The following is a 57,671-nucleotide window of genomic DNA, read 5'->3' on the forward strand; positions in this document are numbered from 1 at the left end:
CAGACGTGGAGAACTCCTTCACCGTGACGATCAACAACACACCGTTGGCCGACGCGCCCACAGATGTCGAGAGCTGTGACTCGTACATCCTACCGGCACTTGCGAACGGCAACTATTTCGATGCGCCCAACGGGGGCGGCAATGCTCTCGCGGCAGGGGATGCCATAAACGCCACCACCACACTCTACGTCTTCAGCCCCGGCACAGGCTCGTGCCCAGACGTGGAGAACTCCTTCACCGTGACGATCAACAACACACCGTTGGCCGACGCGCCCACAGATGTCGAGAGCTGTGACTCGTACATCCTACCGGCACTTGCGAACGGCAACTATTTCACTGGAAGTGGTGGCATTGGCATACCTTTATTTGAAGGGGATGTAATCACAACATCTCAGATGATTTATGTCTTCAGTCCTGGACAAGGAAATTGTCCAAATGCAGAGGAGAGCTTCGATGTCACCATAACAGGATTTAGTGTTACTACCAATGTTCAGGATGAAACGTGTTGGGAAAGTGGTAACGGTTCTGTTTCCATAGAAGTTGGAGATGCTAATTTCCCTGTTACCGTTCAACTCAACAATATGGTACCCTTGGTTTTTAATACAGATTCATTCTCCATAGACGATTTATTACCTGGAAGTTATGAAATGAGCACAATTGATGACTCAGGCTGTGAAACCAATACAAGTTTCAATATTCAACCTGGTGGACCTAACCTTGGTGGCTCGGTGGATGTGATGTATTTGTGTGATGCCAACCTTCCATCTAACACCATTGCGGTTACCTTATCCGACCCATCTGTGAGCAATGATGTACTCTATGCGCTGGACTCTACTGACCCGAATGATTTCATCCTAAATCCTGATTTTGGAAATATAAGTCCCGGAGACCATAGCCTATTCATAATACACAACAATGGTTGCTTGGGAGAGATTCCATTTGAAGTCGAAAATTTTGAGCCATTAGAGCTATCGCTCACTAGTGAATATGTAAATCAAATCACTGCAAATGTTATTGGAGGTACCGCTCCTTACACCTATTATTTTGATGACAACAGTGGGACTGATTCCAACACTTTCACTATCAACAGAAGTGGGACCTTTACCGTAAGAGTTGTGGACAGTAATGGCTGTGAGGTTATCCAAGGTACGACCATGAATTTAATTGAAATAACAATCCCTGATTTCTTTACTCCAAATTTTGATGGACAAAATGATTTTTGGGGACCAAGAAACACTCAATTATTTCCAGATATCAAAACCTACATTTTTGATAGGTATGGAAGGAAAATTCAGATTTTGGGACCGAAGGATGCATGGGATGGAGAATACGAATCCAAACCAATGCCATCGGGAGACTACTGGTATATCGTGAAACTTAATGATGGGTCTGGACGTGAGTTCGTTGGGCACTTCACATTATATAGATAAAAGTTAATTGATCAATGAAGAGAATTGTAGCAATCTTAATCTGTATGAATCTATTCCTTGTGAAAGGACAGGAATTGACCGTACCCCAATTGTCACAATATTTATCCGACAACCCCTTTATAATGTCTCCATCCTTTGCTGGGATAGGAAATTATGTAAAGGTACGGATGAACGGGGTTACCCAATGGGTAGGCATTAAGGATGCTCCCGACACCCAATCGTTATCGGCAGATGTACGATTGGGGAATCGTTCGGGCATTGGAATGGTCATCTACAATGATTCCAATGGTGAAACAAAGCAGCGCGGGGGGAAGGTTTCCTTTGCGCACCATCTTACCATCAATAAATATGATGACCATTATTTCTCTTTTGCATTGTCCTTCAACCTCAATCAAATCAGGTTCGATATTGAAAACTTTGACCCTGACGCATACACTGATCCGTCGATTACAAACGATCGATCTTCAAGCAATCCGAATTTTGATGTAGGAACCCTATATCGTCGTGGTGGATTTTATCTGAGTGTAAACGCCGCCAATATTCTGAACAAGGAGTTCGAAAAGTTCAATCCAATTTTTGAACCCAATACCTTACGTAACTATTATGTGTATTCTGGATATAAATTCAGGAGGAGTAGAAGGGCTGATTTTGAAGTTGAACCTTCGGTTTTCTTCCAATATTTTGAAAGTGATAGAAGGTCCATAACGGATGTAAACACCAAATTCAAATGGTACGATTTTCAGGACTATTACTATGCTGGTGTCACATATAGGTTCTTAAACGACCAATTGGGATCACCACTTTATATAGCTCCCGTTATCGGGCTTAAAAAAGGGGATTTTTACTTTGGGTATTCTTATCAAGTAATCATGAATGAAATATTGGGCTACTCGAAGGGCACCCATGTTGTGACCTTGGGAATCGACCTATTTCAAGGAATTTCAAACTGTAGCTGTACCTACTAAAATCGATATTATGAAAATAACACCTAAATCTTTCTCGAAAATCAACCTACTACTTGCCATTATAGGCATTTGTTGCTCGTCTTGCAGCCAAGATGATGGCGTTCTTTCCGTATTGGAAAGCACAGAAGTTGTATTGCAAGAATCAACAATGGACACCATTGTATATGCTGTGGTGGATAACCATCAAATCCCTATTTACCTGTCAATTCCAGAAGGATGCAACAATAAAAACTTTCCTGCCGTGGTTGTGATGCATGGATCTGACGGTATGTGGGTCGACCATGACATTGCATCGGGAAAAATGTCTGGCCAGAACAATCAATGGCGAGAACTGTTCGATGCAAATTGCATTGTAGGGGCTTTTGTTGACAGCTATTCGGGCAGAGGAGTGTCCACCAGAACTGGAAAGTGGGCCACTGCCCCGGACAATTTTAAAATAAGTTCTCAATTCATCCGCCCTAAAGATGCCTATGCAGCCCTAGAGGTATTGAAAAAACTAAAATTCAATGATGGCAGCAATGTCATCAGGGCCAAGGATGTGGGTCTCTTGGGGTTTTCGGATGGTGCAAGTGCCGTGGCCTCTACTTTATATGATACGGACAATACCCCTGCCGATTGGGAATGGACACAAACCTTTGATGGAAAAGAATACGGCACCTCTTCTGGTATTTTGGCACCCCAGGCCAGACCTGAAAATGGGTTTGCCGGAGGTGTATTCTACTATGGAGGTTCGGGCGGCTACAATTATTGGGGAACCAGTCCCTGTGGCGACAATGCCTTGGATGGGAATATATTTGTCCCCTACGCTCCTATGCTATACCAAATCCCTTCTGAAGGATATCTATCGGAAAACACCCTTTGTTTGGTCGATATACTCCAACAAAAGGGAATGCCTGTGGAACTTAAACTTTATGAAGGTGTTGGACATGGGTTTGATTTTGATGGCAACAATCAAAGTTCCTTGGCCAGAATCAATGCATTACAATGGTTTGATGAAATATTGCATATGGAAGATTAAAGCCTTATTCCATATCAATATACAACCCAAACATAAAAAATCAACCTCCCTAGTTCAAGCGCTCCCTTGGATGAGGACAATACCCAGAATCTTAGTTATATAAGATTCAAATAACCCAAACTGGAGCGAAACCATCGACCTCGATAGTGAATTTTGAACCAAAAGCCCAGCAATGGGCCCAAATCAGAACACCTAAAACTTAATCGACGATGAAAGGAAAATTTTTAGAACAGTGGATTTTAGATCTCGTAAAATCTGAGTATGAATATGGAAAAATACCCAAGCACGCAAGTTACAAGCTACGGGAGCGAATGGACGATTTTATCGAAGTGACCATTGAATGGATGGATATGGACGATAATAATTGTAAAGTAGTATACCATGCTAGGGCCTATGGCAAGAGACAGGTCAATAGCAGTCTTGATATCGCCAAGGATCCAGTATTTGAACTAGAAAACTACTATACCTTGGAAATACACACTTATATAAACCATATAAAACGAAATTACAGTACTCGAAAAATCGCAAACTATGATGTAATGGGAGTAATCGGCCAATTGGACAAAAGCGATAAAAGCCTATAAAGAGAGTAATAGGCAACGGATTGTATAGCCAGCATAAATACTAGGCAAAGTTATCAATGCATTTCATCTGAAAAAACAAGCATTTAATCGATGTTTTTGTATCCGTCAATTGAGAAGGCCCATCCGTATATTGGTGGGTATATGGTCCAATTATTCTTTGTTACTTGGTATAAAATTAAAGTTCCCGATTGTTAATCAAAAAAGTCAATTATGCATTTGCTAACCATTATTTGGACATTGATTTGTGCAGCTGTCATAATCGGATATCCATTATATCTGTTAAACAAATCAGTTTCCTTATTAAAAGATCATCAAAAAAACTCAATTGCCAAGGAACCAAATACCGTGGAGTTGCTATCCTTTGATATTACAGAGCAATTACCAAGTTGGTCCTTTAGTTTGGATGTGCCCCAAATTACTGAACAAATACTACGCAAAAATCCTGTACTGTTTTACCTGGAAGCAGAAGATACATGTCTTAAACTCCCTTTAAATAATGCCGCGATGGGCTATAAGGCCAATGTCTATAAAAATGTGGGCAAAGTCTATGTGACTTTTAAATCCCTAAAAGACGGAGTATCCCATTTTTATGTTCCCAACTGGCACTTGAAAAAACTCAAAGTTCTTATCATAAGATCCAAAGATGAAAGAATTCATGGAAACCCAGGGGTTTCTCCAAGCAAATCGATTATTCATGAAAACTTGACAAATGCAGGAATCAACATCAATGATTACGAAGATGTCCTAGGGTATTTAAGCAATATAGCCTCCATTGATTTTAAAGGTCATTTCATCGCAAAAATACCTAAACGGAAAAAGGTCCATGGCGTGTCCACAAAACCATTAAAATCAATTAACAAAGAACAATTATATGCAACCACATAGTTAAAAAATCGAAACATCTTTTTAGTGTTCTCCTGTAGACGTAAAGTGGGATTCTCTTAAGCACAGAAATCCCATTTTACATTTTTAGAGTCAAATAAAATTTTCATATAAACCCAAAATGGCTATCCATAAATTCAAAACGGGCATTCGTCAGATCATGACATTTTTTTTTATGAAACCGAAGTAGATTTATGCCAGACACAAAATAAAATGGGCTGTACTCGAACTTAAATGTTCATGTCTTTGGTTCTGGCGATAAAGACAGTACGGCCCTAAACTCAAAAAGCAATCATTAAGCACAACTAATTTACTAACCATTAAAACTCACCATTAGTATTTTCTTCAGCTGAGAGCAAGTATGGGGTTATGCTGCACAACAGTTCAATAAGAAAAGAAAGTGGTGAGTTATTTTTCAGTGAATTTCTGTGCAATATTCACTTTTTTCATCAAATGAAGTGAATAACTATCTCTTTTTGAGACTGTTTTATTCTTCCCCCAAAAAATATACTTAACTTAATAGGTTAAATAATCCCTATTATCTAAAAGTTGCTGGTCATAACCAGTTCTTTTTTGAAAAGAAAAATAATGGTATGGACAGCTAGGTACATGAAGATACTGTCTTTAGAAAAGTAAAGTAGAACAAAAAAGTTCACATATAAATAAGCAATGTAATACCTTTTTTATGAATCAATCTTTAGTTTCACTTACCTCGTCTCTCAATACTGACAGATTCAGCAGTTATCCAATTGACATTCAAACATATAAAAATAATTTAATTCTTACAAATTTTGAAAGAAAAATGTATTGAGCCATTAACCGAAAATAGTTAGTCGCTAAATTTCTTACTTGCTGAATGACTCCAACGAATAGCAATACCATTTCAAAACAACCCAAGAACAATTCCATTGTTCGGTCTTTTGCTTGCCGTTTACCAATATATATTACCAGTGCTTATCAGAAAAATGTGCTGTTTTACTTTTGGGTAAACTGCATTTTTCTTTTTTTGTTCATAGCAACAACGGTTTCTGCCCAATCATCCAAAGTGGACCGAGCCACCAAAAAACTGGCTTATTCTTACCTGATGGCCGAAGACCCGAATCTTACGTTCGATGAAGTATTAGAGCTCAATGCATTTAAATCCGTTGAAAATCTTATCCTGGAAGCTGGCCCCACCTACTGGTTTCGAGTTGATTTTAAAAATGAATTGGACACGCTGCAAACTCTTGAGCCATGGCGTCTAAGAACAAATTATTTCAGTAAGGCCACTGTATATTACAAAAACGGCGAATCTATTCAACAGAAACCCATAGGACAAATCAATAAAAAAGAAGCAAATAATTCCTTGATTTATCTTGATGGAATTTTGTTTAACCCAGAGGATTTGATTTCAAAAAGATATTTGTACATAAAGGTCCAGATGTATTTTTCAAATCCCAATCCCATCCATTTTCAGTACATCTCCAATGCTTCGAACAGATTTTATACAGCATATTATACAAAAAAAGACCTCAAAAGATTAATCCCATCTTTTGGCTATTTCGGGGCTTGTTTTATTCTATTCTTATCCTTCATTGTGATTTTCATCAATATCAGAAATGTTGAATTCCTGTACTACCCTTTATATGTCCTCTTTTCGGCAATATACCTTACTGGATTGGACATTCCCGTATTAGAAAACTTCTTGGCAAGCAGAGCCGGCTTTTGGATAGGTCTTATTTCCCAAGTGCTGATCAATTTATTTTATGTACTCTTTGCAAAATATTATTTGAACACCAAGAACAAATACCCATTGCTCGACCTCATCATCAACATTGCCATAGGAACATTGGTCATACTTATCATCTCTCATTTCGCAGTCTACTTTTTGGACCTCTACAAATTGCAGGAAAACATTCTGGATATACAGAGAACACTTATGACGTTTTTTGGGCTTTTTTCAATGGTGTACTTACTTTTTAAAGCCAAGGACAAGCTCGCCTTGTTCATTGTTTTTGGGTCATTTGTCTATATGACCGGAGCACTTGGGTTTTGGTTCTCCCAAACCAAATATTACATGATGGTGGGATCTTTTTTGGAAATCCTGATTTTTTCTTTGGGGCTTGCCTATAAAATCAAACAGGAATACGAGGGGAAAGTAGCATTACAAAAAGAAGTCTCTTTAAAAGAGATCAGCGCTAAACGTGCACAAATAAACCCACATTTCTTTTTCAACTCCTTGGGTTCCATTCAACATTTGATCCTGAACGACAACAAAACCGCTGCCTTAAATTACTTGACCAAATTCGGCAAATTGGCACGTAACGTATTGGAAAGCTCCTATGAAACCACCGTAACGCTTACAGAGGAAATTGAATTGCTACGCTCCTATTTGGAGCTGGAATCATTACGTTTTGACAATGCTTTTTCCTATTCGATCGTTGTTGATAGTGAGATTGATTCAGATAGTATCGATATTCCCTTGATGTTAATCCAGCCATTTGCTGAAAATGCCATAATCCACGGCCTGATAGGCAAAAAAGAAGGGGAAAAACACTTGGAGATTCGCTTTTTAAAAGAAGAAAAATATTATGTTGTTGAAGTCGAGGACAATGGCATTGGAAGACGGCATACCGAGCCCGAGGTAAAAAAGAAAAAATCCAGAGGAATGGAAATAACCAAAAAGAGGCTAAAAATGCTCGACACCTCTGATAAACACAAGAACACCATAGAAATCATAGACAAATACGATTCCCACAGCCAGCCTAGTGGAACCAAAGTAACAATACGATTATATAACCCCTAAAAACAGCCCAATGATTTTAAAAGCAGTAATAATCGAAGATGAAAAACACAGCAGGGAAACCCTTAAATCCATGTTGGAAGAATTCTGTAAAGATGTTGAAGTAATCGCAATGGCAGGTACCGTTGATGAAGCGGTCAAAGTCCTTTCCATCTATAGCCCCGATATCGTGTTTCTGGATATCGAGTTGCAAACCGGAACGGGATTCGATGTGCTCCAACAAATCAAGGATCCCAATTTTGAGGTCATTTTTACCACTGCGTTCGAAAAATATGCCATCAAGGCCATAAAATTCAGTTCACTCGACTATTTATTGAAACCCATTGATCTTGACGAACTCCAAAAAGCAGTGGACAAAGCAAGAACCCAACTTGATACGAACGTGTATCGCGAACAATTGGACACCTTGATGCAAAGCATCTCCAGAGGGAGCATGAGACCCGAGAAAATATGCTTGGCCACAACATCTGGTATGGAATTCATTGCCATACAGGACATTATTGTGTGCAAAGCAGATGGATCTTACACCAGTTTCCTTTTGGAAGACAACGAAACACTCTTGGTAAGCAAACACCTAAAAGAATATGAGAATTTGCTCGCGGAACACCAGTTCATGAGGGTGCACAACAGTTATGTCGTCAACCTGAAAAAAGTGAAGAAGTATGTGAAATCCGATGGTGGACACCTTATAATGAGCAATGATCTACAAGTGAACATTTCACCGAGAAAAAAAGATGATCTGATCGAAGCAATGAAACGATTATAAAAAATCAATCTTTCCTGTTTACCAAACCTTTAGTGAACTCGTTCAAGGCCTCTACTTTTTGTTCAAAGTCCCCTTTTAAGGTCTTACGGTATTCATTGAGGTTATTTACAAGGTCGTCTATGTTTTCAGGGAGGACATCTTCAAAAAACTGACGGAGTCGCTTGGCAGTGGTCGGCGATTTTCCATTGGTGGAAATAGCTACCTTTACATTGCCCTTCGTCACTATTCCTCCCATGTAAAAATCACAGAACGGCGGGTTGTCCGCCACATTTACCAGTGTGCTCCGCTCTCTACAATCATGGTACACTTGTTCATTTACCTCAGGATTATCCGTGCAGGCCACGACCATGTGTTTTCCTTCCAAAAACTTTTCGGCATATACATCCTTGGTAATATCCACATGGTGTTTTTCGGCCAATTCCAAAGTATCTGATAAAAACTCGGGAGCCACCATTTGTACTTGGGCATTAGGACTGGATTTCAACAAAAACGTCAATTTTTCCAAGCCAACGTTCCCCCCGCCAACAATAAGCACATTCAAGTTGGAAACCTTTAAAAAAACGGGATACAGCTCATTCCTCTCCATAGCGAATCAATTTTAGCAGCATATTGCAAAGCTAAAGATACAGACTATTTTCGGCTGAAAAATGGTACGCTTTAAAATGTAGGAACCTCTCTTTGCTTTTTTAGCGATTTGAACTCGTAGCGAACAAACAGCTCGTGCGAACCTCCTGTGTAACTTGCTAGGTTGGATGTGGTCAAATCATACGCATATCCAGCACTGAAATTTGGATTGATCTGCATTCCAAACAAGGTTGAAAATGAATCGTCCCATCGGTAAGCCAAACCAAAGGTAAATGTTTCCTTGAGCAATGCATTCATTGAGAAATCCGCGATGATTGGTGCACCAGGCACCCACTTCACAAAGAAAGCGGGCTTCAATTTTACATCCGGGGTCAAATCCACCACCTTTCCACCGATAAAGTAATAGTGCAAACGCTCCGCGGCTATTTCCTGTTCCTCGCCATCATAATGCTTTTGCGAAAAAAAATTGGGTATGGCAAAGCCCAAATACCCCTTCTTGGTATCATAATACAATCCTGCTCCAATGGTTGGAAAGAACTTACTTTTTATATTGTTTTGAAAAGCTACATCTTCATCCTCGGTAAGTCCTTTGGAGAAATCCACATCAAATAGGCGACCGCCCAGTTTCATACCAAAAGAGAGCTTGCTGTTGGCACTATCCAACTGAATGGTATAGGAAACATTTCCATCCACCGATATTTCGGAAGAAGGCCCCAAGGCATCTCGAGAGATAATCCCGCCTATACCCAGTTTGTTTTCCAAAGGAGAATCCACCGCCAATACTTGCGTATTGGGTGCACCATTTACCCCAACCCATTGTGAACGGTGAAGCAACAGAGCTGTCAAATGACCGTTGGAACCTGCATAAGCAGGGTTAACGCTCATCGTATTGTACATATACTGTGTGAATTGGGGGTCCTGCTGCGCATATATGGAAATTGAGCACAGGGCAAGCAGCGACCAACATAGTTGCTTACACCCTTTTGTTCTATATTTTGATGATACAATCCCCATTTTTACCTGTTTAAATACAACCAGTCCGTTCGCGGTTCCGAGCCATCGCCCAAATCCAATACATAATAATACGTTCCAACGGGTAGTTGGTCTTCGGGTTGAACCATGGCACGTCCATTGGGCGTGCCGTCCCAATCATTTTTATAGGATTTTGTCTGGAACACAATATTTCCCCATCGGTTGTATACCTGAAGGGTATTGCCCGGATAACGCGAAATACAATCTATCTTGAAATAATCATTGACACCGTCACCATTGGGAGAAAATTCATTGTAAACCACCAAACAACTTGGTTCCACAGAAGCCTCGGCTGCATTGTTGTTTTCATTGGTATCCCATTGATCCACATAGGCCAAGTCAACTCTGTTCATGTAATCCTGTATATCCACAACCTCAACGGCAAGCAATAATGTGGCTGTTTCTGAAATGGGCAAGGACTCAATTTCCCAAAAAGAAGCTTCGGAATCGAACGTTCCTATGGTAGTCTCCGAACTGATAAATTGATAACCCAAAGGCAATTCTTCCTGTATGCCCATATTGGTCGCTTCATCCATACCCTGATTGGTCACTTGAATAGTAAAAATGACCTCATCCCCTATATTGGGCATGGCATTGTCCACACTTTTTGTGATGGCAATATCCGTGGTTTGAGGCACTACAACAGCAGTTGCCTCGTCGTCATCTTCAATACCGTCAGCAAAATCATCCATACCGATCCCTGCTGATGGATCACTATCTGGATCGGCATACAAACTAGCTGAAACAAAAGCCCCGTTCAAATACTCGTCTTCGGTACCGGTCGGTGCATTGACCACGGCCAAAATTTCCAAGTTCTCCGTGTCTTGGTTCAAAATTGTCCTATTGATTGTCCAAAGTCCGGTATTGGCATCATAACTACCCGCAGTTGCAGCATGGGATTCATAGGTATATCCAGAAGGCAACATATCGGTCACCTCCACATTTCTTGCGTCGGAAGGACCACTGTTGGTAATACTGACCACAAAACGAACCACATCTCCCACATTCGGATTCTGATTATCCACAGTTTTGGACAAAGAAAGATCGTTCAATCCCTCTGGAACGGGAATCACGGTAGCCTGATCATCCTCGGAGCCCAGATTATTGTTTGGTGTGGAATCAGGATCGTACGTATCCAAAGCAATCAATTCGGCCGTATTCTTATACTCGCCGCTCGAAAGGACCATCGCCCTGATTTCCAAAGTTTCAGTTGAACCATCGGCAACAGTGGGCAAATCCCAAGAACCCACAATTTCATCATACATACCTGATGATGTTGTGGCGGAAATAAATTGATAACCATTTTCCAACTCATCCTCAATAATCAATCCTGAAGCATCATTGGGACCTTCATTGGCCACTTGAACAGTAAAAACAACTTCATCCCCCACTTCGGGATTCATATCATTGACCGTTTTGGATACCGAAATATCGGTTACGTGTCTAGGTGTGACGGCTTGTTCGTCTTGATCATCTTCTGATTGCATGTTGTTGTTTGGGGTGGAATCCACATCAAAAAAGGTTGCATCCACCACTTCTGCACCAAAAGTGTAATCCCCTATCGGATTCACTTCTGCAACGATATTCAATTCCCTTTGCGACTCCAAGGCAACAACACCTACATCCCAAATTCCATTCGATGGATTGAAAAGCCCTCCTGAATCATCTGAAACATAGGTAAAACCATCGGGCAATATATTCTCGACTTCTATCCCTATGGCATCACTTGGCCCTTCATTTAATAAAGTGACGGTAAAAACCACTTGGGTTCCAACATCGGGGTTCTCATTATCCACACTCACGTCCAAATTCAAATCAGCAGAGGGTATGGGTGTGGTTCCGGCGTTGTCCTGATCGTTTTCAAAAATATTGTTGTTGTTCGGTATCGAATTGGGATCATATTGATCAGAGGCAAACACTTCGGCAACATTAAAATAATTGCCTGTATTGTTTACCTTGGCCACTATGGTAAGGGTTTCTGTGCTCGCATCTGCCATATCGCCATTGAGCACCCACATTCCTGAAGCAGCATTGTAAATACCTGCCGTGGCACCGTGGGAAACATAGGTATAACCATCGGGCAATACATCATATATTTCCACACCTGAAGCTTCACTTGGCCCTAGATTGGTGATATTCAAGGTAAAAATCACTTCTTGACCCACATAAGGGCTCAACACATTCACGGATTTACGTAAAAGAAGATCGGCAACTGGAATTGGAATGGGTTCAATGGTTTGTTGGTCGTCTTCGGATTCATTGTTGTTGTTGGGGGTCGAATCCACATCTTCTTCGCCAACATTGGTCAATTCCGCAGTATTGCTGTAATTTCCTGTTGATAAAACTTGCACGGTCACCTTCAAAGTTTCCGAATTACCATTGGTTAGACTCCCCACTACCCATGATCCATTGGCAGCATTGTATGTTCCTGTTGATGGGACTCCATTGATCAATGCGTATCCTGATGGCAAGACATCGGTAATCACAATGTTGGTCGCGTCACTTGGCCCATCATTTTGAACCGTTATGGTAAAAACCACCTCCTCTCCCACTTCTGGAATCAGTTCGTCCACCGTTTTGGTCACGGAAACATCCACCAAGGGCTCGGGCATAATGGAAACACTATCTTGATCGTCTTCCCCTGGAACATTGTTGTTCGGAGTGGAATCAATGTCCATTTGATCATGACCGGTTATTTCCGCAACATTATCGTAATTGCCTGAAGCATTCACCTTAGCTAGAATTTCAAGACTTATGGAGTTTCCGCTGGCCAATGAGCCGACATTCCATATTCCTGTAAGTTCGTTATAATCACCACCACCATTATCCGTTACATAGCTATAACCCGAAGGCAAAAGATCCGTTACTTCCACACCAGTGGCATCACTCGGGCCATCATTGGTAATAGTAAGATTAAACCTCACATTGTCACTTACCAATGGCGGGGATTTATCGATTTCCTTTGTCAAGGACAAATCAATCCCCTCGATCGAAATCTCAACAACATCTGAAGCTGTATCACAAGTGGCATCGGAAACAGTCCATTCGAAAATGTAGGTTCCGTAGGTAACATTGGACACTTCCGTATTAGGATCGGTGTCATCATCAAAAAACGCCAAATTGGGGCCTGATAGTTGGGTCCATTTCCCTGTACCTACCAATGGTATGTCTGCGTTCAAAAAAAAAGGCGAAGGTTGCGATAGTATTTGGTCCGAACCTGCTTCAACCAAACAATCTTGCGGGTATATCACTTGAAATGAAGCGAACACAAAAGAAACCATCAATAAAAAACACCTAGAAAAAGGGTTGGATTGGGGTTTGTTCATAGTTTAGTTGATGAGGTTATTCTTACAAAGTAAGACGTACTCAAACATATCAAGAACATGGTGGAAATGATAAGTTATGTTGTATGGGAAGATGCTTTTGTTGTGAAATAGCCAATACCTGATGAAAAACAACTTTATACGCTTCAAGGCTATAAAAACAAAAAGGCCAGCAGCAAAAGCCGCCAACCTATTGTTTGCCAAAAACCTTAGAATCAATCATTACCTACCAACCTTTTTTGATAACGATGCTATTGGTTTCTGGCATGGATAGCTCCACAATCCTGTCGGATAAGCCTGTTCCCCGTTTATCAAAAAGAATCACGCGTGCCATTTTTCCCAATACGGTCAAGAACTCGACCAATTCGGGATTGGACCACATTAAATCAATATTGGAAACCCATCCTGGAATATAAACAAGGTCTACAGGACCTGACCCGTATACTTGATAAGCAATGTTAATACGACCACTCTTGGTATATTGTGTTGCTGGCTTCATGGATAATTGAGGTTCTTGTTTGCAATCTAGAGCTGTTTTTCACAAAAACAGTTGTACCATATACGACAAAACAATACAAATCGATGTCATTAAAATGGTTTTGGGGAAGAAACATTACAAAATTAGGGCATTCAAATTACAAAATCTTAAAATTTGCCAGTAATCAGGGAATTCTGCTTGCAAGACAATGTTTTTTAATAAATTTGTAACTTGATGAAACAGAGTCATTTTTTAAATAGTCTAACCTATGCTTTTCTTGCCCTTTTCTTGGCAACAAAGCTTATTGGGCTTCACGTACTTACTCATCATGATGATTCGGAAAGTTATTTAGACGATTGTGCCATATGTCACAACATTGCGTCCGATACGCATGCCCCTGGTATTTTATCGGATGACTTCGAAGCCATTTCTGAACGGATTGAAATAGCTTTTCAAAAGGAAATTGATTCTGAATACAGTTTTGTGGCTTTAGGAATGCTGAACACAAGCTTCCTCTTTTCAAGACCTCCACCCAATATTTAATATCCCATTGTTTTTTTTGGAAAGTACTCTTGTCTATATGTCAAGAATACCTCGTTCCAGTTGCTTTAGTATTTGTTCCCTCCTTTAAAACAGAAACAAAGAGGGTTCCCAGATTTAACATACTTCCGCACACAAAAAGAAATGGGTCCTAACCGTAACGCTTCACTGATAGGAAGCTATTCGAAAATCCCACAGTATTAAAATGATTAAAAAATTGTTAGCCGCATGGCTGTTTACCAGTCTCTGCCTCCAAGTAGCTGCACAAGAACAACATACAATAAAAGGTATGATAGTAGATGCTAACACTTCAGAACCTATTTCTGGAGTCAACATCATAGGAAAGGATTTATATGCCATTTCTGCGGATAATGGCGAGTTCGTCATCAAAAATGTTCCTGCAGGCAAATACCGATTTGAAATTACCCATATCGGGTATGCCCATGAACATTTTACGGTAGAAATCGAAGATAATGATGTTGAAGGCCTAACCGTCCGGTTAAAAGAGTCCATTACCAATTTGGACGGAGTGGAGCTACTCGGAAAAACAGAAAAACGGAAAGCCCAAGAACTCTCCACCATTTCCGTAGGGGTGGATGAAGATTTCTTGAAACAGAATCGTGAAAATAGTTTAATGCAAACCCTGAAGAAGATTCCCGGGGTAAGTACCATTACGATTGGCTCGGGTCAATCCAAACCTGTCATTCGCGGCTTGGGATTCAATAGGGTCAGTGTTGTACAAAACGGCATTAAGCATGAAGCACAGCAATGGGGCAACGATCACGGTCTTGAAATTGATCAGTATGGAATAGAAAGCATTCAAATCATCAAAGGTCCGGCTTCACTTGTCTACGGCTCGGATGCCATTGCGGGGGTAGTGGATATCCAACCCTCCAAAATTCCATTGCCAAATTCGTTCAGTGGGGAAGTAAATTTGCTGGGGGAGACCAACAACGACCTCTTCGGGATATCCACAGGAGTTCAGGGACGCAAACAGCATTGGTTCTACAAGGGGCGTTTAACCTATAGGGACTACGCTGATTATAAAGTCCCCACGGACCGGATCAACTACGAGAACTACATTTTTGAACTTCACGAAAACAATCTTCGAAACACGGCTGGGGAAGAAATCAATGCAAGCTTTAGTTTGGGGTTTGTTTCCGATCATGTTAAATCGGAAACCTTCTTTAGCAACGTAAACGCCAAAAATGGCTTTTTTGCCAATGCCCATGGGTTGGAAGTTAGATCTTCGAGTATTGATTATGATACTTCCAACAGGGATGTGGACCTTCCCTTTCATAGGGTAAACCACTTCAAGATCACCAATAATACTTCATTCTATTTGGGCCAGCACACTTTTGAACTGGATTTGGGCTATCAAAACAACCAACGTGATGAAAATTCAGAACCCGTACCCCACGGATACATGCCCACACCTCCCAACAGCAGGGAACGGATTTTCACAAAAAACACCTACTCCCTAAACCTAAAGGACACATACAGTCCCAACGATGGGCACGATTTGGTCTTTGGAATAAACACAGAACTACAGAACAACAATATCGGGGGGTGGGGATTTTTAATCCCAGCTTACAATAGGTACTCCGCAGGGGTTTTTATTTATGACCATTTCAAGTTGAATGATGACCTTCATCTTCAAGGAGGGCTACGATACGATGCGGGCCTCATGGAAACCAAAGCACACTTTGATTGGTTCCAAACACCAATAAACAATCCTGATGGCTCCACCTCATACGTGTATTTACAACGTTCCCAGGACAAAAGTCTTGAATTTGGGAACTTGAGCGGTTCCATTGGGCTGAGTTACATCCATCAAAACACCACATATAAAATAAACCTTGGCAAGAGCTTTAGGATGCCCTTGGCCAACGAGTTGGCTTCTGATGGGGTAAACTATCACATGTACCGATACGAAAGAGGAAATATTGACTTGGACCCAGAACAATCCTACCAATTGGACGTGGACATTGACCATTCCACAGCAAAATTCAATGTCGGCATCAGTCCCTTTGTGAATTTCTTTGAGAATTTCATTTATCTGAACCCAACCTCCAACTATTACGAGACGCTTCAAATTTATGAATTTACCCAGAATAAGGTACTCCGCTATGGTGGCGAGGCACATGCAGGGGTAAATGTAACCCCCGAACTACGATTGGACGCTTCTGCTGAGTATGTGTATTCCCTACAAACCTCAGGACCCAAAAAGGATTTTACCATTCCCTTTTCGCCACCGCTTTCAGGGCTGTTCTCGGCAAGTTATCAGTTCAAGGACATCGCATTTATACAATCACCTCGGATTACGGCTGATTTTAGGGTAACAGCGGCGCAAAATGATATCGTACCTCCCGAAGAGGTCACCGAAGGTTACCAAATGCTCAATCTATCGGCCAATGCAGCCATACGATTATTCGAAAATTCAGAACCCACCCAGTTTCGCATCAAGCTAAACAACGTATTCAATACCGAATACTACGATCATACCAGTTTTTATAGGCTTATCGATGTTCCTGAACCTGGCAGGAACCTATCCATATCGATAACAATACCATTTTAATTAATTCAAATGAAGTTTAACATCAAAAACAGAAACAACATGAAATCAATTTTAAAACCATTTGCAATTATCGCAGTTTTAGGGCTTTTTCTACAATCATGTAGTAGCGATGATGACACACCGGCCATAGCGGCTCCGGTTATCGCCAATTTCGAATTTGGCGAAGGTAGCTCACACTCCACCGATCAGGTAGCTTACAAAGGTTCCGACATCCATTTGGAGGCTGAAATTACTGCCGAGGGCACTGTAAGCAGTATCTCTGTAGACATCCATGCACATGATCTGGAACCCGGAGAGGGAGAAGTGGAATGGGATTTCGAGCAAACTTGGACAGATGCCAACTATATGGCCATTAACCCAACCTTTCATGAGCATATCGAGGTTCCAACCAACATCCCAGCTGGTGAGTACCACATCGAGTTAATAGTTACCGATGAACTTGGAAATAGCACAGAAATTGACGGTCACATCCAGATTTTGGATCCTATTACAATCAGTGAATTTGAAATGGATGAAACCGTAGAGAGAGGAAGCGATTTCCACATTGAATTCATGATTGAAGCTGTTAATGGCATCCATGAAGTAACCGTAGATGTACATGCCCATGACCTAGAGGTAGGAGAAGGTGAAGTTGAGTGGGACTTTGAAGGTGATTTTTCAGAAGACTACCACGAGTTGACCGAGGCCGAATTTCACGAACATATCGATGTTCCAGCCACTGCTCCTGCAGGTGAATACCATATCATCTTTACCATTGAGGATGAAGATGGCAATACCTTGGAATATGAAGAACATATCGATGTAACTGTACCTACAGTTTAAATTAACTTACCGTGGGGCTCCACAGGGGCTCCACGGTTTTTAAAAAAAGACTATGAAACTGAAGTTCAAACACACTTTTATTATATTCTCCATACTTTTTTTGACAAGTTGTTCCAGTAGCGACGACACGGATATTGATGAAGAAAAGCCTACCATTAGTGTCGACTATGCTGGAGGGTTCCCTCAGGCTTGCGAAGTATTGGAAAGAGGGCAAACCTATACATTCAGGGCACAAGTGGCCGATAATCTGGAGTTGGCTGCCTATAGCTTGAACATACACCACAATTTTGACCATCATACTCATGATGACCAAGGTGCCCAATGCGAATTGGAGGAAGTGAAAGCAGCTGTAAACCCGATGAACTATATCGAAAATTTCGATATCGAAGGTGGCGCCACTTCCTATGAAATCAATATTTCGGTCACCATTCCAGAAGACATTGACCCAGGGGATTATCACTGTGCTTATTCCGTAACCGATGTTACTGGTTGGCAGAGCAGAACCTCTGTGGATATTAAAATAGCTGAATAAGGCAAACATCTTTGGAATATAGCTGACCTAAATCATTTCATGATGCTCCGAATCGGGTTAATTTGGTTGCTTCAATACAGATTGTTAATACCTTAAAATAAATGAAATGAAAACAGTAAAAGCATTAGTCCTGAGCATTTTTGTTCTTTTGGCTTTTTATTCGTGTAAAAATGGCCAGAAAGAAAAAACCGAGACCACTGTTGAAACCGAAATGGAAACAGTGACAGAGCCTGTAACGCACATTGAAGCCCTTTTTGAAAATGAGTATGCAACAGTAACCAAAGTCGTCTTGGAACCAGGGCAAGAACAAGACCTCCACCAAGGTGGTGAAAGATTGATTTATTCGATGAACGATTACACCATTGCTTGGGAAGAAAATGGTAAAGACTTAGGGAATAAAGAGTGGAAAAAAGGTAATGCACACTCCCATGCACCTGGGATGCACAAGGCAAAAAACGTAGGTAATGAAGCCGCAGAATGGCTTGTTTTTACTAGAACAGAAACAGAATTACCTCCTTGCGATGAATATGATGATGGAAATGATGTGAATTCCGTTAAGCCAGAATCCACATTGGTTCTTTTGGACGATGAATATTTTAAGGCAATGCAGGTAACCTTAAATCCAAATGAAAGTATCCCGGACCACAATGGTATAAATCGCATAATCTATGCATTGAACGATTATTCCATTGAATACATGTCCGACCATGCAGGGTCGGGAAACAAAACATTCAAAAAAGGGGACGTGCATTGGCATGAGGCATGCAAGCACTCTATAAAAAACATTGGGACTACCGAGGCTAAATTTCTTGTTGTGGTTTACAAAAAATAATAGAATATCCCTAACCCCATCTAAAATAGAAAAGGAGGTCCCGTTGTCGGAACCTCCTTTTTTTAATGTCAAATTTGGATTATCTATGCCTCGCAGCTCACACAATCCTTCTTTTGCTTGAATTTTTGTGCCGCATTCATACTATGTTGGTAGTACAAGGATTTAAGTCCCAATTTCCATGCGGTAACGTGGATTTTGTTGATATCCTTGGTAGGCATATCAGGATGAACAATAATGTTTACCGATTGTCCCTGATCAATATGGTTTTGTCTATTGGCTGCTTGATAAATAATGTCCAACTGATCCAATTCAGAATAGGTTTTAAATACCGCCTTTTCCTCTTCGGTCAAGAAATCCAAATGTTGTACGGAACCGTCCATATCGCGAATACTCTTCCAAACTTCAGGAGTGTTTTGTTCCTTTTCTTCCAACAATTCCATCAAAAATGGATTTTTGATGGTCGTTTTAATTTTGGCAATATCCTTCACGTAGCAGTTCGACCAGATTGGCTCAATTCCTTGGGAAACCTGACCCAAAATAAAGGCTGATGAAGTAGTCGGAGCAATTGCATTCAATGTGGCATTGCGTCTTCCATAACCTTTCAATACTTCTGGCTCTCCAAAACGTTCTGCCAATTGCTCGGAAGCTTTGTAGGAACGTTCTTTGATCTCCTTGAAAATTTCACTGTTCAGGTTATAGGCTTCTTGGCTATTGAAGGACAATCGCTTGGACTGCAACAAAGAGTGCCAACCCAATGCACCTAGACCCAAGGAACGGTTTTGTTTTGCAAAGTTATATGCCCTTTCCATAAACAGGAAGGTCTGTCTGTCGTCCCTATCGGATGAATCCCTATAAGCCTCCAATTTTTCGATAAACTCGGTAATTACGGCGTCCAAGAAGTGAACCATGGTCTCCACAGCATCGGTCTTCTTCCATTTGTCGTAATGCATCAAATTGATACTTGAAAGAACACATACAAACGACCAATTATCGTTGGATGGCAACATAATTTCAGTACATAGGTTACTGGCATGGATACGGTGGTTCTTATCTTTGTACACATCCGCGGCACCATCATTGGCATTGTCGGAGAAGAATACATACGGATATCCCATTTCGCCCCTACGCTGTAACACTTTGGCCCAAACGGTTCTTTTTTCCACATCGCCTTCAACCATTTCCTGCATCCACTGGTTGGTCACTGTTACACCATGGGTCAATTGTTGGATTGGATTGCCTTCAGTTCCGATTTCCAAGAACTCCATGATGTCCTTATGGTCAATGGGCAAATATGGAGAAAAACGACCGCGACGAACCGATCCTTGGCTTACCACATCCACCATGGATTCGAACAATTGCATAATATGCACGGCACCCGAAGCTTGTCCGTTATTTTTAACCGGTGCCCCCCTATGTCTGATCTTTCCAAAATATCCTGATGTTCCACCACCAAGTTTGGACATCATCCCTACCTCGGATTGCGTGTAAAGGATGTTCCCCATATCATCATCGATATGAGATCCAAAGCAACTGATGGGCAGACCGCGTTTTTTTCCAAAGTTTGACCATACTGGAGAAGCCAATGAGAAAAACCCTTCGGACATATAGCCATAGAATTTGTCCGAATACCCCGGAATCTGCAAAATCTCCTCTGCCCTATCACCAATCTCACGGATACGTTCCTCAGGGGTCACACCTTCTGTAAGGTATCCTGATGCCAAAAATTGTCGGCTATACTCGTTCAACCATTTAAATCCCTTGCTTTCCTCACTCTTTAGTTTGGACAAGGTATCCTTTCTTGCGTTTACAAGTTCTTGTGTTTTGTTGTCTTGTTTTTGGTCTGTGGTCGGGGTTATTTGTGTTCTCTTCTCCATAATTTAAAAAAGGTCGTCGCTAGTTATACTTTGTGTTCTCTTGCTATAGTTGATGGATCTTTTTACAAAAAAGTCTCCGTGTTTTGTCCCTATGATCTCGTCGTCGAACCATTCGGTCTGCTCCAATAATTTTTGGTCGACATCGAATATTTTGGAGATTCCAATGCTCTCCAAAGAATTGTTGAATCTGTTTTTGATGAATTCGTTCACCAAGTTCTTTGGCAAGAAATCCAATTCACCTTCTTCAAAAATCCAATCCACTATTTTACTTTCTGCCTCAAATGCCTTTTCGCAGATATCCTGAATCATCGCCTTGTATTGATCATCGAACCATTCTGGGTGTTCCTTTTTGATGATGTTGATCACATCGATACCAAAATCTCCATGAATCTGCTCTTCTTTGGAAGTGGCCTCAACCACATTGGAAATTCCCTTCAACACATTTTTGTGCTTATTGAAGGCCATGATGATCAAAAACTGTGAAAACAAGGACACGTGCTCAATAAAAAGAGAAAAAAGCAAAATCGATTCTGCATACTCCTTATTGTTCTCGCTTTTGGCATTTTTCAAGGCAGTCTCCAAATACTGCACACGCTTCATAATGACCGGCTTCTTCTTCAGATTTTCAAATTCTTGGTTTAAACCTAAAATCTCCAATAAGTGGGAATAAGCATCGTGGTGGCGTACTTCACTTTCCGCAAACGTAGCTCCAACAGAACCGATTTCCGGTTTGGGCATTCTATGATAGATATCTCCCCAAAAAGATTTGACCGCCACTTCAATTTGAGAAATGGCAAGCATGGTGTTTTTAATGGCACTACGCTCGACCTCGTTCAACCCGGATTTAAAATCCTGGATGTCACTGGTAAAGTTGAACTCCGTATGTATCCAATACGAATGTCGGATCGCGGGCACATACTCATATAATTGCGGATACTCGTAAGGCTTTAAATTGATACGCTTTTCGAAGATATCCGACTCACGCATCTGGGCTCTTTTGTTCCTGTAAATAATATAGGCTTTTGCCGCATCGTGGAACTCACTATCCATTAGTTCGTTCTCCACAACATCTTGAACTTCCTCTACGGTCGGCAAATAATGTTCGTCTTGACTTTTTCGCTCCAACAACACTTTATTTACGTTGTCGGCAATGGTCTGCGCATCAGTGATCTGGCCATGCTCCACAGCTGTCATGGCTTTCAAGATTGCATTCGTAATCTTGTGTAAATCAAATTCTTGCGTACTAAAATCCCTCTTAGTTATCTGAGTAATCTGCATGAAGAAAACGGTTTGGAGTTGTAAAAAATAGCTTGACTGTAAAATTCATATTTTCTTTACTTGGATTTTAAGTTACCCCGATCAGGTTCTTAACACTTTTATCAACATTCGTTTTTTGGAACAACAAAAATCCGTGGGAACAAACGTAGAATAAGGGCTCCCAAAAAAAGCTCACAAAGCTTATTCCTGCCAAAATTTTTTTCACAGTTTTTTAACAAAATTTGTTCGCAAAATAATTGAACGCAGTAAACACCAAACCTCAACAGCATCTTGCTCAAAAAAAGACATGGTTTTCCAATGAGGTCAATTTCCAAAACCAGAATTCAGAGAGATGAAAAAATAATTAAGGTATTGATATTACAATCTAAGGAGAGGGAGTTACAAATGGCCAAAAAAAATCCTCGACAATATTGTCGAGGATTTCTTAGTACCTTGGGAGGGAATCGAACCCTCACTCCCGAAGGAACTGGATTTTGAATCCAGCGCGTCTACCAGTTCCGCCACCAAGGCTTGGCATCACATTTTTTAAATGCGAGTGCAAAGCTAAAAAATATTTTTTATTTATCACCAAAAAATACTTCGATTTATCCTTTAGCAACCCAATTTAATTCTTAAATTTGCACCTCCTTATTGAAAAGCACTTTAAAACGCTAGTTAACAAGAGATTGTAATGGCCTATCAAGTTCCGGAACCTAAAATTTTTGCTTGCACCCAAAGTGTTGAGCTGGGCAATAAAATCGCTGCTTCCTACGGCGCAGAATTGGGGAAAGTCCAATTCTCACGCTATAGCGATGGCGAGTTTCAGCCTTCGTTCGAGGAATCCATCAGGGGAGCCCGGATTTTCATCATCGGTTCCACCAACCCAAGCTCGGAAAACTTGATGGAGATGCTGTTGATGCTGGATGCCGCCAAAAGAGCCTCCGCCAGACACATAACGGCCGTTATGCCCTACTTTGGTTGGGCCAGACAAGACAGGAAGGACAAACCCCGTGTTCCCATAGCTGCAAAATTGGTGGCCAAAATGTTGGAAACCGCAGGGGCCACAAGAATCATAACCATGGACCTGCACGCAGATCAAATCCAAGGCTTCTTCGAGAAGCCCGTGGACCATTTGTTTGCTTCCACCCTTTTCTTACCTTACTTAAAAGGTCTGAATTTGGACAATCTTTGTATAGCATCCCCTGACATGGGTGGCTCCAAAAGAGCGTATGCCTATTCAAAAGCGCTCGAGTGCGATGTGGTTATCTGTTACAAGCAACGGGCCAAGGCCAATGTCATTTCCCACATGGAACTCATTGGGGATGTCAAGGGCAAAAATGTGGTTTTGGTGGATGATATGGTCGATACCGCGGGAACCCTTACCAAAGCTGCCGATTTGATGATGGAAAGAGGAGCCGAAAGCGTGCGTGCCGTTACAACACACGGATTGCTGTCCGGCAAGGCGTACGAAAGAATTGAAGAATCAAAATTATCGGAATTGATCGTAACGGATTCCATTCCGATAGACAGTGGTAAGGAAAAGATAAAGGTATTGTCTTGTGCAGACCTCTTTGCAGATGTAATGCACAGGGTCCACCACAACACATCAATATCCTCAAAATTTTTAATGTAAATCAATTTAATATATAACAATGAAGTCAATTACAATCAAAGGATCCCAAAGAGAAAGCGTGGGCAAGGTCTCTACCAAAGCCTTACGTAATGCTGGAAAGGTCCCTTGCGTGCTGTACGGAGGGGATAAACCAGTGCATTTTTCAGCTGATGAAATCGCGTTCAAAGACTTGGTGTACACTCCCAATGCGCACACCGTGGTAATTGAATTGGAGAATGAAAAATTTGCCGCCGTAATGCAGGATATTCAATTCCACCCTGTGACGGACAACATTCTTCACATAGATTTCTACCAACTGTTCGAGGACAAGCCGATCACCATGAGTATCCCTGTACGTTTGGAAGGGAACTCCCCAGGTGTGAAAAACGGTGGACGTTTGCTATTTAGAAAGAGAAAACTTTCCATTCGCGCATTGCCCGATCTGCTTCCGGATTTCATCACAATCGATATTTCCAAATTGAGAATCGGCCAGACCATTGCCGTGGAAACCGTTCTAAACGACGACTATACATTCTTGCACCCAGATAGTACTGCTATCGTTCAGGTCAAAGCTTCTAGGACTTCCGTTGATGAAGAAATTGAAGACGAAGATGAAGAAGGTGCAGAAGGTGCAGCTACCGAAGGTGGTGAAGCTCCAGCGGCAGAAGCGGCAGAATAAGCGCTTTTAAAGTATAGCAATAGCATCCCTTTTACTTAGGTAATTTGGGATGCTTTTGTATTTTTAGACAAATCATTACACAGCCGATGCTCCATTTTATAAAGCAACTTTTGGGCTCATCAAAACAACTACTGCAAGAAACCAATTCCATGAAAAAATTTTTGATCGTCGGACTAGGGAACATTGGAACCGAATATGACGAAACCCGTCACAACATCGGGTTCAAGGTTCTTGATTTTTTGGCAGAACAAGAGGCCTTTACTTTTGAAAGTGCCAAATTGGGTGCCGTGGCCACATTTAAGCACAAAGGCAAAAGTGTGGTCTGTCTTAAACCATCCACTTACATGAACTTGAGCGGAAAAGCGGTAAAATATTGGATGGACAAGGAAAATATAAGCCTTGAGAATGTCTTGATTGTCACGGATGACATCAATCTACCTTTTGGGTCCATCCGGTTAAAGGGCAAAGGCAGCGACGGGGGACATAATGGTTTAAAAGATATTCAGAATGTTTTACAGACCACCAAGTACAACCGTTTTAGGTTTGGGGTCGGGGCCGATTTCAGCAAAGGCAAACAGGTGGATTATGTTTTGGGCAAATGGGACGATGATCAACAAAAGGCCATGCCAGAACGACTAAAAAAGTCCACAGACCTTATTCGTTCCTTCGTGTTCGCTGGTGTAAAAAACACCATGAACCAATTCAATGGGAAGTAATCGCTAAAGTACTTTAAAATCGAACACGCCGGATATTGAGGCATTTCCTTCCAAATCCGTCGCGACCACCCTCCAATAATAAACAGTTCCCGATTCAACACTTACCGGCATTTCCATAGTGGATGAAATTGTGGATGCATCGGTCACTCCTATCGATGTTGTTGGTGGGTTCGTATCCGAGAAAAAGACCTCAAAAGTGTCCATATCATTATCCGCATCCGCACCCGACCATACCAAAAGCACTTCGTTGGCAATATCCTTTTGCACTGTTGAACCGGACAAAGGACTTACCAATTGCGCTGGAAATGGTGCATAGGTGGTTTGAGACCCCGCATTATAGAACAACCAGGTTGGGCTGGAAGCCACTTGATCTGAGCTTGTGTTACGAGACGTTACAGACCACGCATAGGGTGTTCCTTTGGAAACCGTCACACTTGCGGAAGTTGACTCCGTATTTATGGTTTGAGTAACATTGGTCTCCAAATTCAAAACAATCAAACTATAACTTTCGGTATGATTGGAAGCCCCCCACCGAAAAGTGATTTGCGTAGATGACTGATTGATCTCCACTCCGGTAGTGCACTCGGAATTTTCTTCGGGAAATATTAATTCCGCTCCTTCCGGTGCAGGTGGCGGACCATCATCCCCACCACATGAAATCAATAAAACCATTATGGATAGCCAGATTATATTCCGAATCATTTTTTTATAAGTTTAAACATTTCTTTTACCCCTGCTTTCTCAACTCCTAGATAATAAATTCCTTTAGGAAGGTTGGACAAATCCAATTGAAGGTCATCCCCTGAAACCCTTCGGTTCTCCATTCTGACCAATCTACCATTAACGGTGAATATTTGAATACCAATAGTCCCCTCAAAACCACCTAGATAAACTTCGGTCACTGTATCGACAGGGTTTGGGGAAACAACGGGTCTTGAAGAATAAAACAAGGTCTGTTCAATCACACCTTGACAAGGCAGGTTGGAATAGACTTTCAAAGTATTAACACCTTCCTTCAAATCAAGCTCGATTTTTGATGCTTCTGTTTGGGTAACCAATCCATTAAGCTCCACATTGTAAAATGAGGCACCGCTCATATCCACGCTTAAGATACCGGAATCCGTTACAGCCTCAATGTCCAATACATCTGGCTGGGTAATTATAGCATCAAAACATACTTCCTGATAGGTTATCAATCCATTGGTTCCGGTAATGCAAAGGGAATATTCCCCTGCTGTCAAATTGGTAAAGGTTTGGGAATCTGTAAAATCAAATGACTCCGTGCCACTTCCTCCATCCAAAACCACTGTATACGTAATGGATGTATCAAAAGGAGTGATTGTTATCGAACCATTATTACTGCTTCTACATGTTTCACTTTCTATTTCAATCTCAAAATTGTCCGAAGCAAACCTATAAATAGCGCAACCGTTGGTATCCACCTCTACCCCTTTGGGCGTACCCAAACATAAATCGTCCCCATCATCGAAAACACCGTCCTCATCTTCATCAGGACGATAATTCCCCTCAATGCAAATATCAAGTGAAAAGCCTATCAGACTCCCTCCATCACTTGCTGCAGTGTCCTGTATCTCCAAAATCCATTCCCCTAAAATGGATTCTCCTTTTAAAGAAGCCAGCGAACCTAATGGGGCCACCGTTCCAGAAATCGCCGGATCATCCCCGCACACAATTGGGGCTCCTTCATCATCAAAAACCGCATTGATGTTATTGGCTTCCCCACAAGTGTTTGAAATCAGGGCCACCCGCGTTCCCGATGGGGATATCAATGTAATAATAAGGTCCTCCAAGTAAGTATGATCCAATTCCAAGTTCACATTCACATCGGATATGGGCAAATCTTCCACAAAAAGAATGGATGTGGTAATCGTTGGCGTCCCCGAAGAGGAAATCAGCAACGGCAAATCATTGGGTTCCTTGCTTTTACAATCCACCTTGGATGTAACAAAACTGTGTTCGGTTCCAAAGGTTCCAGTTCCACAACCATTAGTTGGCCTTACCCGCCAAAAATATTCGGTCTCCGGTTCTAAACTAGTGGTTTTGAAATGGGTAAATGGAGTGGACGCAGATTCCACAACATTTGCAAACCCAACATCCGTAGCAACCTCTATATCGTAATTCGAATACAACGGGTTCTCTTCCCAGCTAAGTTCGGCATCCAAAGAAACCCCACCTTCCCCATTTGCTGGAGACAGCAAAGCCACATCGGAAAATGTACCATCTTGAATCGTTACGGAAATAGTGATGCTCTTGGTTACTGATGCTGCTGTCGATGTTACCGTAATATCGTACTCCCCAGGGGCAACACTATTGGTATTGGACAGGGTCAATTCGACCTCGGTTTGATCGGAACTTGCATCAACGGGCGAAAAGATTGCCGACAATCCTACGGGAACATCCGCAGAAAATGTGGAGCTCTCATTGAATCCATCATAGGTTTCGTACACAAAGGGGATTACCAAATCATCTGGCTGGCACGCCTCGTAATCCAAACTTTCAACATTTAAAACCACCTCGGATTGTTCCATCGTAAAATCGGCACTATTGACCGCAAAGAATATATTGTCACTGGCCTTAACCATAATCCGGGCCGTTTCCGTAATATCCCCTGGCAAAAGTATTTCTTCGGAACCATCATTCGGGGTATCTTCCAATAGTATGATGGGAAAAGTAAGCCCTCCATCCAAAGAAAGAAAAACATCTACATTTTGGGCATTTATGGGTGCGATATCGGTGTTGGCCACATCCCAGTTGATTTCTTGTACCGAACCAGCCTGATAAACCTCGTTTGCGGCTTGCGAAGTCACTACAAAAGGACCTGCAGCCTTGATGACCATCACATCCAACACATCGGAAACAACCTGTCCCCCTCCTTCTGCATTGTCACGGACAGTACAGGCAAAACTCAGGTTCCGCTCTATATCCGAAACACTTTCCCATGCGCTTCCCGTTATGGGGTTGGTCTGGGTAAGATTTCCTTGGGCTACTTCCGATAGTCTTGGAAAATATCGCATAGGCTCTGTCGAAGGCGGCAACGACCTAAAGTTGGCACCATTAGGATTAGTGGAACCGAAAGAAGCCGTAGTTACCAGGCCATCATCTATTTGTTCCCAAGTGTAGGTAAGCACGTCACCAACATCGGGGTCGGTTGCACTACCTTCCAAAACAAAAGCAGTCCCTTTTGGAATTGTAAAATCATCAACTGGTGTCAATACAGGCGGCGAATTGGCCAAGACTTCGGTTTGAGCACATGAAGTGGTCGCCAAATAGGTCGAAATCTGAAGTATGCTATTGTAATGGAAGTAATCATCTCCTTGTGATGCCACATTGTTCCCTTCAACGATTCCAGCATAGCCCATTATGGTGCTTCCACTTGCAGGCTCAGCCTGCACTCCTGTCCCCTCTGATTCGAAAGACCACGTGTGATTGGCCCCAAACTGATGGCCAAGTTCATGTGCAACATAATCAATGTCGTACACATCACCCTGCGGATTGAATGCTGATGAAAATGCGCTTCCCTTTCTATTGTCCACACAAACCGAAGCAATAAAACCCGCATTGCCATTATCCAAACCTTCATTCACTTGATGGAAAAGATGGCCCACATCGTAGTTCTCCTCTCCGATTATGGAAGTAATGGTGCTCTGCACCTCTGAATTCAAACTATCATCATAAGGATCTGTAGTGGCATTGGTAAAGATAATTTCGTCATTGTTGGCAATCAATTCCAACCTCACTCCCAAATCCGTTTCAAAAACTTCGTTCACACGGGTTATTGTTGCATTTATTCCTGCAAGGGCATCTTCCACGGTACCCCCCATTTTTTGGGTGTACTCCCCCGAAGCGGAAACTGCGATTCTATACGTACGCAACAACTGGTCATCCACCAAAGGGACAATGGTCTTTGCCGTAGTACCTGATGATTTATCACCAGCACCAAATAAATCTTTACTGGTTTCACAAATAAAATTCATTTTTGAGGAAAGCCCTGCATCTTTATCGTACAGAACATAAGCGTTCGGTTTATTGGAAACGGGTTCCATAAAAGCGGTTTTGTTGTTCTGCAAATCCACGATCATGGTTTGAAGACCTTTGTGCGAGCTACTGAGTCTCACTTTGTACTTTCCATCGGAACTTACACCCGTATACGATTTTATATTTGGGTATTTTTTGGCAAGATCCGAGTGAAGTACTGGGGTCTCCTTCAAATTGAAGGGAACAATAACTCCTTCGCTGTTGGGCAGATAAACAATACGTTGATTCCCTTTGGAAGTTGAAAAAGATTTCATTTCCTTGGAAAAACCAGCTTTGTCCAAGGACAAAACCTTTGTGGCCCCCGACATATCAGTCAGGGAAGCACTTCGTAGGTTGGACTGTTTGGGCTCTGTTTTCCAATAACCTTGCTGCCCGTAAATGCAAAAGCAGCTAAAAAATATGGTTATTGAAAAAACAAGATGTAATTTAGCTTTCATACACGGTTAGGGCATAGTATAATTTCAAATGTAAGCCTTTTTTATTTCTTTATTGCGTTGGAAACAATCCATAACATTTCTGATTTCAAGGACATTCCGCACCATACTGTGGTGACCATTGGCACTTTTGACGGCGTTCACTTGGGGCACCGCAAGATATTGGAACGCCTCACAAATAGTGCCAAAAACACAGGGCTTAAGTCCACAGTGCTCACTTTTTTCCCGCATCCGCGCATGGTATTGCAAAAAGATGTGGATATCAAATTGCTCAACACCCTTGAAGAGAAAAAACAGATATTGGAGACCTTGGGACTGGATTATTTGATTATCCATCCTTTTACCAAGCAGTTCTCCAGGCTCTCTGCCATTGATTTTGTGCGCGATATTCTCGTGAACAACATCAAGGCAAAAAGAATAATCATTGGGTACGACCATAGATTTGGACGCAACCGAAACGCCAACATCCAAGACTTGATTTCCTTTGGAAATACCTTGGATTTTGAAGTAGAGGAAATTCCCGCCCAGGAAATCGATGATGTTTCCGTGAGCTCCACAAAAATCAGAAAAGCACTTTTGGAGGGCGATGTGGAAACTGCCAACAATTACTTGAGCTATGCATACATGCTCACAGGAACAGTGAGAAAAGGCAAAGGTTTGGGCAAGGACTTCGGTTTCCCTACCGCCAATCTTCATATTGCCGAAGCGTATAAACTCATCCCAAAAAATGGTGCGTATGTGGTCCGAAGTGACATTGATGGCAAAGAATACTTCGGCATGATGAACATCGGATTCAACCCCACCGTGGATGGTTCCAAAAAAAGCATAGAAGTCAATTTCTTCGATTTTGAAGGGGACCTTTACGATAAAAAGATTCAGGTGGAACTCTTGCACCGCATCCGGGACGAGCATAAGTTCAATTCAGTGGAAGAACTTAAGGAACAATTGAAAAAAGACAAAAACCACTCTCTGGACCTAATCTCCAAATAAATGCTGAGCCATTTTCTTTTTAAGAAGATTGACAATGCGCAACTTGTTGTTTTCAGGGTGTTTTATGGATTGTTGGTCAGCGCCGAATGTTATGGCGCCATAGCCACAGGTTGGGTTCGCCGTGCCTTAGTGGAGCCACAGTTCACTTTTTCCTTTATCGGCTTTGAATGGTTGCAACCCCTGCCAGGAAACGGCATGTACATTTACTTTGCCGTGATGGGCACTTTGGGTCTGCTGATAGCCCTTGGATATAAATATCGCTTTAGCGCATTGGCTTTTGCCCTACTTTGGTCCGGAGTGTATTTGATGCAGAAAACATCATACAACAATCATTATTATTTGCTGATGTTGCTCGCCTATATCATGGCATTTCTGCCAGCTAACCGAGCTGCATCCTTGGACGCAAAATTGTACCCGAAACTGCGTTCGCAGACCATGTACAACTGGATTCGATGGACAATCATCCTACAATTGTTCATCGTGTACACCTACGCATCGGTGGCCAAACTGTATGCGGATTGGTTGGATTTCAGTATGATTGAAGTATTGATGGCCCATAGAAAGGATTACTATTTAATAGGAGACTTTCTTCAACAGGAATGGGTACACAAAATAGTGGCGTTCTTCGGGATTTTCTTTGATTTGCTCATTGTGCCCGCATTGCTCTGGAAGCCGACACGGAAAATAGCCTTTGTATTGGCCATCTTTTTTCACCTGTTCAACAGCATTGTATTCCAAATTGGGATATTCCCCTACCTGTCACTCGCCTTTACGGTCTTCTTTTTTGATCCACAAACCATCCGGAATATTTTTTTAAAGACCAAAACGATAGTTCCAGAGACCAAAATCATCACTCCCAAGACAAAAAAAATCATATTGACGGTTTTGGGCATCTATTTTCTATTCCAACTGGTTTTGCCATTACGACACCTTTTCTTTCAGGATGATGTGCTTTGGACCGAAGAAGGTCATCGTTTGAGTTGGCGTATGATGCTTCGAAGTCGTGGCGGAAGAATCACATATAAAGTGGTAAATACCCAAACCAAGGACACTACCAAAATCAATTTGAACGATTATCTCACAAAAAAACAACAACGTAGAGTAGCCTGCTATCCCGATTTTGCTTGGCAATTTGCACAACACCTCAAAAAAGAATACGCTAAAGGTGGCAAGGACATTCAGGTTTTTGTGGAGAACAAGGTCAAAATCAATAAAAGGCCTTATCAAGAATTTATCGACCCGCAAGTGGATTTGGCCAGTGTTCCATGGAAACATTTTGCCCATAACGATTGGATTCTACCCTCTCCCAAGGAATAAAGTTGGGCACTTCTTCAGATTGAATTAAATTTGCGGCTCAAAACAAGGCCATGCTTCAAATACAGAACATCAGGGAAAATCAGGAAAGTATCATTACCGCTTTAAAAAAGCGAAGCATCGATGCAGAACCTATGATATCAAAGGTTTTGGAACTCGACGAAAAAAGACGTTCCATCCAAACCGAACTGGACGCTACCCTGGCCGAATCCAACAAACTTTCCAAGGAAATCGGCATGCTTTTCAAAACAGGAAAGGCACAGGAGGCCAATGTCCTGAAAGAAAAAACGGCAGGACTCAAAGAAGCATCCAAAAAATTAGGGGAAGACCTCAACACCACTGCCGATGAACTTCAGCAGCAATTGTATTTGATACCCAACGTACCCCACGAATCCGTCCCCGCAGGTAATTCCGAGGAGGACAACGAAGAAATTTTCAAGGAAGGAGATATCCCTACTTTGTCACAAGGAGCACTTCCACACTGGGAATTGGCCAAGAAATACGACATCATCGATTTTGAACTTGGTGTTAAAATCACAGGAGCAGGGTTTCCAGTGTACAAAGGGAAAGGAGCTCGATTGCAACGTGCCTTGATTGCCTACTTCTTGGACAAAAATGCCGAGGCCGGCTATACCGAAATGCAAGTACCTTTAATGGTAAACGAAGATTCAGGCTACGGAACGGGACAGTTGCCCGACAAGGAAGGACAAATGTACCATGTACAGGCAGACGACCTTTACCTTATCCCAACGGCTGAAGTTCCCGTGACCAACTTGCACCGAGGGGATTTATTGGCAGAAAGTGATTTCCCTATCAAATACACGGGCTACACCCCTTGTTTCCGTCGTGAAGCAGGTAGCTACGGTGCACACGTTCGTGGCTTGAACCGTTTGCACCAGTTCGACAAGGTTGAAATCGTACGGATGGAACACCCCAACAATTCATACCAAGCCTTGGATGAAATGGTGGAGCACGTCAAAAACATTCTTCGCGAACTCAAATTGCCATACCGTATTTTGCGCCTTTGCGGAGGAGACCTGGGTTTTACCTCTGCCCTGACCTTTGATTTTGAAGTATTCTCTACCGCGCAGGATCGTTGGTTGGAGATAAGTTCCGTATCCAATTTTGAGACATTCCAGGCCAATCGCCTAAAGCTTCGTTACAAGGACGAAAATGGAAAGAGCCAATTGGCCCACACCTTGAATGGAAGTTCTTTGGCATTGCCAAGGGTATTGGCGGGAATCTTGGAAAATTATCAAACCGACGAGGGCATAAAAATCCCCGATGTATTGGTTCCTTATTGCGGTTTTGATACCATCGATTAAGGTTTTCCACCATTAATTTGGATTCGCTTAACAGAATCCCCCACATTTCTGCGTTATATTTGAAATAAAACAAGCTATTGCGACGTCTCTTATTTCTCATAGTGATGCTAGCCAGTTATATTGGAATGGCCCAAGAGGATTTCTTGGCCAAACAATACTTTCAGGATGGTGATTATGGGAAAGCAGTGGTTTTTTACGAAAAATTGGTGGAGACCAACCCAAGACGCACCGATTACGCCGAGGGATTGGTAGCCTGCTACCAACAATTGGAACGCTACGATGAAGCTGAGGCATTTTTACTTCAAAAAATAGAGGAAAGCTATGCTTTTCCCACTTTTTATATTGAACTGGGGTATAATTTCACGCTAAAAAATGAAGCGGAAAAGGCCAATGCCTACTACGATAAGGCCATCGACAAAATTGAGGACAACCCCAATTACGGATACAGCGTTGGGTATCGATTTCAAAAATATGCCTTGCTCGATTATGCCATACAAGCCTATACCCGAGCCATGGAAATGAAGCCCGATCTCAACTACGATTTTCAGTTGGCACGCATTTATGGCGAACAAGGCGATATCGCAAAAATGTACCAATCCTACCTCAACCTTATTTGGGAGGGTCGCACCTCACGCTCCAATGTGTTGCGCAATATCGATGATTTTATCTCAGAAGAACCATCCAACGAAAACAATATCCTATTACGAAAAGTACTGCTACAAAACGCACAGAAAACCCCGGATGTGCTTTGGAACGAACTCTTGAGTTGGCTTTTTATACAACAAAAGCAATACAACAGTGCCTTTGGTCAGGAAAAGGCCATTTACAAACGTAGCGAAGGCCAATCCGTTGACCGATTGGAAAACTTGGGGAGCATAGCATTGGAGGACAAGGACTGGGAAACCGCAGCTGAGATTTACGAATATATCGAGGACAACACGGAAAATCCACGAACTAGGCTCAATGCAGAACTCAACCTGATTGATATTGCGCTGGAAAACCCAACCGAAAAAGTATTGGAGGATGTGGAAAAAAAGTTTGAGGACCTCGTAGAGGAATATGGTAACCAAAGTATCACATTGCAATTACAGGTTGCCTACGCAAACTTCCTTACCTTCAAAAAAGAAGAGCCCGGACCTGCCATTGCCATGCTCAAGGAAAGCCTGGAACTGCCCATGGGACGGATGACCATGGCCTATATAAAACTGGCCCTTGGGGACATTCTTGTGTTCGACCAAAGGTTCAACGAAGCCCTGATTTCATTCACACAAGTACAAAAGAGCGTCAAAAACGATGTACTTGGTCAAGATGCACGGTTTAAAGTGGCACAGACCAGTTTTTACAAAGGTGATTTTGACTGGGCCCTTACCCAATTGAAAGTACTGCGGGGTTCCACATCACAACTTATCGCCAACGACGCTATGCAACTGAGCTTGCTGATTTCGGACAACTCCTTGGAGGATTCCACCCAAACCGCCTTGAAAAAATATGCCAGGGCGGACTTGCTGGCCTATCAAAATAAAAACAAGGAAGCCATTGAAGCACTTGAGGATATTTTACAAAATCATAAAGGGGAAAAAATCGAGGACGAAGCCTTGCTGAAACAGGCCGAACTTTTGGTGGAACAGAAAAACTATGAAAGTGCCGAGTTCAATTATCAAAAAATAGTGGAATTCTATGCTGATGGTATTTTGGCGGACGATGCCCACTTTGCCCTGGGAGAACTGTACGAGAACGTCTTGGACGAACCCGAAAAGGCCAAGGGCCATTATGAGAAGATCATCTACAATCATCAGGACAGTTATTATTTTCCCCAAGCCCGTAAGAATTTTAGGAGGCTGCGCGGGGATGCGATTAACTAATTCTTTCCTACTTTAGCCCCATAAAATAAAGGCAAATGCTCATATACAACGTTACCATCAACATTGATGAAAGTGTCCATGACCAATGGTTGGATTGGATGAAGGACAAACACCTGCCCGATATGCTGGCCACAGGGAAATTTTCACACGCCAAAATGGTAAAGGTCTTGGTAGAGGAAGATATGGGCGGCATTACCTATTCCGTGCAATACACCACACAAGACAGGGACACTTTGGAAGCCTATTACAAAGAGGACGCCGACCGATTACGTGCCGATGCGCAGAAAATGTTCCCCAACAAATTCGTTGTCTTTAGAACAGAACTGGAAGTCATCAGTCAACAAATACCTTAACCATTGGAATACCTGTTTTCCTACGGAACGATTCAAGATCTGCAAGTGCAGGAACATATTTTTGGTCGTTTGCTCAAGGGAAAAACCGATGCTGCATTAGGATTCAAGAAAATGGATAATGCCGTTTATGGCCGTTATCCTTTGGTCATCTACACCAACAATCCCGAAGACAAAGTCACTGGAATGGCCTATGAAGTGACTGAAGCTGATTTAAAAAAAGCGGACATTTATGAAACCAGTGCATACAAACGACAAAAATTTCCTTTGGAATCTGGGGATGAAGCATGGATGTATATCGAAAATTCCAACTAACTTGCAAAAAAACCAGCCGTGTCCAAAAAGAAACAAAAAAAGTACTCCAACAGTACCCACCACAATCAAAAACATCAAGATGAAGGTGCGGTAAAGGCAAAAAAACATTTAGGACAGCATTTCCTAAAAGATGAATCCGTAGCACAAAAAATTGCGCAGACCCTATCGTTGGAAGGTTACAAAAATGTATTGGAAATCGGCCCGGGAATGGGAGTGCTCACCAAGTATTTATTGCAACGGGATTTGGACTTGGTGGCCATGGACCTGGATGAAGAATCCATCGTGTACCTTAACCATAGTTTTCCTTTGGAACACGCGGCTATCTTAAAACAAAACAACCGTCTGAATGTCATAGAGGCGGATTTCCTCAAATTTGACCTCACGGAACTGTATGGCGAAGAGCAATTCGCCATTACGGGCAACTTCCCGTACAACATTTCCAGCCAGATAGTCTTTAAAATGCTGGAAATACGACAGCAAGTACCCGAATTTTCGGGGATGTTCCAAAAAGAAGTGGCCAAACGTATTTGCGAAGGACCAGGGAACAAAACCTATGGTATCCTTTCGGTATTGGTTCAAGCCTACTACGACGCTGAATACCTGTTTACAGTTCCTCCTGGAGTTTTTGACCCGCCACCAAAAGTGGATTCGGGTGTATTGCGCCTGACTCGTAAAAAAGAGCTGAACCTCCCTTGCGATGAGCGTCTCTTCTTTAAAGTGGTGAAAACCGCTTTCAACCAAAGACGAAAAACCATTCGCAACAGTCTTAAAATCTTCAACCTTTCCGATAATCTAAAAGAAGATACTATCTTTGACCAGCGCCCAGAACAGCTAAGTGTAGCTGACTTTGTAACGTTGACACAGAAGATAGCCAATGACCCCGTTTAAACTCACAGACGAACTTTTAGAAGAAATCAGGCAACTGATCGCTGATGGCAAGGATGCCGGACTCCAAACCATGATGAAGGAGTTCCACTATGCCGATGTCGCGGAAATTGCGGATGAACTGGATGTTGAGGAAGCCACCTACTTGATCAAGTTACTGGACAGCGAAAAAACTTCGGACATCCTTGCGGAAATGCACGAGGATATCCGTGAGGCCGTACTTAAAAACCTTACCGCCAAAGAAATTGCTGGCGAGCTTTCCGAACTGGATACGGATGATGCTGCCGATATCATCAACGAACTTCCAAAGGAACTTGTTCAAGAGGTAATCTCGGAAATCGAGGACCGTGAACACGCCAAGGACATCGTGGACCTATTGCGCTACGAAGAGAATTCTGCCGGGGGGCTTATGGCCAAAGAGTTGGTAAAGGTCAACGAAAATTGGACCGTGACCACCTGTGTCAAGGAAATGCGTGCACAAGCTGAAAATGTGACCCGAGTGCACTCTATCTATGTTGTGGATGACGAAGGTAAACTAAAGGGACGGCTTTCCCTGAAGGATTTGCTTACCGCCTCGACCAAAACTCATATCAAAGATGTATATATTGCCAAGGTAGATGCGGTTAATGTCAACGAAAAAGGGGAAGAAGTGGCAAAAATCATGTCCAAATACGATTTGGAGGCCATTCCCGTGGTGGACGAAATAGGAAGGCTGGTGGGTCGTATTACCATTGATGATATTGTGGATGTCATCCGTGAAGAAGCCGACAAAGATTACCAAATGGCGGCAGGTATCTCCCAAGATGTGGAAGTGAACGACAGCATTTGGATATTGACCCGCGCCCGATTGCCCTGGTTGATCCTGGGTCTTTTGGGCGGACTTAGTGCTGCAGCGATCATGGGGACTTTTGAAGATATGATCTCCAAACATGCCGTTTTGTTCTTTTTTACACCGCTGATCGCTGCGATGGCAGGTAATGTTGGGGTGCAATCCAGCGCCATTGTAGTGCAAGGTCTGGCCAATGATGATCTAAAAGGCAGTGTACGAAACCATCTTTTAAAAGAAATGCTGTTGGCACTTTTAAATGGGTTCATCCTTGCTATCTTACTTTTACTGTTCACTTGGATTTGGAAAGGTGCTTTTACCACTGCACTGGCCATTTCACTATCCTTAGTTGTCGTTATCGTGGTAGCCGGATTGATCGGCACATTTATCCCGCTGTTCCTTCACAAAAGAAATATTGACCCCGCCATTGCCACAGGTCCGTTTATTACCACAAGCAATGATATCTTCGGCATCTTGATCTATTTTTGGATAGCCAAGATGATCTTAGGGATATAAATCAAATACTTAAAATTTGAATTACAGTGAACAAAAGTCCAAAACAACTGGTTGAGCATTGGGTCGATATTTTCAACCAAGGCAGTGCGACGGAAATAGCTGAGCTCTACCATACAGATGCCGTGAACCATCAGGTGGCCAATGAGTCCGTGGTCGGCAGAGATGCCATCCAAGAAATGTTCAAAAATGAGTTTGAAGCTGCCGATATGGTCTGTATCGTCGAGCACATTTTTGAAGATGGGGAATGGGCCATTCTGGAATGGAAAGATCCATTGGGCCTACGTGGATGTGGATTCTTTCATATTGTTGACGGAAAAATCAAGTTTCAACGAGGCTACTGGGACAAATTATCCTTTTTGCGAATGCACAATCTGCCCCTTCCCACCAAGTAAATTCCAATCAGACATGAAACCAATCAACCTAAAACAAAAACACGCCGAGTTTAACAAACAATGGCATCCGCATCAAATCGCGGTGGTGGATGATATGCAGGTGCTACTGGCAAAACTCCAAGGAGAATTTGTTTGGCATGCCCATGAAAATGAAGACGAACTGTTTCAAGTAATCAAGGGAACCCTCTATATGCAGTTTCGTGACAGAACCGAGGTAGTCAACCAAGGCGAGATCATCGTGGTTCCCAAAGGGATTGAACATAATCCCATGACCAAAAACGGTGAAGAAGTCCAAGTGCTTCTGTTTGAAAAAATGAGCACGGCTCACACAGGCGATGTCCAGCACGAAAAAACACAGACCCACTACCCAAAAATCTAGGAATTGTATATTTGCTCCCATGAAAGTTCTCCACCTCGACACCAACCACCCCCTACTCCTCGACCAGTTTGCTGAACTTGGATTCGAAAACCACGAAGATTACACCTCGACCAAAGAACAAGTGGAGGAAAAAATCCATTTGTACAATGGAATCATCATCCGGAGTAGGTTTACCATAGACCAGCAATTTTTGGACAAGGCCACCAACCTGAAATTCATTGGACGAGTGGGCGCTGGCTTGGAAAACATTGATGTGGAACATGCAAAGTTCAAAGAGGTGTTTTTGGCTTCTGCGCCTGAAGGCAATCGAAACGCCGTGGGCGAACATACCTTGGGCATGTTGCTATCCTTAATGAACCACATGTGCAAGTCCGACCGCCAAGTAAAAAAGGGCAAATGGAAGCGTGAGCAAAACAGGGGCGTTGAACTGGATGGCAAAACGGTGGGAATCATTGGCTATGGAAATATGGGCAAGGCCTTTGCCAAAAAACTGAGAGGTTTCGATGTAGAGGTCATCTGCTACGATATTGTCGGTGGCGTTGGGGATGACAATGCCCGTCAGGTTGGGATCATGGAATTCCAACAGCGCTCAGATGTGGTCAGTTTGCACGTACCCCAAACAGAGCAAACCGTGGGTATGGTCAACACGGAATTCATAAAAGGGTTCCACAAACCTTTTTGGCTATTGAACACAGCTCGCGGAAAGTGCGTGGTCACCAAGGATTTGGTAAAAGAGTTGAAATCCGGAAAAATACTCGGTGCGGGATTGGACGTATTGGAATACGAGAAAAAATCCTTCGAGAATATGTTCGTGCAGAAACCCAAAGCTTTTAAATATTTGCGCAAAGCCAAAAATGTGTTGCTTACTCCCCATGTCGCAGGTTGGACGGTCGAAAGCAAGGAAAAATTGGCACAAACCATTGTAGACAAAGTCAAAGAAAGATTTTCTTAACTTTAGGTACAGATTCAATCCTGATTTTAGGTCTGGAATTGGATAAGACCTAACCCAATATGACCATAGAAGCCAAAACACCAGACGAATACCTCGAAAAACTTCCTGCCGATCGCCAAGAAGCCGTTTCCCAACTACGGGAGACCATTAAAGGCAACTTGCCGAGTGGTTTTGAGGAGTGTATCAATTACAAAATGATCGGGTTTGTGGTGCCTCATTCGATTTATCCAGGCGGGTATCATTGTGACCCAAAACTGCCATTGCCATTTATCAATATTGCTTCGCAGAAAAATTTTATAGCACTTTATCACATGGGCATTTATGCCAACAAAAATTTGCTCGATTGGTTTGTGAATGAATACCCCAAGCATGTGAACACAAAACTGGACATGGGCAAAAGCTGTATTCGATTTAAGAACATCAACAAAATACCCTTTGAATTGATTGCGGAGCTATGCCAAAAAATGACATCACAGGAATGGATTGCACTGTATGAAAAAAACATAAAAAAATCATGAAAAACAGAGTTACGGGATTGGGAGGTTTCTTCTTTAAAAGCAAAGATCCTAACAACATCAAGGAATGGTACAAAAACCATCTGGGTTTGAATACCGACCAGTACGGCTGTACCTTTTGGTGGAAGGACAAGGATGGCAATGATTGCTCCACACAATGGAGCCCCATGGATGAAAAAACGGAATACTTTAAACCGAGTGAAAAGCAGTTCATGATGAACTTCAGGGTGGAAAACTTGGTGGAACTGCTCGAGGTCCTAAAAAAGGAAGGGGTTACCGTAGTCGGGGAAATAGAAGAATACGAATACGGAAAATTTGGCTGGATACTAGACCCTGAAGGTAATAAATTGGAACTTTGGGAACCTGTTGACAAAGCCTTTCTATAGGTATTGATTAATTTGCTACATTTAACTTTCATTAACCAACACATTAAATAAACATGTCAGAAGAAAAAAAAGACTTCGGTGACAAAGCTGAAGAAGCAGCCAAAGATTTTAAAGAAGAAGCAAAAAAAACCGCAGATGAATTCAAAGAAGGAATTCAAAGTGCCGGAGGTGACAACAAAAAAATTCTTGCTGGTATTTTAGCCATTTTACTCGGAGGTTTTGGAGTTCACAAGTTCATATTGGGTTACAACAAAGAAGGTTTTATCTTATTGGGTGTGACAATTATTTTGGGAGCTATTACCTGCGGAATCGGTGCCTCAGCAGCATGGATCATCGGTTTGGTGGAAGGTATTATCTATCTTACCAAATCGGATGAAGAATTTTACAACACCTATCAGGTGGGCAACAAGCCTTGGTTCTAAAATCTTAAAAGCCAGATAAAAAATTATCTGGCTTTTTTTGAACACTTATTCATCGTAATATTACAATAAATATACATGGGTATAATCGTAAGAAACATGAGGCCATCCGATTGGGAGGAAGTTTCAAGAATTTATTCCGAAGGAATCGCCACAGGTATTGCCACTTTTGAAACACAGGTTCCCACCTATGACCATTGGAACAAGGCACATACCAGCGAATGCCGTTTGATTGCTGAAAACAATGGCGAAATCATGGGGTGGGCAGCACTTTCCCCCGTATCCAGCCGTTGTGTGTATGGTGGGGTCGGGGAAGTCAGCCTTTACATTTCGGACAAAAGTAGGGGCAAGGGTATTGGCAAACTACTGATGCAGCATTTAATCGAAGAAAGTGAAAAGGCAGGTTTTTGGACCATACAGTCAGGAATATTCCCAGAGAATACAGCAAGCATCAAACTGCACGAAAAAGTGGGTTTCCGCTACATTGGAAAACGAGAACGTGTAGGCAAAATCCAAGGTACCTGGAAAGACAACCTCCTCTTTGAAAAACGAAGCAACAAGATAGGAATGGATTAATCCTCCGCTACCGTACCATTGCCCTCGCCAACTTTGCGTTCCAGCTCGGCCTGGAATTCTTCCATTACCGGCTTTACAGTGCTTTCAGGCAAATCGGCAATTCTAATGTACATCAAGCCGTCCACCGAATTGTTGAACAAAGGATCCACATTAAAGGCCACCACTTTGGCGTTTTGTTTGATGTATTTCTTGATCAAAACGGGCAATCTCAAGCTTCCCGGCTCCACTTCACCAATGAGTTTATCGAACTTGTTCAGGTCAGCCTGTGTTTCATCGAACACAAATTCCTTATCGGCATCCTTCAACTTTACCTTAAACTCCTTTTTGGGTCGGATATATTGTGCCACGTAGGGATCCCAATAATTGGACTTCATAAATTCGATCATCAACGATTTGGAAAAATTGGAGAACTGGTTGCTGATACTAACCCCACCAATCAAGTATCGATGTTCTGGATGCCTTAATGTGGTATGCACAATACCCTTCCAAAGCAGGAATAGCGGCATGGGTTTTTGTTGATATTCTTTCACAATATAAGCCCTTCCCATTTCGATGGATTTCTCCATCATTCCATATAGTTCAGGCTCAAATCGGAACAGGTCCTGAAGGTAAAAACCATCAATGCCATATTTTTTGAAGATTTCGGAGCCCAATCCCATACGATAAGCTCCCACAATGGCCTTGGAATCGTCGTCCCATAAGAACAAATGATGGTAGTACGAATCGAACTTATCCAAGTCAATGGCATTGTTGGTTCCCTCTCCCACTTCCCTAAAAGTAACCTCGCGCTGACGGCCAATTTCGTTCAAGCAAAAAGGCATATCCTTGGCCTGTGCCAGAAACACTTCGTAGTTCTTGCTTTGGAGCATTCTACAATCCTTTTCCCGCAGCTTTTCAATCTCTCCGTTCAAGACCTCTTTACTTATGGCAGAGGCTATTTTTTTAGGCGGCTTCGGAATTTTGAGCGAGGTAGGAACCTTGTCCAAGAAACGTTCCTTTTCAAAAGCATTGGCCAACAAATACGTCTTTTTTCGAAGCAGTTCCGCAAAACCATCTATGGATTCTTCCTCATTTTGGGTGTTTACCGAAATTGGCTGCCCAATTCTAACTTTAATGGGCCTTCTGCTCTGTGATGTTAATTCGGATGGTAACTTGGCTGTACGGAACACATCATCAATCTTGGACAATCGGTAAAATAATCTACTGTTGCGTGCATGAAAATAAATGGGCACTACGGGTACTTCTGCCTTTCTTATCAATTTTATTACCGCTTCTTCCCACGGACGGTCCACGACCAATTTTCCATCACGGTAAGTGGAGACCTCGCCCGCAGGGAAAATGCCCAGCGGATGTCCGTCCCTTAAATGCTGGAGCGCGTTTTTAAAACCTACAATGCTGCTCTTGGCATCCTTGTGGTTTTCAAAAGGGTTCACGGGCATTATATAGGGCTTCAATGGCTCTATGCGGTGCAACAAAAAGTTGGCGATTATTTTATAATCGGGTCTCTCGTTCAGCAATAACTTAAGCAATAAAACCCCATCAATACCACCTAACGGATGATTGCTGATAGTGATGTATGGACCAGATTTGGGCAAGCGCTTAATGTCCTCCTCGGGTATTTCGAAGTCGATTTCGTAATGCTCCAAGATGGAGTCAAGGAACTCAGGGCCCGAGAGGTTTTTGTTCTTGTCGTAAAATCGATTGATGGTGCTGATTCTAGTGGCTACCATTAAAAGCCATCCTACAAAAGTGCCCAAAAAGCCATATTTGTCCAGATGGATGACTTTCGCCACCTCTTTAGCAGAAACCAAGCCCATAGAAAAAGTATTTAGGTACGTGTAAAGATAGAAAATAAACCCTATAGCCCTTTTTACCTAAATATTAAGACTAAAGCTTTATTTAACAACCAATTGAACCGTTTCCTTGCCTCTTTGCTCCACCAATACGGACTTTCCATTTTGAAGGGATTTGACCGAGTCATCATTAAAATGACGAATGGTGTACAATGAAACATCCTCATGGCATACCACTTTGAACTTTCTTTTGAGTTCATCCAACAAAGGTGGCAGTCCTCGGAATTTGTTGTCCAAACAGACAGAAAAACTAATGGCGGAATTCTGGATAAGGTCCACCTTTAACCTGTGATCATGGAACAGCTTGAAGATATCGCTGATATTATCCTCCACGATAAAGGAAAAATCTAGGGACGACAATTTCAGCAACACCTGATTCTTCTTTACGATAAAACACGGGACTTTCGGCTCTATGCCATTGCCTTTGCCCACCGTGGTTCCTTTGTTCCTTGGGTTCACAAAGGATTTTACCTTCAGGGGGATTTCCTTGCGCTGTAAAGGCTGCAATGTCTTGGGGTGAATTACCGAAGCTCCATAAAACGCAAGCTCAATGGCCTCACGGTAAGAGATTTTGTCCAACAACTGGGCATTCTCAAAATTTCTTGGGTCTGCGTTCAACACCCCTGGTACATCTTTCCAAATGGTCACCGAATCCGCATTTAGGCAATAGGCCAAAATTGCTGCGGAATAATCAGACCCTTCCCTGCCCAAGGTCGTCGTAAAATTGTTGTCATCGCTACCCAAAAAGCCTTGGGTAATATTTAATTTGGACACATCCACATGGGAAAGCACTTCTTGCTGGGTACGCTCCCAGTTCACTTGTGCATCCCTGTTGTTTGAGTCGGTTTTAATAAGGGTACGGACATCCAACCACTCGTTGGAAATACCCATTTCGTTCAGATAGGCACTTACGATTGTTGTGGACAACAATTCCCCATAACACACCACTTGATCATACACAAAAGCATACTTGGGCGATTTGTTCCAGGCCAAAAATCCCTTGACTTCTTCAAAAAGAACCTTCACTTTTGCATAAACGGGATGGTTAGGGTTTTGGAAAAGATCGGACAAAATCCCATGGTGATAATCAATCACTTCTTGAATCGAGGCATTTACCTCATCCTTATCATTAAAATAGGATTCCACCACTTTTTCCATGGCATTGGTGGTTTTGCCCATGGCGGAAATCACTACCAAGGTATCATTATAACCTACTTCATGTAAAACGTTCACAACGTTTTTGACCGCATCCGCATCTTTAACCGATGCTCCTCCAAACTTAAATACTCTCATGTGTTTATCTATTCTAATATTTTGGCCATCTAGTTGAGGCTCTCCATATAATTTTTGATTCCTTTTTCATCCAATTGAACCACATCCCAGTCCCTTAGCACATTGGCTCCCTTCTTTTCATAAAATTCAATGGCAGGTTCGTTCCAATCCAAAACTTCCCAACAAATACGCTTCACACCCAAACTGTTACCATACCTCACTACCTCATCCAGCAAAGCTGTTCCTAGACCACTTCCCCTCATCTTTTCCGAGACAATCAAATCTTCCAAATGAATCGCAGGACCTTTCCATGTGGAGTATCTGGAATACACCAGAGCTATGCCCGCAATACCTTCTTGGGTATCGGCAACAAAGCAATGGAACATCTTTTGGTTGCCAAAACCATGCTTAACCAAGTCTTCCTTGGTAATTTCAACAGCATTGGGTTCTTTTTCAAAATTGGCCAGTTCCTGAACCAAGTTCAGTACTTGTTCCATATCTTCTGGTCGGGCCTCTCTGATCATAAATTCCATAATTGTTACAAATAAAACTCAAAGTTATAAAATTACATAATTAAAGTCCCTCGAAAACGTTGTAGTTTCACAAAATGCCCGATATTTGTCCTCAAATAAAACAGTCTTTCCCAATGTTTGACAAACAACGATTAACCATGGGCGAGTTCATCATCGCCAACCAAGAATCATTTCAATACACTTCCGGAGAACTTTCAAGACTGCTCAATGGCATCCGTTTGGCTGCAAAAGTAGTAAATCACGAGGTCAACAAAGCGGGGCTGGTGGATATCATTGGAGCCGCTGGCGAAACCAATATTCAAGGAGAAAACCAGCAAAAACTGGATGTTCTGGCCAATGAAAAATTTATTGAAACATTGAAAAACCGTGAAATTGTTTGTGGAATCGCTTCGGAAGAGGAAGATGACTTCATCAGTATCAACAGTTTTGATAAACAGCATCAGAACAAGTACGTAGTTTTAATAGATCCCTTGGATGGTTCATCCAATATTGACGTGAACGTGTCAGTAGGCACTATTTTTTCCATTTACAGAAGAGTGACCCCCGTTGGAACGCCCGTAACCTTGGAGGATTTCCTTCAACCCGGCAAAAACCAGATTGCCGCAGGATATATTATTTATGGCACTTCCACCATGTATGTTTACACTACGGGGCATGGTGTGAATGGATTTACCCTGAATCCCGCCTTGGGCACTTTTTACCTATCACATCCCAATATGCAATTCCCAGAAACGGGTCAAATTTACTCTGTAAACGAAGGAAACTATATCCATTTTCCTCAAGGGGTAAAGGATTACATCAAATATTGCCAAATGGAAGAAGGAGACAGACCGTACACCTCAAGGTACATAGGGTCTCTTGTTTCTGACTTCCACCGAAATATGATCAAGGGGGGTATCTATATGTACCCAAAAAGCAGTAAGGCACATAACGGTAAGCTACGCTTATTGTATGAGTGCAACCCCATGGCATTTTTGGCGGAACAGGCCAACGGCAAAGCCAGCGATGGATTTCAACGCATTATGGACATACAACCTACCGAGTTGCACGAACGTGTCCCGTTTTTCTGCGGAAGTAAAAAAATGGTGGAAAAAGCGGAAGAATTTATGGCTAATGCCTAATTACACTCACGCTTGATTAAATGATGATAATCTTCGAAGGCAATCTTTCCCGAGAAAATGGCGATGGACTTATCGATGATTTCTGACGCTTTTTTTGGCGCAAAACCTAAACCAATAGCATATTTTTCAACAATGTTTCGCTCATCATCATCAATATAATGATCGGAAAAAATAATTTGAAAAAATTCAAATAGCCTTTTAAATCTTTTCTCCCCACTGTGAGGGGTCTCGATGGGATATTTGTTCTCCTTCTTCATTACCACCTTGAATTCATCCTCACTGATATTGAGTTTGAAGGCGAATTTCTCCAAAACGGCCATTTCCTTTGGGTTGATTTCCCCATCAACCGCAGCCAAACTTGCCAATGTGGCAAAATGGGCCAAATTTTTCTTGTGGTCTCCGTGCTCGTATAGATCTAAAATTGGCATATCTCAAATTTTGTGGCACAAATATAAATCTTATCGCAAAATAGTAGGTATAAACCCAGTAAAGAAATTCGTATTTTTCAATCCAAAGCATTACTACCCTGCAAGATTCTGAATTGTTTCATATTGCTGAAAATTGGTTTCAAAAGCAAAATTGGAAACCGTTTCCATTTCAAAAAGAGACATGGAACGCCTTTTTGGATGGTAAACATGGTCTTTTGAATGCCCCTACGGGTAGCGGAAAAACCTATGCCCTTTGGTTTCCGATTGTGCTCAACTACATTAAAAACCATCCAGATTATAAGAACAAGCATAAAAAATGGCTAAAAGCCATTTGGATTACCCCCTTACGAGCACTTTCACAAGAAATAAAACAATCCGCGGAGCGCATCATCGAAGATTTGGAAACCCAAATGACCGTGGGTATCCGCACGGGAGACACTTCAACAAAAGAACGGGCAAAAATGCGTACCAACATGCCCGATTTATTGATCACTACTCCCGAAAGTCTGCAGTTATTATTATCATCCAAAGGCTACGCAAAAACCTTCAAGGATTGTTCTGCCATTGTAGTTGACGAATGGCACGAACTTTTGGGCACCAAGCGGGGTGTACAAATGGAATTGGGTCTTTCCCGATTAAAAACAATCTGCAAGGAACTGCGGATCTGGGGTATATCCGCCACTATTGGCAATTTGGAGCAAGCCCGCGAAGTATTGTTGGGTCCTACATCCCCAGAATTGGAAAATTCAGTTTTGGTAAAGGCCAACGTCAACAAAAAAATCACGGTAAAAAGTATTGTTCCAAAGGAAATGGAAACCTTTCCGTGGCGTGGACATTTGGGGTTGCATCTTTTGCATCAGGTAATACCGATCATCAACAACAGTAAAACCACCTTGCTCTTTACCAACACTAGAAGTCAATGTGAAATATGGTTTCAAAAAATATTGGAAAAATATCCTGAGTTCGCCGGTGAAATGGCGATGCATCACGGTAGCATCAACAAAGAAACCAGACTTTGGGTGGAACAGGCCATTCGCAACGAAAGTCTTAAAGCGGTAGTCTGCACATCAAGTTTAGATCTAGGTGTGGATTTTGCCCCTGTGGAAACCGTTGTCCAAATCGGTGGTCCAAAAGGTGTTGCCCGTTTTTTGCAACGAGCTGGACGAAGTGGACACCGACCCGGTAAGGAAAGTGTTATTTATTTTTTGCCCACGCATGCCATAGAACTCGTAGAGGCTTCGGCCATGCAAAAAGCCGTTTTGAACAGTGCGGTGGAAGATCGTATCCCCTACTTAAACAGCTTTGATGTCCTCATACAGTATTTGACCACCTTGGCGGTTTCGGATGGTTTTTATCCTGATGAAATCTATCCCGAGATCAAACAAACGTTTTGCTATCAAGCCATTTCGGATGAGCAATGGCAATGGCTGCTCAATTTTTTGGTCATGGGAAGCCAAAGTCTAAAGAGCTACGACGAATACAAAAAAGTAGAGGTCGAAGAAGATGGCAAATTCAAAGTGAACAGCAGGGCCGTGGCCATGCGCCATCGCTTCCAGATGGGTACCATTGTGGGCGACGCCACCATTTCCGTTCGCTATCAAAAAGGAGGGTATATTGGTAGCATCGAAGAATATTTCATCTCTAAATTGAGTCCTGGCGATGTTTTTACCTTTGCTGGAAGAAATTTGGAATTTATCAGGATAAAAGGGATGGTAGCACATGTCCGCAACTCCAAAAAAAGAACGAACAAAGTGCCTAGTTGGATGGGCGGACGTTTGAGTTTTTCTGCGAAAATGTCCGAATTATTACGACAAGAACTCTACACCGCCGAGTTGGAGTTTTCAAAACAGTCAGAAGAAATCCAGGCGTTGGATCCTATGTTTACCAAACAACGGGAAGAAAGCATTGTTCCTCAGCCCCATCAATTTTTAATCGAAAGCTTCAAGACCCATGATGGCTACCACCACATGTTCTACCCTTTCGAAGGTAGGGCCATCCATGAGGGCATGAGTAGCTTGTTGGCCTATCGCATCAGTCTGTTGGCACCGATTACCTGCTCGCTTGCCTTTAACGACTATGGATTTGAACTGCTATCGGATAGAGAAATCGATATTCAGGAAATTTTGGACAACAACCTTTTCACATCGGAATATATGCTCTCCGACCTTCAAAAAAGCTTGAACTCCAACGAAATGGCACGACGAAAGTTCCGTGATATTGCGGTAATCAGTGGAATGGTGTTCACGGGTTACCCTGAAAAAGGAGTTAAAATGAAACATCTGCAAAGTAGTTCTGAACTACTATTTGATGTTTTCCGTGATTTTGAGGATGATAACTTGCTGTACCAACAAGCCTATACCGAGACTTTTGAGCATCAATTGGAAGAGGGTCGCTTGCGCTTGGCCCTGGAAAGGATTGCACAACAAGAAATCGTTTGGAAACAATGTTCTCAACCCACCCCCCTCTCCTTCCCCATCATTACGGATCGATTGCGGGAAAAACTGTCCAACGAAAAATTAACGGACCGCATTAAAAGAATGATGGCTAAGTTGACGAAAAAATAATGGTTAATTTTCAATTGATATTTCAAGGACAATGACTTACGACGAAAAATTGGCGAACAGGGTTCGGGAAAATTTGATGCATTTGGACAATGTAGAGGAGAAAACGATGTTCAGAGGGCTTTCTTTTATGGTTGATGGAAAATTATGTATTGGGGTAAGGGGCAAGGAAATCATGTGCCGTCTTGACCCGGAAATTTTTGAAACTGTGTTGGAAAGGCAAGGTTGCAGACCCATGGTCCACGGAAAACGTACAATGAAGGGCTTTGTTTTCATTAACGAACACGGATATCTCAAAAAAGAAGATTTTGATTATTGGATAGGACTTGCCCTTGAGTTCAATCCCAAGGCAAAAGCATCCAAAAAAAGAAGGAAGAACGATTGATTGAAGTAAGTATACACAACCAAAAATTTCAACTCCACCCTTTGGGTGGGTTATTTTGGGAAGAGAAATCACTCTTACTGATCAGTGATGTGCATTTGGGCAAGGTATCCCACTTTAGAAAGTTTGGTGCAGCCGTTCCCAGAAAAGCCATTCACAAAAACTTTCTGCTTCTGGATAAAATAGTGTCCGATTTCCAACCTTTTCAAATCTGCTTTTTGGGCGACCTCTTTCATTCATCGCTGAACAAGGAATGGGAACTGTTTGAAAATTGGGCGGGCAAAACACCTACTGAAATCCTTTTGGTGGCAGGCAACCACGACATCATCGCTCCAGAAAAATTCGAAAAACTGAAGGTTTCCATATTTCCAGAGTTGGTTATTGACTCTTTCCTATTGACCCATCATCCCGAGGAGCGAGAAGGCTATTTTACATTTTGTGGACATATTCACCCTTCTGTAAAACTCAGAGGATTTGGCCGAGAACGCATAAAACTACCTTGCTTTTTTAAATCCAAAAATCAAATGGTTCTACCTGCTTTCGGTCAGTTCACGGGCACCTATTCCCTTGACCCCAAGGACTCGGATGAGGTGTATGCCATTGTGGAGGATAGTATAATCAAGGTTTAGAATCCGCAATGTCCCTTCGACTCCGCTCAAGGACCTGGAGTCAATTATATTTTCGTGTCAAGCTTTTACCAATAGATTCTTCGCTTTGCTCAGAATGACAAGATATTTTTGAGCATGGAAGAGAAACACAAAAAAACATTTTTAGTAAACCTTTTCGCAGTTTATCTTTGCCACAAAGTTTTTTTGGATTGACCAAAACCCCGATTTCCCAACTTTTTGAACAGTCTCCCCCACTCGGGAAACTGAGGGATACTATTGCCCGATCACGAGACAACGAGTCCTCGGCAGCACAAAAAATCAATGTTAAAGGACTTGTGGGCTCGTCAATGTCCTTTGTAATTTCACAAGCTTTCAAGTCCGCTGAATCTCCATTTTTGTTGATTTTGAATGACAAGGAGGAAGCTGCCTATCATTTGAACGACCTAGAACAACTCATTGGAGAGAAAGACGTCCTTTTTTATCCGGGAAGCTATCGTAGGCCTTATCAAATTGAGGAGACGGACAATGCCAATGTACTTCTACGGGCCGAAGTGCTCAACCGTATCAACTCCAGAAAAAAACCAGCGGTAATCGTTACCTATCCCGATGCACTTTTTGAAAAAGTGGTCACACGGAAGGAACTGGACAAGAACACCCAGAAAATTAAAATAGGGGATGAGATTTCTTTGGATTTTTTGAACGAAGTATTATTCGAATATCGGTTCAAACGGGTGGATTTTGTAACCGAACCAGGGGAATTTTCCGTTCGAGGGGGGATTGTGGATGTCTTCTCATTCTCGCATGATGAACCCTACCGTATCGAATTCTTTGGGGACGAAGTGGACAGTATTCGAACCTTTGATGTGGAAACACAACTCTCCACAGATAAGGTGAAGAAAATCACGATTATTCCAAACGTAGAAAACAAGTTTACCGAAGAAATAAGGGAAAGCTTCTTAAAATATATTTCAGCAAAAACGGTGGTCTTTGCCAAGAATCCCGCTTTGATATACGACCGCATTGATTCCTTTTTTGAAAAAGCCGAGGAGAGTTTTGCCAAATTGAGCAAGGAAATCAAACACGCGAAGCCCAAAGAACTGTTTTTGGATTCAGCTTTGTTAAAAGAGCAGTTGCAGGATTACGTATTCGTTGAAATTGGAAACTCTTCTGTCACTTCGAGCGGAGTCGAGAAGCAGACAGAAGCATCTCCCTCGACTGCGCTCGGGAAGACAGCTTCCTTTATCCAATTCAACACCAAACCGCAACCTTCCTTCAATAAAAAATTTGACCTGCTCATTGAGAACCTCAATGATAATCGGGATGCGGGTTACAGCAATTATATTTTCTGTTCCACCGAGCAGCAGGCCAAACGTTTTCACGATATTTTTGATGAAGTGGATGAAACGGTCCATTATCAGACTATCATTTTTCCATTGTACCAAGGTTTTGTGGACCCGGATTTAAAAATCGCCTGCTACACCGATCATCAAATCTTTGAGCGCTACCACAAGTTCCATTTAAAGAACGGCTATGCGAAAAAGCAGGCCATCACGCTGAAGGAACTCAACAAGCTGGAAATCGGGGATTACGTGACCCACATTGACCATGGTATCGGCAAGTTCGGTGGATTGCAGAAAATTGACGTGGAGGGCAAAAAGCAGGAAGCCATCAAACTGATTTATGGCGACCGAGATATTCTCTATGTCAGCATCCACTCGCTGCACAAAATATCCAAATACAACGGCAAGGACGGTGCACCGCCAAAAATCTTCAAGCTGGGTTCCACTGCTTGGAAAAAACTGAAGCAAAAGACCAAGGCAAGGGTCAAAAAAATTGCCTTCGACCTTATAAAAGTCTATGCCAAGCGTCGATTGGAAAAAGGTTTTCAATACGCTCCCGACAGCTATCTACAAAACGAATTGGAAGCATCTTTCTTGTACGAGGATACGCCGGACCAAGAAAAAAGCACCCAGGATGTAAAAAAGGACATGGAAAGCGAACGCCCTATGGACAGACTTGTCTGTGGCGATGTAGGTTTTGGGAAAACGGAAGTTGCCATTCGGGCTGCATTTAAGGCTGTGGACAATGGCAAACAAGTCGCAGTTTTGGTACCGACCACCATATTGGCCTTTCAGCATAGCAGAACATTTAGGGAACGTTTAAAGGAGATGCCCGTAACGGTGGATTACCTTAACCGCTTCCGTACCGCCAAGGAAAAAAAAGATGTTTTGGAGCGCTTGGCCGCTGGTAAGATTGATATCATCATCGGCACCCATCAACTAGTAAACAAAAATGTACAGTTCAAGGATTTGGGACTATTGATTGTGGACGAAGAACAAAAATTCGGGGTTTCTGTCAAGGAAAAACTACGTTCCATCAAAGAAAATGTGGATGTGCTTACCTTAACGGCTACTCCTATCCCGCGAACCCTCCAATTTAGTTTGATGGCCGCGCGGGACCTATCCGTTATTAATACTCCGCCTCCGAACCGCTACCCTATCGAGAGCCAGGTAATTCGGTTGAACGAAGATATTATTCGGGATGCGGTATCCTACGAAATCCAAAGGGGTGGACAGGTGTTCTTTATCCATAATCGCATTGAGAACATCAAGGAGGTTGCTGGAATGATTCAACGTTTGGTGCCCGATGCTAAAATTGGGATTGGCCACGGACAAATGGAAGGTAAAAAACTGGAGTCCTTGATGCTTGCCTTTATGAACGGGGAGTTTGATGTATTGGTTTCCACCACCATTATCGAAAGTGGTTTGGATGTGACCAACGCCAACACCATATTCATCCACAATGCCAACAATTTTGGGTTAAGCGACCTTCACCAAATGAGAGGACGTGTGGGCAGAAGCAATAAAAAGGCCTTCTGCTATTTTATCACACCTCCTTATGAAGTGATGACCACCGAGGCCCGAAAACGTATCGAGGCGTTGGAACAGTTCACAGACTTGGGGAGTGGTTTCAACATTGCGATGAAAGATTTGGAAATCCGTGGGGCGGGAGACCTTTTGGGAGGTGAACAGAGCGGTTTCATAAATGAAATAGGATTTGAGACCTATCAAAAAATATTGTCCGAAGCCATTGATGAACTCAAGGAAAATGAGTTCAAGGAACTGTATGATGAAGTTGAGGGCGACAAGGAAAAAGTATACGTGAAGGAGATGCAGCTCGATACGGATTTTGAACTACTCTTCCCTGATGATTACATCAACAATATTACCGAACGCCTCAACCTGTATACCCAATTGAACAATGTGGAGGACGAGGGAGGACTTCAAAAGTTTGAGACACAACTGATAGACCGTTTTGGAGAGTTACCGGAACCCGCTGTGGATTTAATGAACTCCGTTCGGATTAAATGGATCGCCACCCATATCGGATTGGAAAAGGTCATCATGAAAAAAGGCAAGTTTATCGGTTACTTTATTGCCGACCAGCAATCCAGTTTTTATCAGAGTGCCGTGTTTACCCAAATATTGCAATACGCACAAACACATCCGCAATTGGTAAAACTCAAGGAAAAACAGACCCGAAACGGACTTCGATTGTTGTTGGTGTTTGATAAAATCACCAGCGTGGACAAGGCTTTGCAGGCCCTACAGCCTTTTACGCCCGTAAAGTCCCCTCAGAAGGACAATGTTTCTGCTTAAGTCAGGTATCATATTAAAAAGAAGATTTCTCACATTCGTTCGAAAGACAATCAGAACACCAAAGTCATTTTCGACAGAGCGTAGCGACGAGAAATCTAAAACCGTTTCTTGTGCACTTGATCGCCTTCTATATCGTAGTAGTGCCAAGTGCCAACCTGTTCATCATTACGGAAGCGGCCACGGATTTTTCGAGTACCGTCGGGATGGAATTCCTCATAACGACCGTGTTTTAGACCATCCTTGAGGTCTACTTCAAACCGTATGTTTCCATTGGCATATTTTTTACTGAAGGTTTTGGCATTCAAATCCGTTGGATAAATGGGGCTCAGGTTAAAAACTGCATCTGTGATTTCCAATGAAGTCGTATTTTGGCTTTTTGGAGTCGTTGTATTGATGCTTTTCGGAAGACCGGTCTCTTTCTTTACCTCTTCCACATCCTGATAATTGAGTACCAATCGACTTTCGAACAAATCATCTTCGGGGGTCAACTGTAATCCCACCTGAGGGAAACAAATGATGAAATCCTTGTTCTTGCTCATTTTTTGTTTGGTCGGGGCATCGGCCAAGGCATACATATTATCAAACAGCAAAGGCACATTGCTGTACACGAACACGGTGGACTTGGAATCGAACTTTTCATCAAAATTTTTGAATTCCTCTGATGTAGCAAGGATATCCCCTTCCGATACTTTATCAATGATACCCTTTAGGGTATTGGGGCTGTCACTGAAAATCACAAAGTCATCAATCTGGGTAAAGTACGGTTTATCAAACTCATCGAACCTTCCGCCCAAAAGCATTTTAAAGAATCCTTTGATGGACAGAAAATTGATTTCATAGTCCTTATACTTTACCGCTTTGAATTTAACGGGTGTTTTTTTGCGAATTTGTTCCACAACAAAATCCAGATTGATCTTGGCATCCTCGGCATCATTTGCTTTGAGGACGAGCGCGACATCATTTTTACCTTTGGTAATGTGGGATTGGATTTGAAGTACGGCAATTTCATTGCCGATCCAACTCACAAAATTCTCCTTTACATCGATCTTGAGAAATTTTTCCACCTTGGCTATTCCTTCCTGATAACTCTCGAACTGCTCGGGATCGTTCTGCTGTACCATCCCGAAATTCTTGTAGAACTCGACAAAGCTATCAAACCCATAACTGATATAGAGCGCGGTACTGTTGGGGGCCACTTCGGGAATGGAACGTTCAGCCTTACCAGATTTCTGCAGTGCTTCCAAATAGTATTCATTTACGGCACTAATATTGGTGTATCCATTGGCCGTTAAGGTGCTGTTCTCGTCCAAATCGAAATAAAAACCTGAGAACAAAAAGTTTTCGCTCACGCGTTTTACCCAATCGGAAGGTCTATCGGAATACATTTTAATGTAATCATCAAAATAATGGTACTGCACGTACATTCGAAAGAGGTCCTCATGCCCTACCCTTCGGTTGATCTCCAAAAAATTGAGATTGCGACCCAACACAGGTTCAAGGTATTGATCTATGGAAGCTTCGACCAAGGTATGGGTATAAGAGGCCACCAACTGGTTCTTGATGAAGGCCAAATACATCGTTTCCTTGCTCTCCCGATCGTGGACTTCCAAAATCTCTTGCTCGTGATAGGTCCGTTTGCTCAGCACATACCCATCATCCAGTAATGTGTTCAAATAAGTTTTGAGCAGTTGCAGTTTGGCGATACGCTTCAAATCCAGCACATAGAAAATCCCATAATCCTTAGGGGAAATCATATGGATGGATATGAACAAGGAGCGGTTGTCAAAAAACTCGAAGAGTTGATGGTTGTCGTTGAAAACCGTGTCCACCTTTTGAATGTTCTCGGTAAGCTCTGAGAAATAGTCGTTCTTTTTGAGATGGTGCCACCCTTCGCTCTTACTGATTTTTTCCCAACTTTGCACTGGCTGTTCCGATTCTATGATGAAAACCGCATCGTTCGGAATCAGGTAAATAGACTGCAGATTGGTTCTGGGAGAAAGTATAAAAATATAGGCCAAATAGCACAAGTACAGCACCATTAGGCCCAAAAAGCCGTAAAGAATCCTTTTTTTGGTCATTTTTCCAAAAAGTGTCTTTTTCTACAACGAAGAAGATTTTGTTTTAGTTTAGATCAATAAAAGGAAACTTATTTTAAAGTGATTTTAAGTCTTTGATTGTTTTGAAAGCCACATCGACTTGCTCATCGTTTACCAAAATGGTAAACTCGTTGGTGGTGGAGATGACCTCGTAAAGCACAATGCCCTCCCAAGCCAATCGCTGAAAGATGAAATAGTAGATTCCGGGTACCGAAACGTTCTCCGCAGGCAACTTTACCGTGATGGATGAAAGTCCTTCCGCCTTTTGGGTACAACGCTCCATTTTAAAGTACTTCTCCACTACCCCGTCCATCACATTGCTGATCACAATATTGATTTCGTTCACCCCACGAGAAGAAGTGTAGAACACATCCTGATTGGCATTCACTTCCTCCAGAAGTCTGGCCTGCTGCCCCAATATGGTATCCGAAGCCAAAAAGGTATAATCCGTCAGGTTGGAACGCACGGTGATCTCGCCGATGTTTTTGAGCACTTTTACAATCTTATGGGTCGCCCTGAACTCCAGATCATCTGAAAGACGCTTGAGCGCCATCACAATGGCACCATCCTTTACATCCTTACCCAATTCCTCGGCGATTTCTGGTTTTATCTGTCTAGACAAAGAAGTTAAATTTATAATCCCTTGTGCCAGAGCTGTTTGTAAAAATGGCTTTTTCTTGATGTAGTGCTCAACTACTGCAGATATTGTTTTCATTCTTCCAGTTGGTTTTGAACAAAAATAACATATTGTTATAAAACAAACAAATGGTTAAAAATGATAGAATGCGTTTTCAAAGTGTTCAATGTCAAATTTATCTGCATTTTTCACTACAGTGATCACATCAAACCTAACCTCCAAATCCCTATCCAACTCTTCCACGTAATGGTTCGCTGCCATGGTTAAAAGTTTCACTTTTTTGGGTGTGATCACACGGGACATATCTTCCAGAAAGCCTATATTCCTTGACTTTACCTCAACGATGACCAAGAAGCCATCCTTCTCGGCAATAATATCCACTTCGGCATTGAGGTACCGATAGTTAAGTGCTCTGATCCCGTAACCGGAAGCCTTCAAAAAGTCGACTGCTTTTTGCTCTCCCAATTTTCCAAATGTATTGTGCTTGGCCATACAATTTGTAAAAATCTAAAAAAAATATGCATTTCATCGAAAAATTTGGTTGTTCATGGACTTTAGAACGTTAAGATTGTAATTTGTTGGCTCAATTGAACCACATCCAACACTAGCATAAGCATATAGTTACCCCAAAACTATGTACCATATTAACGCCAGACACTGCTATGGAGTACTTTATCAATTGTAATTCCTCAACCTTGGCGCCGTACACTACTCCATTGGACGAGGTACGTGCGGCCCACTT

General features: G+C 42.3%; 51 protein-coding genes and 1 tRNA gene (1 of these 52 running past the window's edge). 36 read left to right on the plus strand and 16 right to left on the minus strand.

Annotated elements, in window-relative coordinates:
- The 7 genes from PY092_RS15615 to PY092_RS15645 all read left to right on the plus strand — a co-directional run.
- Positions 1–1,430: T9SS type B sorting domain-containing protein (locus PY092_RS15615; RefSeq protein ID WP_275616743.1), on the plus strand; the 1,430-nt coding region annotated here is incomplete at its 5' end.
- 14 nt (positions 1,431–1,444) lie between these two features.
- Positions 1,445–2,395, plus strand: coding sequence for a PorP/SprF family type IX secretion system membrane protein (locus tag PY092_RS15620; protein WP_275616744.1), 951 nt, complete (start codon positions 1,445–1,447; stop codon positions 2,393–2,395).
- A gap of 10 nt (positions 2,396–2,405) precedes the next feature.
- A complete protein-coding gene (locus PY092_RS15625; RefSeq protein WP_275616745.1) occupies positions 2,406–3,413 on the plus strand; it encodes an alpha/beta hydrolase family protein in 1,008 nt (335 codons plus the stop codon).
- 209 nt (positions 3,414–3,622) lie between these two features.
- The gene (locus tag PY092_RS15630; protein WP_275616746.1) at positions 3,623–3,997 is read left to right on the plus strand and encodes a hypothetical protein; all 375 of its coding nucleotides are present in this window, start codon (positions 3,623–3,625) and stop codon (positions 3,995–3,997) included.
- Between the two features lie 210 nt (positions 3,998–4,207).
- A complete protein-coding gene (locus PY092_RS15635) occupies positions 4,208–4,882 on the plus strand; it encodes a hypothetical protein (protein WP_275616747.1) in 675 nt (224 codons plus the stop codon).
- Positions 4,883–5,885: 1,003 nt separating this feature from the next.
- On the plus strand, positions 5,886–7,664 hold the full coding sequence (locus tag PY092_RS15640) for a histidine kinase (RefSeq protein ID WP_275616748.1): 1,779 nt from the start codon (positions 5,886–5,888) through the stop codon (positions 7,662–7,664).
- A gap of 10 nt (positions 7,665–7,674) precedes the next feature.
- A complete protein-coding gene (locus tag PY092_RS15645) occupies positions 7,675–8,427 on the plus strand; it encodes a LytR/AlgR family response regulator transcription factor (protein ID WP_275616749.1) in 753 nt (250 codons plus the stop codon).
- Between the two features lie 4 nt (positions 8,428–8,431).
- Here the strand turns inward: PY092_RS15645 and PY092_RS15650 are convergent, their stop codons facing one another.
- From PY092_RS15650 to PY092_RS15665, 4 genes are all read right to left on the minus strand, one after another.
- Positions 8,432–9,013 (minus strand): precorrin-2 dehydrogenase/sirohydrochlorin ferrochelatase family protein, encoded by a 582-nt coding sequence (locus PY092_RS15650; protein WP_275616750.1) that lies wholly within the window; start codon positions 9,011–9,013, stop codon positions 8,432–8,434.
- 71 nt (positions 9,014–9,084) lie between these two features.
- The gene (locus PY092_RS15655) at positions 9,085–10,026 is read right to left on the minus strand and encodes a PorP/SprF family type IX secretion system membrane protein (protein ID WP_275616751.1); all 942 of its coding nucleotides are present in this window, start codon (positions 10,024–10,026) and stop codon (positions 9,085–9,087) included.
- Positions 10,027–10,028: 2 nt separating this feature from the next.
- Positions 10,029–13,223, minus strand: coding sequence for a T9SS type B sorting domain-containing protein (locus PY092_RS15660; protein ID WP_275616752.1), 3,195 nt, complete (start codon positions 13,221–13,223; stop codon positions 10,029–10,031).
- Between the two features lie 370 nt (positions 13,224–13,593).
- Positions 13,594–13,866 carry an alpha/beta fold hydrolase gene (locus PY092_RS15665; protein WP_275616753.1) on the minus strand — a complete coding sequence of 91 codons (273 nt, stop codon included), beginning with the start codon at positions 13,864–13,866 and terminating at the stop codon, positions 13,594–13,596.
- A gap of 213 nt (positions 13,867–14,079) precedes the next feature.
- On the opposite strand from PY092_RS15665, the gene PY092_RS15670 reads away from it, so the two are divergent.
- From PY092_RS15670 to PY092_RS15690, 5 genes are all read left to right on the plus strand, one after another.
- The gene (locus tag PY092_RS15670) at positions 14,080–14,388 is read left to right on the plus strand and encodes a hypothetical protein (protein ID WP_275616754.1); all 309 of its coding nucleotides are present in this window, start codon (positions 14,080–14,082) and stop codon (positions 14,386–14,388) included.
- 286 nt (positions 14,389–14,674) lie between these two features.
- Positions 14,675–16,963 (plus strand): TonB-dependent receptor, encoded by a 2,289-nt coding sequence (locus PY092_RS15675; RefSeq protein WP_275616755.1) that lies wholly within the window; start codon positions 14,675–14,677, stop codon positions 16,961–16,963.
- 39 nt (positions 16,964–17,002) lie between these two features.
- Positions 17,003–17,785: a DUF4625 domain-containing protein gene (locus PY092_RS15680; RefSeq protein WP_275616756.1), complete on the plus strand. Its 783-nt coding sequence runs from the start codon at positions 17,003–17,005 to the stop codon at positions 17,783–17,785.
- A 52-nt stretch (positions 17,786–17,837) separates the two neighbouring features.
- Entirely contained in the window at positions 17,838–18,317 is a 480-nt protein-coding gene (locus PY092_RS15685) for a DUF4625 domain-containing protein (protein WP_275616757.1), read from the plus strand.
- 106 nt (positions 18,318–18,423) lie between these two features.
- Positions 18,424–19,149 carry a hypothetical protein gene (locus PY092_RS15690; RefSeq protein ID WP_275616758.1) on the plus strand — a complete coding sequence of 242 codons (726 nt, stop codon included), beginning with the start codon at positions 18,424–18,426 and terminating at the stop codon, positions 19,147–19,149.
- Positions 19,150–19,232: 83 nt separating this feature from the next.
- Here the strand turns inward: PY092_RS15690 and PY092_RS15695 are convergent, their stop codons facing one another.
- The 3 genes from PY092_RS15695 to PY092_RS15705 form a co-directional block, all read right to left on the minus strand.
- On the minus strand, positions 19,233–21,023 hold the full coding sequence (locus PY092_RS15695) for a ribonucleoside-diphosphate reductase subunit alpha (protein WP_275616759.1): 1,791 nt from the start codon (positions 21,021–21,023) through the stop codon (positions 19,233–19,235).
- Between the two features lie 3 nt (positions 21,024–21,026).
- Entirely contained in the window at positions 21,027–22,301 is a 1,275-nt protein-coding gene (locus PY092_RS15700) for a ribonucleotide-diphosphate reductase subunit beta (RefSeq protein WP_275616760.1), read from the minus strand.
- Between the two features lie 428 nt (positions 22,302–22,729).
- Positions 22,730–22,811, minus strand: a tRNA-Leu gene (locus PY092_RS15705).
- A gap of 160 nt (positions 22,812–22,971) precedes the next feature.
- On the opposite strand from PY092_RS15705, the gene PY092_RS15710 reads away from it, so the two are divergent.
- The 3 genes from PY092_RS15710 to pth all read left to right on the plus strand — a co-directional run bounded on the left by PY092_RS15710 (position 22,972) and on the right by pth (position 25,287).
- Positions 22,972–23,913, plus strand: a complete 942-nt coding sequence (locus PY092_RS15710; protein WP_275616761.1) for a ribose-phosphate pyrophosphokinase — start codon at positions 22,972–22,974, stop codon at positions 23,911–23,913.
- Positions 23,914–23,932: 19 nt separating this feature from the next.
- Positions 23,933–24,571, plus strand: coding sequence for a 50S ribosomal protein L25/general stress protein Ctc (locus PY092_RS15715; protein ID WP_275616762.1), 639 nt, complete (start codon positions 23,933–23,935; stop codon positions 24,569–24,571).
- 86 nt (positions 24,572–24,657) lie between these two features.
- Complete coding sequence (gene pth, locus PY092_RS15720) at positions 24,658–25,287, plus strand: aminoacyl-tRNA hydrolase (RefSeq protein ID WP_275616763.1); 630 nt, start codon at positions 24,658–24,660, stop codon at positions 25,285–25,287.
- A gap of 3 nt (positions 25,288–25,290) precedes the next feature.
- On the opposite strand, the gene PY092_RS15725 is transcribed toward pth, so the two are convergent.
- Both PY092_RS15725 and PY092_RS15730 read right to left on the minus strand, forming a co-directional pair.
- Entirely contained in the window at positions 25,291–25,989 is a 699-nt protein-coding gene (locus PY092_RS15725; protein WP_275616764.1) for a hypothetical protein, read from the minus strand.
- Entirely contained in the window at positions 25,986–29,780 is a 3,795-nt protein-coding gene (locus tag PY092_RS15730) for a reprolysin-like metallopeptidase (protein ID WP_275616765.1), read from the minus strand. Before PY092_RS15730 ends, PY092_RS15725 begins: the two co-directional genes overlap by 4 nt.
- Before the next feature lie 57 nt (positions 29,781–29,837).
- On the opposite strand from PY092_RS15730, the gene PY092_RS15735 reads away from it, so the two are divergent.
- From PY092_RS15735 to PY092_RS15805, 15 genes are all read left to right on the plus strand, one after another.
- Entirely contained in the window at positions 29,838–30,767 is a 930-nt protein-coding gene (locus PY092_RS15735) for a bifunctional riboflavin kinase/FAD synthetase (RefSeq protein WP_275616766.1), read from the plus strand.
- Positions 30,768–32,084 carry an HTTM domain-containing protein gene (locus PY092_RS15740; RefSeq protein WP_275616767.1) on the plus strand — a complete coding sequence of 439 codons (1,317 nt, stop codon included), beginning with the start codon at positions 30,768–30,770 and terminating at the stop codon, positions 32,082–32,084.
- Between the two features lie 50 nt (positions 32,085–32,134).
- A complete protein-coding gene (serS, locus tag PY092_RS15745; protein WP_275616768.1) occupies positions 32,135–33,406 on the plus strand; it encodes a serine--tRNA ligase in 1,272 nt (423 codons plus the stop codon).
- 104 nt (positions 33,407–33,510) lie between these two features.
- Positions 33,511–35,268: a tetratricopeptide repeat protein gene (locus PY092_RS15750; RefSeq protein ID WP_275616769.1), complete on the plus strand. Its 1,758-nt coding sequence runs from the start codon at positions 33,511–33,513 to the stop codon at positions 35,266–35,268.
- A gap of 35 nt (positions 35,269–35,303) precedes the next feature.
- Positions 35,304–35,621, plus strand: a complete 318-nt coding sequence (locus PY092_RS15755; protein ID WP_275616770.1) for a DUF4286 family protein — start codon at positions 35,304–35,306, stop codon at positions 35,619–35,621.
- Positions 35,622–35,624: 3 nt separating this feature from the next.
- Positions 35,625–35,933, plus strand: coding sequence for a gamma-glutamylcyclotransferase family protein (locus PY092_RS15760; RefSeq protein WP_275616771.1), 309 nt, complete (start codon positions 35,625–35,627; stop codon positions 35,931–35,933).
- 18 nt (positions 35,934–35,951) lie between these two features.
- A complete protein-coding gene (gene rsmA / locus PY092_RS15765; protein WP_275616772.1) occupies positions 35,952–36,821 on the plus strand; it encodes a 16S rRNA (adenine(1518)-N(6)/adenine(1519)-N(6))-dimethyltransferase RsmA in 870 nt (289 codons plus the stop codon).
- On the plus strand, positions 36,808–38,160 hold the full coding sequence (mgtE, locus tag PY092_RS15770) for a magnesium transporter (RefSeq protein WP_275616773.1): 1,353 nt from the start codon (positions 36,808–36,810) through the stop codon (positions 38,158–38,160). The genes rsmA and mgtE overlap by 14 nt, the downstream gene beginning before the upstream one ends.
- 26 nt (positions 38,161–38,186) lie before the next feature.
- Positions 38,187–38,552: a nuclear transport factor 2 family protein gene (locus tag PY092_RS15775; protein ID WP_275616774.1), complete on the plus strand. Its 366-nt coding sequence runs from the start codon at positions 38,187–38,189 to the stop codon at positions 38,550–38,552.
- A 13-nt stretch (positions 38,553–38,565) separates the two neighbouring features.
- On the plus strand, positions 38,566–38,931 hold the full coding sequence (locus PY092_RS15780) for a cupin domain-containing protein (RefSeq protein ID WP_275616775.1): 366 nt from the start codon (positions 38,566–38,568) through the stop codon (positions 38,929–38,931).
- Positions 38,932–38,950: 19 nt separating this feature from the next.
- Positions 38,951–39,883, plus strand: a complete 933-nt coding sequence (locus PY092_RS15785; protein ID WP_275616776.1) for a 2-hydroxyacid dehydrogenase — start codon at positions 38,951–38,953, stop codon at positions 39,881–39,883.
- 59 nt (positions 39,884–39,942) lie between these two features.
- On the plus strand, positions 39,943–40,401 hold the full coding sequence (locus PY092_RS15790) for a DUF1801 domain-containing protein (protein WP_275616777.1): 459 nt from the start codon (positions 39,943–39,945) through the stop codon (positions 40,399–40,401).
- Positions 40,398–40,784: a VOC family protein gene (locus PY092_RS15795; RefSeq protein WP_275616778.1), complete on the plus strand. Its 387-nt coding sequence runs from the start codon at positions 40,398–40,400 to the stop codon at positions 40,782–40,784. Before PY092_RS15790 ends, PY092_RS15795 begins: the two co-directional genes overlap by 4 nt.
- A 53-nt stretch (positions 40,785–40,837) precedes the next feature.
- Positions 40,838–41,206 carry a TM2 domain-containing protein gene (locus tag PY092_RS15800; protein ID WP_275616779.1) on the plus strand — a complete coding sequence of 123 codons (369 nt, stop codon included), beginning with the start codon at positions 40,838–40,840 and terminating at the stop codon, positions 41,204–41,206.
- Between the two features lie 75 nt (positions 41,207–41,281).
- Positions 41,282–41,779, plus strand: a complete 498-nt coding sequence (locus PY092_RS15805; RefSeq protein ID WP_275616780.1) for a GNAT family N-acetyltransferase — start codon at positions 41,282–41,284, stop codon at positions 41,777–41,779.
- Here PY092_RS15805 and PY092_RS15810 read toward each other — a convergent pair.
- The 3 genes from PY092_RS15810 to PY092_RS15820 form a co-directional block, all read right to left on the minus strand.
- Positions 41,776–43,596: a lysophospholipid acyltransferase family protein gene (locus PY092_RS15810; RefSeq protein ID WP_275616781.1), complete on the minus strand. Its 1,821-nt coding sequence runs from the start codon at positions 43,594–43,596 to the stop codon at positions 41,776–41,778. The two genes, PY092_RS15805 and PY092_RS15810, sit on opposite strands and share 4 nt — an antisense overlap.
- 78 nt (positions 43,597–43,674) lie before the next feature.
- On the minus strand, positions 43,675–44,925 hold the full coding sequence (locus PY092_RS15815) for an aspartate kinase (RefSeq protein WP_275616782.1): 1,251 nt from the start codon (positions 44,923–44,925) through the stop codon (positions 43,675–43,677).
- Positions 44,926–44,954: 29 nt separating this feature from the next.
- On the minus strand, positions 44,955–45,437 hold the full coding sequence (locus PY092_RS15820) for a GNAT family N-acetyltransferase (RefSeq protein ID WP_275616783.1): 483 nt from the start codon (positions 45,435–45,437) through the stop codon (positions 44,955–44,957).
- 113 nt (positions 45,438–45,550) lie between these two features.
- Between PY092_RS15820 and fbp the strand changes: the two genes are divergently transcribed.
- Positions 45,551–46,558, plus strand: a complete 1,008-nt coding sequence (gene fbp / locus PY092_RS15825) for a class 1 fructose-bisphosphatase (RefSeq protein ID WP_275616784.1) — start codon at positions 45,551–45,553, stop codon at positions 46,556–46,558.
- Here fbp and PY092_RS15830 read toward each other — a convergent pair.
- Positions 46,555–46,986 (minus strand): tellurite resistance TerB family protein, encoded by a 432-nt coding sequence (locus PY092_RS15830; RefSeq protein ID WP_275616785.1) that lies wholly within the window; start codon positions 46,984–46,986, stop codon positions 46,555–46,557. The genes fbp and PY092_RS15830 overlap by 4 nt on opposite strands.
- 98 nt (positions 46,987–47,084) lie before the next feature.
- Here PY092_RS15830 and PY092_RS15835 point away from each other — a divergent pair, with 98 nt between their 5' ends.
- The 4 genes from PY092_RS15835 to mfd all read left to right on the plus strand — a co-directional run bounded on the left by PY092_RS15835 (position 47,085) and on the right by mfd (position 54,196).
- Positions 47,085–49,550 (plus strand): ligase-associated DNA damage response DEXH box helicase, encoded by a 2,466-nt coding sequence (locus PY092_RS15835; protein ID WP_275616839.1) that lies wholly within the window; start codon positions 47,085–47,087, stop codon positions 49,548–49,550.
- Between the two features lie 31 nt (positions 49,551–49,581).
- Entirely contained in the window at positions 49,582–49,932 is a 351-nt protein-coding gene (locus PY092_RS15840; RefSeq protein WP_275616786.1) for a TfoX/Sxy family protein, read from the plus strand.
- Positions 49,929–50,558: a ligase-associated DNA damage response endonuclease PdeM gene (gene pdeM / locus PY092_RS15845; RefSeq protein ID WP_275616787.1), complete on the plus strand. Its 630-nt coding sequence runs from the start codon at positions 49,929–49,931 to the stop codon at positions 50,556–50,558. The genes PY092_RS15840 and pdeM overlap by 4 nt, the downstream gene beginning before the upstream one ends.
- Before the next feature lie 188 nt (positions 50,559–50,746).
- Positions 50,747–54,196: a transcription-repair coupling factor gene (mfd, locus tag PY092_RS15850; RefSeq protein ID WP_275616788.1), complete on the plus strand. Its 3,450-nt coding sequence runs from the start codon at positions 50,747–50,749 to the stop codon at positions 54,194–54,196.
- 95 nt (positions 54,197–54,291) lie between these two features.
- Here mfd and PY092_RS15855 read toward each other — a convergent pair whose 3' ends face one another.
- From PY092_RS15855 to PY092_RS15865, 3 genes are all read right to left on the minus strand, one after another.
- Complete coding sequence (locus tag PY092_RS15855) at positions 54,292–56,274, minus strand: DUF3352 domain-containing protein (protein ID WP_275616789.1); 1,983 nt, start codon at positions 56,272–56,274, stop codon at positions 54,292–54,294.
- Between the two features lie 73 nt (positions 56,275–56,347).
- A complete protein-coding gene (locus PY092_RS15860) occupies positions 56,348–57,007 on the minus strand; it encodes an aspartate kinase (protein ID WP_127137135.1) in 660 nt (219 codons plus the stop codon).
- A 54-nt stretch (positions 57,008–57,061) separates the two neighbouring features.
- Positions 57,062–57,421 carry a YraN family protein gene (locus PY092_RS15865; RefSeq protein ID WP_275616790.1) on the minus strand — a complete coding sequence of 120 codons (360 nt, stop codon included), beginning with the start codon at positions 57,419–57,421 and terminating at the stop codon, positions 57,062–57,064.
- A gap of 170 nt (positions 57,422–57,591) precedes the next feature.
- Between PY092_RS15865 and PY092_RS15870 the strand changes: the two genes are divergently transcribed.
- On the plus strand, positions 57,592–57,671 hold the beginning of the coding sequence (locus tag PY092_RS15870) for a DUF1800 domain-containing protein (RefSeq protein ID WP_275616791.1). The gene runs 1,417 nt beyond the window's last position; 80 of the gene's 1,497 nt are visible here — the first part of the coding sequence; its start codon is at positions 57,592–57,594; the stop codon falls past the right edge of the window.

The sequence above is a fragment of the Flagellimonas yonaguniensis genome (assembly GCF_029193885.1).
GTDB classification, from domain to species: Bacteria; Bacteroidota; Bacteroidia; order Flavobacteriales; family Flavobacteriaceae; genus Flagellimonas; species Flagellimonas yonaguniensis.

Bases quoted from the DNA above. Each gene is read 5' to 3' on its own strand.
- PY092_RS15655 (WP_275616751.1), bottom strand. From the start codon at position 10,026: ATGGGGATTGTATCATCAAAATATAGAACAAAAGGGTGTAAGCAACTA.
- PY092_RS15635 (WP_275616747.1), top strand. From the start codon at position 4,208: ATGCATTTGCTAACCATTATTTGGACATTGATTTGTGCAGCTGTCATA.
- PY092_RS15750 (WP_275616769.1), top strand. From the start codon at position 33,511: ATGCTAGCCAGTTATATTGGAATGGCCCAAGAGGATTTCTTGGCCAAA.
- PY092_RS15710 (WP_275616761.1), top strand. From the start codon at position 22,972: ATGGCCTATCAAGTTCCGGAACCTAAAATTTTTGCTTGCACCCAAAGT.
- PY092_RS15650 (WP_275616750.1), bottom strand. From the start codon at position 9,013: ATGGAGAGGAATGAGCTGTATCCCGTTTTTTTAAAGGTTTCCAACTTG.
- PY092_RS15820 (WP_275616783.1), bottom strand. From the start codon at position 45,437: ATGGAATTTATGATCAGAGAGGCCCGACCAGAAGATATGGAACAAGTA.
- PY092_RS15670 (WP_275616754.1), top strand. From the start codon at position 14,080: ATGAAACAGAGTCATTTTTTAAATAGTCTAACCTATGCTTTTCTTGCC.
- PY092_RS15620 (WP_275616744.1), top strand. From the start codon at position 1,445: ATGAAGAGAATTGTAGCAATCTTAATCTGTATGAATCTATTCCTTGTG.
- PY092_RS15740 (WP_275616767.1), top strand. From the start codon at position 30,768: ATGCTGAGCCATTTTCTTTTTAAGAAGATTGACAATGCGCAACTTGTT.
- PY092_RS15730 (WP_275616765.1), bottom strand. From the start codon at position 29,780: ATGAAAGCTAAATTACATCTTGTTTTTTCAATAACCATATTTTTTAGC.
- PY092_RS15840 (WP_275616786.1), top strand. From the start codon at position 49,582: ATGACTTACGACGAAAAATTGGCGAACAGGGTTCGGGAAAATTTGATG.
- PY092_RS15860 (WP_127137135.1), bottom strand. From the start codon at position 57,007: ATGAAAACAATATCTGCAGTAGTTGAGCACTACATCAAGAAAAAGCCA.
- PY092_RS15855 (WP_275616789.1), bottom strand. From the start codon at position 56,274: ATGACCAAAAAAAGGATTCTTTACGGCTTTTTGGGCCTAATGGTGCTG.
- PY092_RS15680 (WP_275616756.1), top strand. From the start codon at position 17,003: ATGAAATCAATTTTAAAACCATTTGCAATTATCGCAGTTTTAGGGCTT.
- mgtE (WP_275616773.1), top strand. From the start codon at position 36,808: ATGACCCCGTTTAAACTCACAGACGAACTTTTAGAAGAAATCAGGCAA.
- PY092_RS15790 (WP_275616777.1), top strand. From the start codon at position 39,943: ATGACCATAGAAGCCAAAACACCAGACGAATACCTCGAAAAACTTCCT.
- PY092_RS15780 (WP_275616775.1), top strand. From the start codon at position 38,566: ATGAAACCAATCAACCTAAAACAAAAACACGCCGAGTTTAACAAACAA.
- PY092_RS15690 (WP_275616758.1), top strand. From the start codon at position 18,424: ATGAAAACAGTAAAAGCATTAGTCCTGAGCATTTTTGTTCTTTTGGCT.
- PY092_RS15865 (WP_275616790.1), bottom strand. From the start codon at position 57,421: ATGGCCAAGCACAATACATTTGGAAAATTGGGAGAGCAAAAAGCAGTC.
- PY092_RS15625 (WP_275616745.1), top strand. From the start codon at position 2,406: ATGAAAATAACACCTAAATCTTTCTCGAAAATCAACCTACTACTTGCC.
- PY092_RS15630 (WP_275616746.1), top strand. From the start codon at position 3,623: ATGAAAGGAAAATTTTTAGAACAGTGGATTTTAGATCTCGTAAAATCT.
- PY092_RS15685 (WP_275616757.1), top strand. From the start codon at position 17,838: ATGAAACTGAAGTTCAAACACACTTTTATTATATTCTCCATACTTTTT.
- fbp (WP_275616784.1), top strand. From the start codon at position 45,551: ATGTTTGACAAACAACGATTAACCATGGGCGAGTTCATCATCGCCAAC.
- PY092_RS15725 (WP_275616764.1), bottom strand. From the start codon at position 25,989: ATGATTCGGAATATAATCTGGCTATCCATAATGGTTTTATTGATTTCA.
- PY092_RS15700 (WP_275616760.1), bottom strand. From the start codon at position 22,301: ATGCAGATTACTCAGATAACTAAGAGGGATTTTAGTACGCAAGAATTT.
- PY092_RS15715 (WP_275616762.1), top strand. From the start codon at position 23,933: ATGAAGTCAATTACAATCAAAGGATCCCAAAGAGAAAGCGTGGGCAAG.
- PY092_RS15805 (WP_275616780.1), top strand. From the start codon at position 41,282: ATGGGTATAATCGTAAGAAACATGAGGCCATCCGATTGGGAGGAAGTT.
- pth (WP_275616763.1), top strand. From the start codon at position 24,658: ATGCTCCATTTTATAAAGCAACTTTTGGGCTCATCAAAACAACTACTG.
- PY092_RS15695 (WP_275616759.1), bottom strand. From the start codon at position 21,023: ATGGAGAAGAGAACACAAATAACCCCGACCACAGACCAAAAACAAGAC.
- PY092_RS15810 (WP_275616781.1), bottom strand. From the start codon at position 43,596: ATGGGCTTGGTTTCTGCTAAAGAGGTGGCGAAAGTCATCCATCTGGAC.
- PY092_RS15755 (WP_275616770.1), top strand. From the start codon at position 35,304: ATGCTCATATACAACGTTACCATCAACATTGATGAAAGTGTCCATGAC.
- PY092_RS15675 (WP_275616755.1), top strand. From the start codon at position 14,675: ATGATAGTAGATGCTAACACTTCAGAACCTATTTCTGGAGTCAACATC.
- PY092_RS15785 (WP_275616776.1), top strand. From the start codon at position 38,951: ATGAAAGTTCTCCACCTCGACACCAACCACCCCCTACTCCTCGACCAG.
- PY092_RS15645 (WP_275616749.1), top strand. From the start codon at position 7,675: ATGATTTTAAAAGCAGTAATAATCGAAGATGAAAAACACAGCAGGGAA.
- PY092_RS15815 (WP_275616782.1), bottom strand. From the start codon at position 44,925: ATGAGAGTATTTAAGTTTGGAGGAGCATCGGTTAAAGATGCGGATGCG.
- PY092_RS15830 (WP_275616785.1), bottom strand. From the start codon at position 46,986: ATGCCAATTTTAGATCTATACGAGCACGGAGACCACAAGAAAAATTTG.
- PY092_RS15800 (WP_275616779.1), top strand. From the start codon at position 40,838: ATGTCAGAAGAAAAAAAAGACTTCGGTGACAAAGCTGAAGAAGCAGCC.
- serS (WP_275616768.1), top strand. From the start codon at position 32,135: ATGCTTCAAATACAGAACATCAGGGAAAATCAGGAAAGTATCATTACC.
- PY092_RS15795 (WP_275616778.1), top strand. From the start codon at position 40,398: ATGAAAAACAGAGTTACGGGATTGGGAGGTTTCTTCTTTAAAAGCAAA.
- PY092_RS15665 (WP_275616753.1), bottom strand. From the start codon at position 13,866: ATGAAGCCAGCAACACAATATACCAAGAGTGGTCGTATTAACATTGCT.